Source organism: Arthrobacter sp. ok909 (genome assembly GCF_900104405.1).
GTDB classification, from domain to species: domain Bacteria; phylum Actinomycetota; class Actinomycetes; order Actinomycetales; family Micrococcaceae; genus Arthrobacter; species Arthrobacter humicola.
Genome location: NZ_FNJS01000010.1, coordinates 112,875 through 160,094, shown reverse-complemented (window position 1 = coordinate 160,094; position 47,220 = coordinate 112,875). Strand labels below are relative to the sequence as shown.

Sequence of the window (47,220 nt, the reverse complement as noted above, 5' to 3'; positions counted from 1 at the left end):
CCGGTTTCCTCGACGAGGATCCGGGCGTGCTGCCAGGAGATCGTCCCGGCCCGCAGCGCCGCCAGAGTCAGCGGCAGCGCCGTCGTCAAGGCCCGGGCCTCGGACAAGAAGGCCCCGGCGGTGCGTTCGCTCACGGTCAGGACACACGCGACCTCGGCCACCAGCGCCATTTCCTGGGCGGCGCGGTCCCGCACGGATCCCGCCGGCGGGGCCAGGAACCTGGCCGCCCGCGCGTAGTCGGCGGCCAGCTGAACCTTCAGCGCCGCCGTCCGGGCCTCCAACCGGGCCACCCCGGCCAACCCGTCCAACAACGCATCCGCCAGATCCCGCAACGGATCACCACCCACGGCGCCGGGCCGACCAGCACCCCGCACGGCATCAGAGTCACCCAGGTCATTGCCATCCCGGAGGGCATCGGCGGCGGCCGGATCGGCGTGATCCGCGCCGGACCCGAGCAAGGCAGCCAGCACAGCCACAGACGCGGCAACGGCCTCCACCGCCGCCCCGCTGTCCCCGCTCCACGCCGCCCTGCTTTTCATACCCCAAGTCTATGAAGGGGCACTGACAATCTTGACGGTGCTGCGACGGGACGCTGGCAATGACGCCTGGCCTGCCGTGACATCTTTTTGACCGGTGCTGTGGTCGCCGTGGTGCCTGCAACAGGGTCTGCTGTAGACCTGTTCGTGCAAGCGTGGAACTCGCCCTTCCCCCGTCCATCGAGGCTCAAGCCTGGGCAGCTGGCTGGGGTGCGTGCTCAGCATCGGCCATACTGGCCGCCGCTGTTCTGTTAACCAGCGGGGTGAACTGGCGGCACTTCTTGCAATCGGCGCATCGTTTGCCCTTTTTTCGTTCCTGATTGCCTTTGCAATCACGGCCCGGCTCCTGGGGCAGATTACAGCCCGCGAATTAGGAGATGGCGCCTGACGGTGCACCCATAGGCCCGGCAGACCGCCGCCCACCGCCGCTCGCGGACACGTCCACAGACACGCCATCAGACGCGCCGGGGAACCGGGCCGGAGGCTTTGAGCGCACGGGAGATCCCGTGTGCTGCGGTCAGGAGCGCCGGGACGGTGAGGGGCACGGCGGCTTCCTGCCGCGGAACGATGGCATTGAGCGCGGCGGCGACGGTGTTGTCCGGGCCGAAGACGGGCACGGCGATGCCCGTCCATTCCGTTACGCCGATGCCCGGCAGGGCAACGTAGCCGCGCTGCCTAATGTCGGCCAGGTGTTTCCGGATGAGTGCCGGGTCAGTAATGGTCTCCGCGGTCACCGCCGGCAGCGGGCGCGAAAGCACGTCGTCCTGGACGGCAGCCGGCGCGAAGGCCAGTAGCACCAGGCCGGACGAGGCGGCGTGAATCGGCATCCTCTGGGCGATATGGGCGGCGTCCAGGCTGGATTGGGGCGAGGACAGCCGCTCCACGTAGAGCACGGTCCCGTGGTCCAGCACCGCCAGCGTGGTGTGCTGGTGTACGACCGCCTGGACGTCCTCCATGAAGGGCAATGCCAGCTCACGAAGATTCAGCGCACGCGATCCCCGTGCTGCCAGCTCCCACATCCGCATCCCCGAACGCAGGTTCCCGTCCGCCAGCCGCTCGATCAGGCCGTGCAGCACCAGATCGTCCACGAGCCGGTGGGCGGTGGTCAGGGGCAGGTCTGCGCGGCGGGCCAGGCCGGAGAGCGTCATGGTGGGAAGGTCGCGGTCGAACGCGCTCATGAGCCGCACGACGCGGCTGATGACCGATTCACCGGTGGGTGAGTTTGCCACGGACGCCTCCGGCCCTATGCCTTAGCCGGCTTCCACGGTGGCCGCACGCTCCACACCCCGGACCGCGGAGAGCTTCGCGATGTCGCGGCCCGCCCGGTACCCAAACACGAGGGCCGGCCCGATGTGCGAGCCGTAGCCCGGGTAGCCGCCGCCGAAGACACTGACCACTGCCGCACCGACGGCGATCAGGCCGGGAATGGCAGTCCCCTCTTCAGTGACCACCTCGGAGCATTCGTTGACGCCGATCCCGGCGAAGGTGCCGAGGTCGCCCATCTGAATCTTGGCGGCATAGTACGGGCCGTTGCCCACCGGGGCCAGGTTCGGGTTCGGCTTGTGCTCCATGTCCCCGCGGAAGTGGTTGTAGAGCGTGGAACCGCGGCCAAAGGACGGGTCCTCGCCGCGCTCCGCGGCCGGGTTGAAGTCCGCCACCGTCGCCTTCAGACCCGCGGCGTCGATGCCGAGCTTGCCGGCCAGTTCCTCCAGGGTGGCGCCCTTGACCAGGTACCCGGTCTTGTAAAAGTAGCCGCGCGGCATCGGCCAGGGCTTGGCATAGCCGATGCCGTATTTGTGCATCGTCTTCGCATCACCGATCACGTACCCGAACGTCTTGTCCTGGCCTTTATTGTGCTCGATCATGGTGCCGCCGAAGTCGTGGTAACTCAGGGCTTCGTTCCCGAACCGCTTGCCGTGGCGGTCGACGGCGATCAGCCCCGGCAGTCCGATGGCGCGCAGATGCGGGAAAAGGCGCTGCTTGCCGTTGAGGTATTTGAACACCGTGACCGGCGCCCAGGACCCGACGCTGAATACCGAATTGTCGATGTGGCCGCCGGCGCTGATCGCCAGGGTGGCGGCGTCACCGCCGTGGCCTACGGTCGGGGTGAAGTGGTCATCGCCGTCGGCGTCGTGCGGGAAGTACTGCTGCCGCAGTTCCTTGTTGCCGGAGAAGCCGCCGGCGGCGAGGACGACGCCGAGCCGCGCCGTGACTGTGGCGGCATGCTCGCCGCCGACGACCGCCCCCGTAATGGTTCCGGCGTCGTCGCGGGTCAGGGAGAGGGCCGGCGAAGATTTCCAGAGGCGCACGCCCAGGTCATCGGCGCTCTTGACCATGCGGGTCATCAGCGCGTTGCCGTTGGAGCGCAGGACGGGTCGCTTGTAGCGGGCGGCGTCGGCCCAGGTGCGCAGCAGCTTCTTCACCACATACACGAACGAACTGACCGACTGGTTCACGTGGAAGAACTCGTTGATATCCGGGCCGACCTGCGGCATGTAGCCGAACACGGTGTAGGAACTCATGTACGGCTGCATGAGGAGACGCTTGTCCCCCAGCACGCGTGCGTCAACATCCTGCGGCAGAATGGCCCTGCCCGAGAGCTTTGCGCCGGGCAGGTCCATCTTGTAGTCCGGCGACTTCTCCGGGTAGGTGAACTTCACCTCGGTCTCGTTTTCGAAGAAGGAGATGGCTTCCGGCACGGTATCCAGGAAGTCACGGACGCCGGCCTCGTTGAACGTCTCCGGGGCCAGGTTCCTCAGGTAGGTCTCGGCCTCCTCCCGGGTGTCCCCCTGCTCCACGCCCTGCTTGTTGCCGGGGACCCACGCCCAACCGGCGGAGATCGCCGTCGTGCCGCCGAAGTACTGTTCCTTCTCGGCCACGATCACGTTCAGTCCTTGCGAGGCGGCTTTCAACGCTGCGGCCATTCCGGCCACACCGGAGCCAATGACGAGGACATCACAGAGGACGGGTTTGCTCATGGTTTTGCTCCGTTCAGTCGGCGGCACGCTTCACTGCGGCAGCCGGGTTGGAATGCTAGACCCCCAGTAGAGCCGGTGGCGCGGATCACCGCGAGGACGATTACCATTGAGCGGGAATCCTGAGGAGGTTCAATGGCGAATTCCGCATCGGGCGAGTCGATCATCGGACGCTTCGTGAAGATCGTGAGCGCGTTCGACGACGGCCACACCTCCATGAGCGTCGCGGAACTGGGGCGCCGGACCGGGCTCCCGGTGACGACGACGTACCGGCTGGTCAACGATCTGCTGCTCGAACGGCTCCTCGAACGCGAACCCGGCGGTGACATCCACATCGGCACCCGGATGTGGGAACTCGTTTCCCGCGGGTCCAAGATGCTGGGGCTGCGGGAGGCCGCCCTGCCGTTCATGGAGGACGTCCAGGCGGTGGTGCAGCACTCCACCACCTTGGGCATCCTTGATTCGGATGAGGTTCTGTACATCGAGCGGCTGGGCTCCGACAAGACCATCGTGGACATCACCAAGATCGCCGGCCGCCTCCCCGTCCACGCGACGTCGTCCGGGCTGGTCCTCCTCGCCTACTCCTCCGCCGCCTACCAGGACTCCATCCTGGCCCGCCCCCTGACGAAGTACACCGAAACCACCCTGACCGATCCCGCCCTGCTGCGCCGCCACCTGGCCGAGATCAGGCAGCGCGGCTTCGCAGCCATGCCCGGCGTGATCGTGCCCGAGTCCAGCGGCATCGCCGTCCCCGTCTTCGGCCCCGAGAACACCATCCGCGCCGCTCTCAGCGTGGTGGTGCCGCGCAACGAGGAGAACGCGGCCGCCCGGGTCCCCGTGCTGATGGCCGCCGCACGGGGCATCTCACGGACCCTCGGCTGGCGAGGCGAGCTCAAGGGAACCCTCCGCCAAAGTCACTGAACCACGGTTGCGGTTCAGATTTTGCCGTTCATCGGCAATCGTGTGGTTGCCGTCACAACTCCCCTGCCACTCTGGCTTAGAGGCAGCGAAGATGCTGCAGGAGTATGAGGAGCAGCACATGAACCCCACACAGAGCCGCGTGGCCGGGAAGACCGCCGTAGTCACCGGTGGCCGCGGAGATTTGGGCAGCGCCACCGCCGCCCTGCTCGCCGAGCACGGCGCGAAGGTCGCCAGCCTGGACGTTGCGGGCATTCCGTCCGCCGCCACCCACGAAAACATCAGCCAGTACGACGTCGACGTCACCAGCGAGGACAGCGTCGCTGACGCGATCCGCCGGGTGACGGACGAACTCGGCGCCCCGGACATCCTGGTCAACGCGGCCGGCATCATCGGCCCGGCCGGTGCCTCGCACACCGCATCGCTGACGGACTTCGACACGATCTTCAACGTCAACGTCAAGGGGGTCTGGCTGATGACCAAGCACGTGGTCCCCGGCATGATCGAGAAAGGCGCCGGCAGCATCATCAACTTCTCGTCCATCCACGGCATCACGGGCGGCCGGAACGTGCCGCTCTACCACGCCACCAAGGGCGCCGTCCGGCTGCTGAGCAAATCCGATGCGGCGGCTTACGGAAGCCACGGCATCCGGGTCAATTCCATCCACCCCGGGTCCATGAATACCCGCATGAGCCGCCGCTCCGCCGAGCAGTCCGACATCGGCCCCGAGGCCTATTACAAGCAGCTCGTCGGCTCAAACCCGCTCCCGCGGCAGGGCGAACCGGACGAAATCGCCTACGGCGTGCTCTACCTGGCCTCCGACGAGTCCCGGTTCACCACAGGTTCCGAGCTCGTGATCGACGGCGGCTACACCGCCGTCTGACGGCCGCATACTCTTCCCCTCCTGAAAGGCAACACCATGAAATTGGTCCATGGAACCGCGTCGGACCGCTACGACGTCGTCGTCGTCGGCTCCGGCGCCGGCGCCCTCACCGCGGCGGCCACCGCCGCCCGTGCCGGAAAGTCCGTCGTCGTCCTGGAAAAGAGCTCCCTGTTGGGCGGCACCTCAGCCGTCTCCGGCGGCATGCTCTGGGTGGCCGACAACCACCACGCCCGCGAAGCCGGCATCACCGATTCCAAGGAAGCTGCCGCCAAATATGTGCGGGCCGTGGCGCGCGGCCGGGGACGGGAGGAACTCCTGGACGCCGCCTTGGAGTACGGGGACCAGATGCTCCGCTTCGTTGAAGAGGAATGCGGCGTCCGCTTCATTTTCCTGAACAACTTCCCGGACTACCGCCAGGACCTGCCCGGCGCTGTCGGGGGGGGCCGCACGGTGGAGCCCGAACTCTTCAACAGCAGGGAAGCCCTGGGCGCGCTCACCCCGCACGTCCGCACCGACGGCCGCGCCCCGTTCACCATGCAGGAATACGAAAACTGGGGCGCCTTCACCAAGTTTCCCTGGGACGAACTGAACCGGCGGCAGGCCGACGGTTTCGTGGCCAAGGGCCAGGCCCTCGTATCCATGCTCCTGGCGAGCCTGGTCCGCGACGGCGCAGCCCTCGTCACCGAGGCCCGCGGACATCGCCTACTCACCGACGGCGACCGGGTGACCGGTGTCGAACTCGAAACCGGCGACGTCTTCCAGGCGAACGACGGCGTGGTGCTGGCCACCGGCGGCTTCGAATGGGACAAGGCACTGGCCGACTCCATGCTCGCCTCGCGGCTCTACACGATGTGCTCTCCGCCCTCGAACACCGGCGACGGCCTGCGGATGGCCCAGCGGATCGGCGGCCAGACCCGCGGTACCCGGGAAGCCTGGTGGGCCCCGATGTCGGTCACCGGCGACACCCGGGACGGGCAGCCAATAGGCACCCTGCTCCGCTTCGAGCGCCAGGGCCCCGGATCCCTGATGGTCAACCGCCACGGCCGCCGCTTCGCCAACGAATCCCAGAACTACAACGACCTCGCCCGGAGCCTGCAGTCCTGGGACTCCCCCCGGAACCAGACCCTCAACACCCCGGCACACGTGATCGTCGACCACGCCTACATGGAGCGTTACGGCATCCTGGCGCACCGGGCCGGCCAGCCCACCCCCGGCTACCTGATTGAAGCGGCAACACTGGAGGAACTCGCGGCAAGAATCGGCGTTCCCGCCGGAAACCTGACGGCGACTGTGGCGCGGTTCAACGAGTTCGCCGTCAAGGGCGAGGATCCCGACTTCGGCCGCGGCGAAAGCGCGTACGACAAATACTGGGGCGACGGCGACAACCCGTACCCGAACCCTTCCCTGGGCCCACTCCAGACCGGACCGTTCTACGCCATGGAGGTAGTGAACGGCGCCTTCGGAACCAACGGCGGCGTCGCCACGGACGGCCGCGCCCGCGTCCTGGACGTGGACAACCGCCCCATCGAGGGTCTCTACGCCGCCGGCAACACGACCGAAAACGCCTACGCAGCCGGCTACCCCGGCGCCGGCGCCACCCTCGGCCCGATCATGACCATGGGCTACCTCGCCGGCCGCACCATCGCCGGCCAGGACCCCGGCTTCGCCCCGACGGCCCGCACCACGGCCACCGCTGACGCGGCCGCCGAACTGGTGGAGGCCTGAGATGATCCGCCACACCGTCCTCTTCAAGTTCAAACCGGACTTCCCGCCCGCCGACAAGCAGGCCTGGATCACCGGACTCAACAAGATGACCGGGAATATCCCCGGCATGCTCAGCCTGACCCACGGCCCGGATGTGCTCAGCACAGAGCGCTCCTTCGACTACGCCATCGTGGCGGACTTCGAAAAGGTCGAGGACATCGCGGTGTACAACACCCATCCGCTGCACGAACCGCTCAAGGCCTATTCATTCCCCAACAGCCAGCAAATCCTCTCGGTGGACTTCCACCTCGGGGATACCCAGCCGGCTGCCACTAAGACGCCGTCGTCTTAAAGGAGATCCCCATGCACACTGCACCCGCTCCACGCCTGACCGCGCGAAAGACACCGCGGAAGGCAGCCCTGGCGTCCTTCCTGGGCAGCACCCTGGAGTACTACGACTTCTTCATCTACGGGACCGCCGCGGCCCTGGTGTTCCCGCACCTGTTCTTCCCCGCCGCCGACCCCGCCATCGGCCTGATCGGCGCCTTCGCCACCTTCGGCGTCGCGTACGTGGCGCGGCCGGTGGGCGGGCTCGTCATGGGCCACTTCGGCGACAAGCTGGGGCGCAAGAAGATCCTGCTGCTGACCCTGGGCATCATGGGCCTGGCCTCGCTCGGCATCGGTTTCCTGCCAAGCTACGAGCAGGTGGGCATCTGGGCCCCGATCCTGCTGGTGGCCGGGCGGCTCGCGCAAGGTTTCTCCGCCGGGGCTGAATCGGCGGGCGCGTCCACGCTCACGCTGGAACACTCCCCGGAGGGCAGGCGCGGGTTCTTCACCAGCTTTGTGATGACCGGCTACGCCTCCGGCATGGTGCTCGCCACTCTCGTCTTCATCCCGGTCACGTCCATGCCGCAGGAAGCCATGATGAGCTGGGGCTGGCGCATTCCGTTCTGGCTCTCCATCGTGGTCCTGGCCATCGCGTACTGGGTGCGGACCCACCTGGATGAGACCCCGGTCTTCGAGGAGGCCCAGGAACACCGGCAGGTCGCCCCGATGCCGGTCAAGGACGTGCTGAAGTTCCAGGGCCCCGATGTGCTCCGCGTGATGGGCATGTCCATCATGTCCGTCATGCAGACCATCTTCACCGTCTTCGGGCTGGCCTACGCCACCTCCACCGCCGGGTTTGACCGGGCCTCCATCCTGACCGTCAACGCCGTCGCCATCGGCTTGTCGATGTTCGCCATGCCGCTGGCCGCGAGGCTCTCGGACCGGATCGGCCGGCGCCCGCTGCTGCTGACCGCCGCGATCGGCTGCTCGATCACGATCTTCCTGTACTTCCTGGCCCTGTCCTCAGGCAATATCGTGCTGGTGTTTCTGGCAGCTCTGCTGAACATGACGGTGCTGTACTCCGGCTTCAACGGCATCTGGCCCTCGTTCTTTGCCGAGCAGTTCGCCGCCCCGGTGCGCTACACGGGAATGGCGATGGGCAACCAGCTGGGCCTGGTCCTGGCCGGTTTCGCCCCGATGATCGCCGGCATGCTGCTCACCCCCGGCATCACCGGGTGGGTTCCCGTGGCAGTCTTCGCCACGGTCTGCATGCTGATTGCGGCCGTCTCCGTGTACTTCTCCCGCGAGACGTTCACGACCCCCATCCAGGACCTGGGCGGCCCGTACCTGGCCGGGACGGCCCGCCGCCGGGAACTGCTCGCCGGGGAGAATCCCGCCGGGCAGCAGGCCCGGCAGGCCCTGCAGCTTCCCTGAACCGCCACCACTCCCCGCCGCCAACCGAAGGAGAACCCCATGTCCAGACGTCACAGCGCGTTCCCGCACCACTGGCCAATCCACGTGGCCGGGACCCGGATCCTGGGACCGCAGGGGTCCGGCATGTACGGATCCGCAGGGTGCCTGGTCCCTGCCGCAGACACCGGGGAACCTCCGGCCACGCCTCGGCCCTCCACCGGTGAACTGACTGCCTCGCCGTGGCTCGGCCTGCACTATGACACGGAAGACATGTAGGGCGCCTGCGGCTCCGCACTGCCCGACGGCGCCTGCCGCCCCGATCCGTTCGGGTGCTGCAGGCGCCGTTTCAGCAGCCGGTCAGGTGACGCTTCGGCCGTTCCTGCCGGTAGAGGTACCGGCAGGCTTCGCGGAAGCCGGCTTGTGCGTACAGGTCCCGGGCCCCGGCGTTGGACGCCATCACCAACAGCCAGTAGCCCTCCAGCCCGCGGGCGTCGCCTTCGCGCAGCAGGGCCCGGACAATCCGGCCGCCATAGCCGCGCCGCCGCGCGTCCGGTCGCGTCGCCATGCAGTACAGTCCGCCCCAGCCCGGCCCGGCGGGCGCAGTCCCGGCCACGGCGGGCACAGTGCCGGGCATGGCGAGCCGCGCGACGGCGGCCGGCCCGCCGTCGTCGTCCCGCACCAGGGCGTAGACGGCCGGGCAGCCTTCGAGGATGCCGCGGGCGACGGCGAGCTCGGCCGACCCGCCGCGGCCGTCGACGCTCCACCACAGATCCAGCCAGTCGCCAGTGGGCTCACGGGTGATTTCCACGGCCGGGTCCGGGCCGGCGGAGCCGCCGCCGGGCACCGTCCCGGACGGACGTACCAGGACCAGGGTTTCGGACTGCCGGGTGAACCCTTCGCCGTCGAGCACGGCGTTGAGGGCCGCGTGGCGCGGGCCGTCAAAACTCTGGAAGATCAGCGGAAGCCGCCGGTCCCGGTACCACAGCCGCGCCTCCCGGAGGCTGGCGATCAAGCGGTGCGGGTCCTCGCCGGGATCCCGCGTCCAGACCGAATTCGCCCGCTGGGTCACGCCGGACGCGGCCCGCAGCACCCACCCGCCGGACTCCTGGCGTTCGGCGGCGGCCCACGCGGCATCCATCAGCGCCTCCAGCCCGGGAATCGTTGCCGGGTTCCGCGGCGCGATCGGTGCGGGGTTCGGTGTGGGGTTCGGTGTGGGGTTCGGTGCGGGGTTCGGGCTCTGATCCATCGCGGTTCTCCGTCCGGAACGAATGAAGGGGCAAACTGTGCAGAGAGGCACCTGTGCAGACGGCAGGGGCTCCCCGGTTTCCCGGGGAGCCCCTGCTGTTGATGCTGATGCTGATGCTGGACGGCTAGTTCTTCGCCTCGGGGGCCTTCTTGGCCTCGGGCTTGAAGTCCACGCCGGCTTCCTTGCGCTGCTGCGCCGTGATGGGGGCGGGCGCCTGGGTCAGCGGGTCGAAGCCGCCGCCGGACTTCGGGAATGCGATGACGTCGCGGATGGACTCCACACCGGCCAGCAGGGCCACAACGCGGTCCCAGCCGAAGGCGATGCCGCCGTGCGGAGGGGCGCCGAACTTGAAGCCCTCGAGCAGGAAGCCGAACTTGGTCTGGGCGTCCTGCTTATCCAGGCCCATGAGTTCGAAGACCCGTTCCTGGACATCGCGCTCGTGGATACGGATCGAGCCGCCGCCAATTTCGTTGCCGTTGCAGACGATGTCGTAGGCGTAGGACAGTGCCGACTCGGGATCCTGGTCGAAGGTGTCCATGAACTCCGGCTTGGGCGAGGTGAATGCGTGGTGCACGGCGGTCCATTTGCCGGCTCCGACGGCGACGTCACCGGACGCGACAGCGGCGGCGGCCGGCTCGAACATCGGCGCGTCCACGACCCAGCAGAAGGCCCAGTCGGAGGGGTTGATCAGGCCGGTACGGTGGCCGATCTCCACGCGGGCCGCGCCCAGGAGGGCACGGGACGGGGTCTTCTCCCCGGCGGCGAAGAAAATGCAGTCACCGGGCTTGGCGCCAACGGCGTCGGCGAGGCCCGCACGCTCGGTGTCGGTGAGGTTCTTGGCCACGGGACCGGCGAGTTCGCCGTCTTCCTTGTACAGGACGTACGCCAGGCCCTTGGCGCCGCGCTGCTTGGCCCATTCCTGCCAGGCGTCGAGGGCGCGGCGGGCCTGGGAGGCGCCGCCGGGCATGACGACGGCACCGACATAGGGCGCCTTGAAGACGCCGAAGTTGGTGTCCTTGAAGAATTCGGTCAGCTCGGTGAGCTCCTGGCCGAAGCGCAGGTCCGGCTTGTCCGAGCCATAGCGGGCCATGGCGTCGTGGTAGGTGATGCGCTGGATGGGCGTCGGGATCTCGACGTCGATCAGCTTCCACAGAGCTTTGACGATGTTCTCGCCGAGCTGGATGATGTCGTCCTGGTCCACGAAGCTGGCCTCGATGTCCAGCTGCGTGAATTCCGGCTGGCGGTCCGCGCGGAAGTCCTCATCGCGGTAGCAGCGGGCAATCTGGTAGTACTTTTCGAAGCCGCCCACCTGCAGGAGCTGCTTGAACAGCTGCGGGGACTGCGGCAGCGCGTACCAGGAGCCCGGCGCCAGCCGCGCGGGGACCACGAAGTCGCGGGCGCCTTCCGGCGTCGAGCGGGTCAGCGTGGGGGTTTCGATCTCCACGTAGCCGTCCTGGTGGAGGAGCTCGCGGGCCACGCGGTTGGCCTCCGACCGCAGGCGCAGGTTGCGGGCGGGGCCGGGGCGGCGCAGGTCCAGGTAGCGGTGCTTTAGGCGGGCTTCCTCGCCGACCTCAACGTGCTCGTCGATCTGGAACGGCAGCGGATCGGAGGTGTTGAGGATGGTGACCTTCTCGGCCATGACCTCGATCTCACCGGTGGGAAGCGCCGGGTTCTCGTTGCCCTCGGGACGCTGGGACACGGTGCCGACGATCTGCAGCACGTACTCGTTGCGCAGGCCGTGGAAGACCTCTTCTTCGCGGACCACTACCTGGGCGACGCCGGACGCGTCGCGCAGGTCAACGAATGCGACACCACCGTGGTCACGACGCCGGCCGACCCAGCCGGCGAGGGTTACGGTTTGTCCAATGTGCTCGGAGCGAAGCGATCCGAGGTCATGTGTGCGCAGCACAGCACGCCTTTCTGAAGAAGACAGAGGGAAAATCAAAAGCGATATTAAAGAATGACGCTCTATAGGATCACTACTGGAACGATCCCGTTCGAGTTTACCCGTTAGAAAGGACCCTCCCGCCATGGCGAGCCGGCGTCACGGAACCCAGCCCGGCGACGGGCCCGGTGAGCGGCCTGTGGAGCGCCCCGGGCAGCAACAGCTGCAGCGCCGGCTCGGCGTCTTCGATTCCACGGCGATCGGCCTCGGTTCCATGCTGGGGGCCGGGGTGTTCGTGGTGTTCTCCCCCGCCGCCGCCCTGGCCGGCCCGCTGCTGACATTGGCCGTGGCCGTCGCCGGCGTCATTGCCTACTGCAACGCCGTCGCCTCGGCGCAGCTGGCGGCCAAATACCCCGCCAGCGGCGGCACCTATGTGTATGGTCGACGGCAGCTTGGCGAATGGCCGGGGTTCATTGCGGGCTGGGGCTTCGTGACGGGCAAGACGGCGTCCTGCGCGGCAATGGCGCTCACGTTCGGGCACTATGTGGCACCGGCCTACGCCACACCGCTGGCGGTCGCCGCCGTCGTGGTCTTGACCGGGGTCAACCTGCTCGGCATTACCCGGACCGCCTTCCTGACCAGGATTCTGCTGGCCATTGTGCTGGCCACGATCGCTTTCGTCGCCGTGGCGTCGCTGCTGGGTCCGCACCCGGATGGCGCCCCTGCGGTGTCGGCGGTACCGGCCTTCCCGACGCCGTCCGGCGTCGGCTGGGGCGTCCTTCCGGCGGCCGGGCTGATGTTCTTCGCCTTCGCCGGCTACGCCCGGATCGCCACCCTGGGCGAAGAGGTCAAGGACCCCACCCGCACCATCCCGCGCGCCATCCTGGCAGCGCTGGCCGGGGCCTTCGTGATCTACCTCGGCCTGGCCGCGCTGCTGCAGTGGCACCTGCCGCCGCAGCAGTTGGCGGGTTCGACGGCGCCGCTGCTTGACGCGGTGGCGGTCTCACAGCTCAGCGCCGGAGTTCCCCTCGTCCAGGCCGGGGCGGCGGCCGCGTGTCTTGGCGCGTTGCTGGCGCTGATCACCGGAGTGGGCCGGACCACCCTGGCAATGGCCCGGGAACGTGACCTGCCGGCCCGGCTGGCCCGGGTGGGCGGCGCCCACACTGTCCCGTTCGTCGCAGAACTGGCGGTCGCCGCCGTCGTCATCGTCCTGCTGCTGAGCACGAACGTGATGACCGTCGTCGGATTTTCCAGCTTCGGGGTGCTCATCTATTACGCCGTGACCAACGCCGCCGCCTTCACGCTGGCCCGCCGCCCATGGCATGCGCCGCGCTGGCTCAACGTGCTGGGTTTCCTCGGCTGCCTCGTCCTGGCGGTGACCCTCCCGCCGGCCTCCATGCTGGTCATGGCGGCGGTGCTGGCCGTCGGGGTGGCCGGGCGGTTCCTGGTCCTGCGATGGCGCAGGACTTCGCGGCGGCGGGAGCTTTAGTTCCCGCCGACGGCGGTCACCCGGACGTGCAGGTCCTCTTCGGCGGGCGTCCACGTGGCCGGGTCGGCGTCAACCTGCTCGCCCGAGCGGATGTCCTTGACCTGGTGCTTGCCGTCGTCGTCGGTGAACCAGACGAACGGAATGCCGCGGCGGTCCGCGAACTTGATCTGCTTGCCGAATTTCTCGGCCTTCGCGGCGACCTCAGTGGCGATGCCCCGGCTGCGCAGCTGCGCCGCGACGTCCTGCGCCGCGCCCCAGCTGTCGTCGTTGTTGAGGGTCACCAGGACGGCGGTCGGAACGGAGCGGGTGGCCTTGGCGAGGTCCTGGCTCAGGATCCGCGACACCAGGCGGGTCACGCCGATCGAGAGGCCGACGCCGGGGAACTTGCGGTTGCCCTTGGTGGCCAGGGCGTCGTAACGTCCGCCGGAGCAGATCGAGCCCAGCTGCTCGTGTCCCACCAGGACGGTTTCCACCACGGTGCCCGTGTAGTAGTCGAGCCCGCGGGCGATGCTGAGGTCCGCGACCACGCGGCCGGGTGCGCGCTGGACGGCGGCCGCGATAACCTGTTCCAGCTCGTTCAGGCCCTCTTCGAGCAGCTCGTTGCTGACGCCCAGCGCCCGGACCTGGTCCACGAAGGACGTGTCCATGGTGCGGATGCCCGCGAGTTTGAGGGCGGCCTGCGCCTGTTCGTCGGTGGCCCCGAGTTCCTCCTTGAGCAGCTCGGCCACTTTCGCGGGTCCGACCTTCTCAAGCTTGTCGATGCTGCGGAGAACGCCGGCCGTGTCGGTGAGCCCGATTCCGGTGTAGAAGCCTTCGGCCAGCTTGCGGTTGTTGATCCGGAGCAGGAAGTCGGGGATGGGCAGCGCGTTGAGCGCTTCGGCGATGACGAGTGCTATTTCGACGTCGTAGCGGAACGGCAGTTCGCCGTCGCCGACCACGTCGATGTCCGCCTGCGTGAACTCGCGGGCCCGTCCCTCCTGGGGACGCTCGCCACGCCAGACCTTCTGGATCTGGTAGCGGCGGAACGGGAAGGCCAGGTAGCCGGCGTTCTCCACGACGTAGCGGGCAAAGGGCACAGTGAGGTCGAAGTGCAGGGCCAGGGCGTGCGGGTCGGTCTTGGCCGCCGCGTCGCCTTCATCGTCCTGGAGCCGGCTGAGGCCGTAGACCTCTTTGTCGATTTCCCCCTTGCGCAGCAGCTGCCCCACCGTTTCCACGGCACGGGTCTCGATCGAGGAGAAGCCATGGAGCTCAAACGTCCGGCGCAGGGTGTCCAGCACATGGAGTTCCACCAGCCGCTCCTCGGGAAGCCACTCGGGGAATCCTGACAGGGAGGCTGTGCGTGCCATGGTGAAATTTTCTCCTCTAGTTGCTGCTGGTGCTGGTGCAGAATCCGGGCGCGGGCGTCACGCGGCATTCTCTGTCGAAACGTAACGAAGATAGGCGGCAGACCGGCCAGTCGTGCATAAACTGTGTGCGGCAGTCAGTTTATGCGTTCGGCGCCCGCTTCTTCCAACGGAGGCGGCCCGGCGGGACTGCCGGCAGCTTGCAGCTGTGACCGCGACGGCGCCCACGGCCCGTCACGGTCACGCACCTTACAACCAGGAGGACCTTTGGCGGCCAGTTCACGCAACGCACGCGAGGCGAAGCGGCGCGTTCAGCAGATGGAGGCCAGGCGCGGCCTGCGCCGGGACCAGGACAAGCGCCGCAAGCGGGATAACGTTCTGGCCATCAGCGCGGGCACCGGTGCGATCGCACTGGCCCTGGTCCTGCAGCTCACCGTCTTTTCGTCGAACCCGACCGAAGAAGAGTTCGCGGCCGCGCAGGCGGGACTGCAGAGCCCCTCGGCGTCTGCCACGCCGACGGCGGCCGCCACGAATGCGGACAACATCCCCAAACCGGAAACTGCCGCGGGCAAAACCTTCACCGGCGAACTCTCGCTGAACCGCGGCACGCTTGGCGTTGAAATTGACGGCACGAAGGCCCCGCAGGCCGCGGCCGTCTTCAAGTCCCTCGCCGACCAGAACTTCTACAAGGGCCTCAGCTGCCACCGGCTGACCACGGGCGAGACGTTTGGTGTCCTGCAGTGCGGGTCCAAGACCGGCGACGGCAGCAGCGATCCTTCCTACACGTGGGGCCCGCTGGAGAACACCCCGGCGGACAATAAGTACCCGGCCGGAACCATCGCCGTGGCCCGGACCAGCGGCAACGCCAACGGCAACGGCACCCAGTTCTTCATCGTCTACAAGGACACCGTCATTCCCGCGGATGCCGCCGGCGGCTACACGGTGGTGGGCAAGGTCACCTCCGGGCTCGACGTGGTCGGCGGGATTGCCGCCGCCGGTCTGAAGCCGGGCGGTAACGCCACGGACGGCGCACCTGTGGAACCAGTCACGATAGACTCGTTCACACTGAAGTAACCAGCTGCGGCCCTGAAGGCCGTAGTCCCGGTATTTCCCTCCAAGCGAAAGACTTCTAGCGGTGACAGACAGTCAGAAATCCGACGAAACAGTGGCAACAGCCGCTGCCAACGAAACCGAACCCGAGGCAACCACTGCCGAGGGTGCAGGCGCTGCCGTAGACACGGCACCGGAAACGGCAGCCGAGGCATCGGCCGCCGCGGCAGGCGAGAACGCCGAGACCGCGGATCCCGCCGTGGCCGCTCCGGCGGACCCGGCAGTGGAAACGGCAGCCGAGCCTGTTGCCGAGGCAGCTGCTCCCGCCCCGTCAGCGGCGGCGCGGCCCGCGCCGAGCCCGGCAGCCTTCGCTGCCCGGCCCAAAGCCAAGCCCTCCGCAGCCGCACCGGCTCCCGCACCCGCGGCAGTCTCCTCCGCAGCCTCGCTGGCCGAGGCGGCCCGCTGGGGCCGTGTTGAAGGTGACGGCCACGTCTTCCTGACCGTTGACGGCACGGAATACCCCGTCGGCCAGTACCCCGGAGTGAGCGCGGACGAGGCGCTGGGCTACTTCGCCCGCAAATTCGAGGACATCGTGGCCCAGATTGTTCTGCTGGAACAGCGCGTGAGCTCCAAGGCGCCCACCACGGACATGCAGAAGACCGTCACGCACCTGCGCGAACAGCTTGCCGAGCGGAACATGGTGGGCGACTACCTCTCCGCGGAGGCCCGGCTGGATGCCCTGGTAACGCAGATCGGCGAGCTCGAGAAGGCCGAGAAAGCCGAACACGACGCCGTCCGCGCCGCCGAGCTTGCCGCCCGCGAGGCCATTGTGGCCGAGGCCGAGGAAATCGCCGGCCACGATCCTGCGCAGATCCAGTGGAAGACCTCCAGCGCACGGATGAACGAATTGTTCGAGAGCTGGAAGATCGCCCAGAAGAGCGGCGTCCGCCTCGGCCGCAGCAACGAAGACGCGCTGTGGAAGCGGTTCCGTGCCGCCCGGACGGTCTTCGACCGTCACCGCCGCGCCTACTTCTCCCAACTGGACAGCAACAACTCGGCTGCCAAGGCAGTCAAGGAGAAGCTGATCACCGAAGCCGAGGCACTCTCCTCCTCGACCGACTGGGGCTTTGCCGCCGGCGAGTACCGCCGCCTGATGGACGAATGGAAGGCGTCGCCCCGCGCCAGCCGCAAGGACGACGACGCTTTGTGGGCCCGCTTCCGCGCCGCCCAGGATGTCTTCTTCACCAACCGGCAGGCCGCCAACGACGAGATCGACCAGGAATACGGTGCGAACCTCGTGGTGAAGGAAGCGCTCCTGGTGGAGGCCAACGCGCTCCTGCCCATCAAGGATCTCAACGCTGCCAAGAAGGCCCTGCAGTCCATCCGTGACCGCTGGGAAGAAGCCGGCAAGGTTCCGCGCGCCGACATGGGCCGCATCGAAGCCGGTCTGCGGAAGGTGGAGGACGCCGTCCGCCAGGCCGAGGACGAGAACTGGAAGCGCTCCAACCCGGAGACGAAGGCGCGCACCAACAGTGCCCTGACCCAGCTCGAAGCCGCCATTGCCGGTCTCAAGGAAGACCTCGCCAAGGCGGAGAAGGCCGGCGACGAGCGCAAGATCAAGGCAGCCCAGGAGGCCCTCGAGGCGCGCCAGGCCTGGCTCGAGCAGCTTGAGCGCTCAGCGAGCGAACTCTCCTAAGCACCCGGCACGCCGGGAAAAACATTCCAGGCCCCGTTTCGGTTTATCCACATGACCGGAACGGGGCCTGTTCTGTGTCCGGGGAACCGGGAACGATGGCGGAATGGTACTCATGCCCCGCGCCCCCGCGGAACGTCCGGGTTTGCCGGTGCCGGGCCCGGGCCCGGGTCGGGAGCAGCGCGAGCTTTACTCCCCCGGCGCCCTGTTCTCCTGGCCGGAGCTGCAGGCCATGGCCGCCGACGGCGTGCTGACGCAGCTGTATCAGCGCGGGTACCTGCCGCCCGGTGTCCCGGCCAGTCCTCAGCTGCGCGCCCGCGCTGCGTCCCTGGCCGTGGCGCCGGCGATCCGGCAGCGGGTGGTGGCAGGACGGATGACCGCTGCGTGGATCTATGGCTGCGCCGACGAACCTGACCGCCTGGCCCTGCTGGTCGATGCCAACCGCCGCCTTTCCAGCCTGAGGTCCGTGCGCGGCTGTACTTTCCATGAAGTGCGGCTGGGCCCGTTCGACGTCGTGAGCCTGGGCGGTTTGATGGTGTCCAGCCCGTTGCGCACTGCTTTGGATGTGGCCCTGCACGTGGAGGCGGAGCGCGCCGTGCCGGCCCTGCGGACGCTCCTGGCCAGTCCCGAGCTGGGGGTGCGGCTCCGGCTGCTCAGGCTGGCCGTCGAGGCCAGCCCGCGCGTCCCGCACAAGAAGGCCGCACTGGCGAAGCTCGCCGCCCTCGTCCCGCAGCCGGAGTAGCTGGCTGAAACGCGTTAGCTCCGGCGGCGGTTGCCGGTGGTGCGGTACACGTCGAAGACACCGTCGATCCGGCGGACGGCGCTGAGCACGTGGCTCAGGTACTTCGGGTCGCCCATCTCGAAGGCAAACTTGGAGATCGCCACCCGGTCCGTGGAGGTGTGGACGCTCGCCGCCAGAATGTTGACGTGGTTCTCCGAGAGCACACGGGTGACGTCGGAGAGCAGTGACTTGCGGTCCAGCGCCTCGACTTGGATCTCCACCAGGAACACGCTGGATTGGGTCGGCGCCCAGTCCACTTCCACTATCCTGTCCGGCTGGTCCATCAGGCCGCTGACGTTGGTGCAGTCGGTCCGGTGAACCGAGACTCCGGAGCCGCGCGTAACGAAGCCAAGGATCGGATCCGGCGGGACCGGCGTGCAGCACCGGGCCAACTTCACCCAGACGTCGTCCACGCCGCGGACAACAACACCGGAATCGGAGAAGCGGGCCTTGCTGACCTGGGTGGGGATGGAGACCTCGGCGAGGTCATCGTCCGGGTGCTCGTTCCCGCCAAGGCTCTCCACGAGCCGCTCCATGACGGACTGCGCGGAGGTGTGGCCGTCGCCCACGCCGGCGTAAAGCCCGGAGATGTCCGCGTACTTGAAGTCCTCCGCGATTGCCGCCAGGGCGTCGTGGGTCATGAGCCGCTGCAGCGGAAGGTTCTGCTTGCGCATCGCCTTGGTCAGCAGGTCCTTGCCGCGGTCAATCGCTTCTTCGCGGCGTTCCTTGCTGAACCACTGCCGGATCTTGTTCCGGGCCCGGGCGCTCTTAACGAAGTGCTGCCAGTCCTGGCTGGGCCCGGCGCCCTCTGCCTTGGAGGTGAAGATCTCCACCCAGTCGCCATGGTTCAGTTCGCTGTTGAGCGGGACGAGCTTGCCGTTGACGCGTGCGCCAATGGTCCGGTGACCCACTTCGGTGTGCACGGCGTAGGCGAAGTCCACAGGCGTGGAGCCGGCAGGCAGGGCCATGACCTCGCCCTTGGGGGTGAAAACAAACACCTCGCGGGCGTTGATCTCAAAGCGCAGGGAGTCGAGGAACTCGCCGGGGTCTGAGGTTTCCTGCTGCCAGTCCACGAGGGAGCGCAGCCAGCCCATGTCGCCGTCGCGCGGGCTGCCGGGGCCGGCGGCCGTCCGGTTAGGCTGGTCCTTGTACTTCCAGTGGGCGGCCACACCGTACTCGGCCCGCCGGTGCATCTCGTGGGTCCGGATCTGGATTTCCACAGGCTTGCCGCCGGGACCGATCACCGTGGTGTGCAGGGACTGGTACATGTTGAACTTCGGCATCGCGATGTAGTCCTTGAACCGCCCCGGGAGGGGGTTCCAGCGAGAGTGCATCGCGCCGAGGGCCGCGTAACAGTCCCGGACGGAGTCGACCAGCACACGCACGCCCATGAGGTCGTTGATGTCGTCGAAGTCCTTATCGCGGACGATCATCTTCTGGTAGATCGAGTAGTAGTGCTTGGGCCGTCCGGTGATCGTGGCCTTGATCTTTGCCGCGCGGAGGTCCTCGGTGATCTGGTTGCGGATGACGGCCAGGTTCTTCTCGCGCTCCGGGGTCCGGTCCCCCACCATGCGCACGATTTCCTCGTACACCTTGGGATAGAGGGCCGCGAAGGAGAGATCCTCCAGTTCCCATTTGATGGTGTTCATGCCGAGTCGGTGGGCCAGCGGGGCGAAGATTTCCAGGGTTTCGCGGGCCTTGCGCGCCGAGGACTCGGCCGAGACGAAGCGCCACGTACGGGCGTTGTGGAGCCGGTCGGCGAGTTTGATCATCAGGACGCGGATGTCCTTGGCCATGGCGACGACCATCTTGCGGACGGTCTCGGACTGGGCTGCCTCACCGAAGCTGACCTTGTCCAGCTTGGTCACACCGTCCACCAGCATGGCCACTTCCGGGCCGAACTCGGCCTTGAGGTCGGCCAGCGTGTAGGAGGTGTCCTCGACGGTGTCGTGCAGCAGGGCTGCGGCCAGCGTCGTGCCGCTGAGGCCGAGTTCGGCAAGGATGGTGGCCACCGCCACCGGGTGGGTAATGTACGGGTCGCCGCTCTTGCGCTTCTGGCCACGGTGGCAGCGCTCAGCCACCACAAAGGCGCGCTGGATCAGATCGAAGTCTTCTTTGGGGTTGTTGGCCCGGACGGTGCGCAGCAACGGCTCCAGGATCGGAGAGTAGGCGGGGGCTCCGCGGCCCGTCAGCCGGGCAAGGCGTGACCTCGTCCGTTCACGGCGTCCGGGGAACGTGGGCCGGGCGCCCGAATTATCGACCGGCACGGGAACATCAGGACGTCCGGGAGCCACCAGGCCAGTTTGAGAACTCTGGCCTTGGCCCTTGCCCGCAGGTGCCTCCGGCACCGGCGTCGAACGTTCTTCCAATGGAACACCTCTCGCGACCGGTTAATTATTCAAGTGTATTCCCGCAGCAGGATACTTCGATAACCGGCCCGGATACGGCGGCGGGCCGGAGGTCGTCCCCAAGGACGTTCCCCGGCCCGCCGGTGATGCGCTTGAGCCTGCGCCTAGGCGGTGGCGGCGGATTCCTGCGCGGCGGTCTTGGCCGCCGCTTCCGCGCGCCGCTGCTCCACCCGCTTGGCCTGCTTGACCAGTTCAGGTTCGCCCTGCCGCAACGCGGCGTACAGCGGCGCCGCGATGAAGATCGTGGCGGCGGTGCCGACCAGGATGCCCACGAACAGCGCCAGGGACAGGTCCCGCAGGGTCCCGGCGCCCAGCAGACCGGCGCCGATGAAGAGGATGGCGGCGACCGGAAGGATGGCTACCACCATGGTGTTGATGGAGCGGACCAGGGTCTGGTTGATGGCCAGGTTGACCTCTTCGGCGAAGGTCCTCCGGGTGGAGGCCTGCATGTCCGAGGTGTTCTCCCGGATCTTGTCGAACACCACCACGGTGTCGTACAGCGAGTAGCTGAGAACGGTCAGGAAGCCGATGATGGCCGACGGCGTCACCTCGAAGTCACTGAGCGCGTAGACACCGGCGGTCATGAACAACGTGACAGCCATGCCGGCAAGTGCCGAGAGCGACATCTTCCAGGTCCGGAAGTAGAGCGCCATCAGGACGGCGGCGAGGCCGACGAAGATCGCCAGGCCCATGAGGGCCTGCTTGGTGACGTCGGCGCCCCAGGTGGGGCCGACGAAGGTCGACGTCACCTCGTTGTCCGTCACGCCGTAGGCCTTGGTCAGGCCTTCCTTGATCTGCAGCGTCTCGTCATCGGACAGCTTGTCCGTCTGGATGCGCATGGTGTTGCCGGCGACGTTGGCCACGCGTGGCACGGACCCCGCCACGACGTCCTTGACGGCTTTCTCACCGCGGGACGCATCCGTGTTCTGGACGTTGGACACCGTGAACTCGGAGCCGCCACGGAATTCAATGCCGAGGTTGAAGCCGCCCTTGGCAACCGGAATCAGGATGGACAGGGCGACCGCGATCCCGGCAATCAGGAACCAGATCTTCCGGTAGCCGACGAAGTCGTACGAGCGTTTGCCCGTATAGAGCTCATTGCCGAACGTTGAGAAGTTGACCATTTACTTGCCCTCCTTGGACGCGCTCTTGGAGGTACCGGCGAGCTGTGCCTGTTGTGTCTGTTCCTGCTTTTCGGCGAGGCGGCGTTCTGCGATAGTCATCCGGCGCTCGGCCTCTGCGGCTGCACCGGTGTTCTTCGCGCGCACCACCGCCACTGGCTTGTCTTCCGGGGTACGGATCCGGCCGGCCCCGCGGTAGAGCGGGACAGCACCCAGGCGCTTCGGATCCAGACCCGAGAACCTGTGGCCCTCGCCGAAGAACTTGGTCCGGGCCAGCAGCTGCAGGGTGGGGTGGGTGAACATGAAGACGACGATGAGGTCGGCGATCGCGGTGAGACCGAGGGTGAAGGCGAAGCCGCGGACGTTGCCCACGGCCACGAAGAACAGCACTACGGCGGCGAGGAGGTTCACGGCCTTGGACGCGAGGATGGTGCGCTTGGCCCGCTTCCAGCCGTTCTCCACGGCCGAGACCAGGCCGCGGCCTTCGCGGAGCTCATCGCGGATGCGTTCGAAGTAGACGATGAACGAGTCGGCCGTCTGGCCGATGGCCACGATCAGACCGGCGACGCCAGCGAGCGAAAGCCGGTAGTTTTCGGTCCAGCCCAGGATGGCGATGGCCAGGAACGTGAGCACGCCGGCGATCACAAGGGACGCCAGCGTCACGAAGCCCAGCGCCCGGTACTGGAACAGTGAGTAGACCGCCACCAGGAGGAGCCCGATAAGGCCGGCGAGCATGCCCATGCGAAGCTGCTCCCCGCCGAGGGTTGCGGAGATCTGCTGTTCGCTTTGGATTTCGAAGCTGATCGGCAGGGCGCCGAAACGGAGCTGATCGGAGAGGGCCTTCGCGGAATCCTCGGTGAAGCCGCCGGTGATCTGCGGGCGGCCGTCGGTGATGACAGCCAGGGAACGCGGGGCGGAGATGACCTGGTCGTCCAGGACGATGGCGAACTGGGACTTCGGATCCGAGCCCGACTCACCGCCGCCGGCGGCATAGAACTGGTACAGGCGCTGGGTGACGTCCTTGAACTTGGCGGTACCCTCATCATCGAACTGGATGTTGACGGCCCATTCGTTCGTCACAGCACCCTGGGCGCCGCGCTGCAGCTGGAACGAGGAGGACTTGATGTTCGAGCCCTTGACTTCCACCGGACCGAGGATGTACTTGACCGCCGGCGACTTCGCCGAAGCAGGCTGGCAGGTAACCAGCGGCTTGGTCGGGTCGGAGCGCTGCTGCTTGTCCTGCGAGGGGTTGTCACAGTCGAGCGCCTCGAACTGCTTGTAGATCTCGGGGGTAACCCAGTTCTCGTCGCTGCTGTTGGCAGGCGCGGCCGTCGGCTTGGGCAGCTGCGCGTCCGGGGTCCGGGACGCCGCGGGGACCGCTGCGCCGGGGCCAGCCTGGATAACGGGGCGGAAGTTCATGTCGGCGGAAGCCTGGATCAGGGCACGGGTTTCCTTGGCAGGAGTTCCTGGGAGGCTGACCACGACGTTGCGGCCGGACTGGGTGCTGATTTCCGCTTCCGCGACGCCCGAGCCGTCCACGCGCTGACGGATGATCGCCACGGCCTGGTTGAGCTGATCTTCGGTAATGCCCGAACCGCCCTCAACCTTGGGCGCCAGGATCATCTGGGTGCCGCCTTCAAGGTCCAGGGCGAGCTTGGGAGCCCAGCTGGCCTGGCCGGCAATCGTGCCGCCCGCCAGGACGGCCGTCATGGCGGCGATGATTACGCCGAGCCAGACCAGCATCCTGATGGCTGAGTTTTTGGGGCCAGTTCGTGCCATTGTCGATCTTTCTATTATTTACGGCGGATCCGCCGGCGCGGGCACTTGGCCCCGCCGACGGATGCCCGCAACCGTTGCTTCGCGGGATGGCTCAGGTAGGCAGACTAGCTGTCTTTCTTACCTTCGTCGTTGAGGCGGCGCAGGGTTTCCTCGGGAGTTTCAGTGCCGGCCGGCTCGTTGAAAGCGGAAGCGTTATCCGGCGTTTCAGCGTCCGGCTTGTCAAGGGTCAGCGAGGATGCGTCGTCAGGAACAACCGTCGGCTCGTCGGCGGCAACGACCGGCTCCACAATCTTGGTTACGGACTGGCGGTGCACGGTGGCGGTGTTGCCCGGGGAGAGTTCCAGCGTGACCTTGTTCTCCGCTTCATTGATGTCGACGATCCGGCCGAACAGTCCGAAGCTCGTCATGACCTCGACACCGGGGCCGAACTTCGACTGGAGCTCCGCCTGCTGCTGCTGCGTCTTCTTGTTGCGGCGGAACATCATAAAGACGAACACGCCAAGCATGACGAACAGGAGAATTGTCATTGGATCCAAGGGGAAAGTTCCGTTCTGTACTTGCATAGCTGTTTTTCAGCAACGTCCGTTTGCTCCGGGCGGCGCGGCAGAGGCCTGCACAGCAAGCTGGCAGAGAGACCATCCCCCAACCGCCGGCGGCTACCTGCTCTCCGCCCACGGAAACAAAACCCGAACGTGCCGAGCGTCATACCAGTCTAAAGGGAAAAGCTGGAGGAACGGTGTTAGCGGCTATTTCGGATCCGCTCCGGACCTGATTCCTCAGCGATGTTGCCGCCGGGCTCCCCCTGCGCGCCGTCGTCGGGCTCGTCAGTCTGGAACAATTCCAGCGGGTCCTGTCCGAAGGCGCCGGGGGGAACGGCGAAGCCCAAGTGGGTCCATGCCGGCGCCAGGGCAATGCGGCCCCGAGGGGTCCGGCCCAGTAGCCCCTCGCGAACGAGGTAGGGCTCGGCGACCGTTTCCACGGTCTCGGTTTCCTCGCCGACGGCGATCGCGAGGGTGGACAGGCCCACGGGGCCGCCGCCGAACTTGGTAATGAGGGCTTCCAGAACGGCGCGGTCCAACCGGTCCAGGCCGCGCTTGTCCACCTCGTACATGTCCAGGGCCGCGGACGCCGCCCGCGCATCGATTTGTTCGATGCCGTGCACGAGCGCCCAGTCCCGGACCCGCCGCAGGAGCCGGTTGGCGATGCGCGGCGTGCCCCGGGACCGTCCGGCGATCTCGCTGAATCCTGCCGAGTTGACCTTCAAGTCCAGCAGCCCGGCCGAGCGCCGCAGGACGAGTTCCAGCTCCTCGACGGAGTAGAACTCGAGGTGGCCGGTGAATCCGAAGCGGTCACGCAGCGGCCCCGGGAGCAGGCCGGCCCGTGTGGTGGCGCCGACCAGGGTGAAGGGCGGCAGCTCCAGCGGGATCGCGGTGGCGCCGGCGCCCTTGCCGACGACGATGTCGACGCGGAAGTCCTCCATCGCCATGTACAGCATTTCCTCTGCCGGCCGGGACATGCGGTGGATTTCGTCGAGGAACAGGACTTCGCCCTCGGAGAGCGAGGACAGGATGGCCGCGAGGTCGCCGGCGTGCTGGATGGCCGGCCCGCTGCTGATCCGCAGCGGAACGTTCATTTCGGCGGCGATGATCATGGACAGCGTCGTCTTGCCCAGGCCCGGCGGACCCGAGAGCAACACGTGGTCCGCGCTGCGGCCGCGCATGCGCGAGGCTTCCAGGACGAGGGACAACTGCTTCCGGACGCGGTGCTGGCCGACGAAGTCGTGGAGGTTCTTGGGCCGCAGGGCGGCTTCGATGGCGCGCTCCTCCGGCTCCTCTCCCCCGGTGACAATCGACGGCTCAGCCACGCGCGCCTACCCGGTTCCCGGCGCGGGCGCCGTCCTGGCCCAGCCACCGCAGGGTTGCGCGGAGGATTTCCGCCACGTTGCCGTTGGCGGCCAGATCGGGGGAATCGGCGAGGGATTTGTCGATGCTGGCGGCGGCATCCTTTTCGGACCAGCCAAGGCTGGTCATCGCCGCGATGACCTGCGGCTTCCAGACGGACTCGGCGGACACCGCCGGGACCGACGCACCCGCGGTGCCGTGCGGTACGAGCTTGCCGGCGAGTTCCAGCACGATCCGGCCGGCCACCTTGGGTCCGATGCCGGGGACCTTCGTGAAGGCCTTGCCGTCGCCGGAGTGGGCGGCCACCCGGATGGCTTCGGGTTCGTGGACGGCCAGCACGGCCAGGGCGAGGCGGGGTCCGACGCCGCTGACGCTGAGCAGGACATCGAACACTTCCCGCTCGTCGTCGCTCGCGAAGCCGAAGAGCGTCAGCGAGTCCTCGCGCACGATCAGGGACGTGAACAGCTTGCCTTCGTCCCCCACCCGGAGGCTGCTGAGGGTCTGCGGCGTGGCGTTGACGCTCATGCCGGCCCCATTGAGGTCGATCACGGCGGAGGACAGGCCAACATGCGCTACGGTTCCGCGAAGAAAACTGATCAAAGCCGGGCTCCTGGGGTTACAGCGAAACCGGGCATATCAAGGAAGGGCAACCCGGTTATCCGAACATATCTACGAATAGCGTAGCAAGCGCCGCGGACATTCAGCGCGCACGGCGCGCTTTTGCCTCGGCGTCGGCCCATGCGCGCTGGGCGGGGGTGAGGGACTGGCTGCCCGGCCCCGTGGTCACTGCATCCTTGGTGGACGTGCCGTTCCCGGCACGCCAGGCGTGGGTAATGGCCAGGGCGAGGGCGTCAGCGGCGTCGGCCGGCCGCGGCGGCGCGTCCAGCCGGAGGATCTTGGTCACCAGTTTGGTGACGGCGTCCTTGTTGGAGGTGCCGCTTCCCGTGACGGCGGCTTTGACTTCCGACGGCGTGTGCAGCGCCACCGGGATGCCGCGGCGCGCGGCGGCCGCGATGACCACGCCGGAGGCCTGGGCCACCCCCATGACGGTGCTGACGTTTAGCTGGGAAAAGACCCGTTCAACGGCGAGGACGTGCGGTTCGTACGTGTCCAGCCACTCGTCGATCGACGTTGCGATGACGAGCAGCCGCTGGTCCAGGCTCTCCTCGGGCGAGGTTCCCACGACGCCGAACGCCACCATCGTGGCGCGCCGGTTCTTTTCGACGTCAACCACACCGATGCCGCAACGGGTGAGGCCCGGGTCAACGCCCAGGACGCGCAGCGTCACGCTGGGGCCGTCAAGACCGGGCCTCAAAATCACGGCGACGTGACAGCGTCACTCGGCTTCCAGTGCGGCCTGCACTTCGTCGCTGAGGTCGGCGTTGCTGTAGACGTTCTGGACGTCGTCGAGTTCCTCCAGGGCATCGACGAGCTTCATGAACTTCTTGGCGGCGTCGAGGTCCAACGGCACCTGCATCGAGGGCACAAACTCGGCCTCGTCGGTGTCGTATTCGATTCCCGCTTCCTTGAGCGCGTCACGGATGGCCTGCAGGTCGGTGGGCTCGGAGTGGATCTCGAAGCTGTCGCCGTTGTCCTTGACTTCCTCGGCACCGGCGTCGAGGACGGCCATCAGGACGTCGTCCTCGCTCAGGCCGTTCTTCGGCAGCGAGACGACGCCCTTGCGGCTGAAGAGGTAGCTGACCGAACCGGGGTCCGCGATCGTGCCGCCGTTGCGGGAGATGGCGAGGCGGACCTCGGAGGCGGCGCGGTTCTTGTTGTCCGTGAGGCACTCGATCAGCAGTGCGGAACCCTGCGGGCCGCGGCACTCGTACATGATCTCGGTGTAGTCGACGACCTCGCCAGTGAGGCCGGCTCCGCGCTTGATGGCGCGGTCGATGTTGTCAGCAGGCACCGAGGTCTTCTTGGCCTTGGTGACAGCGAGTTCCAGGCTCGGGTTGCCGGCAAGGTCCGGGCCGCCCATGCGCGCGGCGACTTCGATGTTCTTGATCAGCTTGGCGAAGGACTTGGCCCGTCGGCTATCGAGGATGGCCTTCTTGTGCTTGGTCGTCGCCCATTTGGAGTGGCCTGACATGCTTTACGCTTCTCCTCTGATCATTCGAATAAACAGTTCGTGCACGCGTTTTTCCCCTGTCACTTCCGGGTGGAAGGAGGTCGCCAGCAGCTGGCCGGAACGCACAGCAACAATTCTAGCCGTCCCGTCCAACGACTCGGGGTGGCCGGCTTTGGAGGGTTCCACCTGGGCCAGGACCTCGACGCCCCCGCCGACGCGCTCCACCCAGGGACCGCGGATGAAGACGGCGTGGACCGGAGCCACGGCGCCCCCGTCGGCGCTGAACTCCAGCCCCTTGAAATCGAGGTCCGTCTCGAAGGACTCCCGCTGCCGGCCGAAGGCGTTGCGGCGCACGGTGATGTCGAGCCCGCCGAAGGTCTGCTGCGGGTTCCCGGCGAGATCCGTCGCGGGGTCCGCGATTTCGTCCGCGAGCAGGATCATGCCGGCGCAGGAGCCGTAGACGGGCAGGCCGGCCCGGATGCGCTCGCGCAGCGGATCGCGGAGTCCGAAGATCCTGGAGAGCTTGTCGATCGTGGTCGACTCGCCGCCGGGGATGATGAGCCCGTCCAGGCCGTCAAGTTCGGCGGGGCGGCGGACCCCGACGCCCGAGGCGCCGGCGGCCTCAACGGCATGCAGGTGCTCCCGGAAATCGCCCTGAAGCGCCAGGACGCCGATCCGGAGGCCTGAACCCGCGCGGGATTCAGGGGAAATAGAGGGGGTGGTCATCCCCACAGCATAATGTGCCGCGCCTGCCGGGGACGCATGCGACCGGACCCGGCGTCCGGGTTCCATGCCTCTGCTGGGATATATTACAGAGCATGCTTTACTTCAGCGTTCCGCTCGGCAAGCTCGTCCGCCGGGTCTCCCGGCTCAGGGGCGGAGGCTCGGCCCTTCCCGGGCTTGTGGTCGAAAAAATCGATCCCGGCTTCATGCAACGGACACTGTCCACGCTGCCCCTGGGGGTCGCCGTCGTCAGTGGCACGAACGGGAAAACAACCACCACGAAAATGGTGGTGGAACTGCTGGAGAGCCAGGGACTGAAGGTCTTCACGAACCGCACCGGCAGCAATTTCACCCGCGGCGTGGCCGCGGCGCTCTTGGGCGAGGTGGACTGGCGCGGCCGGCTGGATGCCGACGTCGCGGTCCTGGAACTGGACGAGGCGCACGCGGTGCACTTCGTGAACAAGGTCCCGCCGCGCTACAGCCTCCTGCTCAATGTCCTCCGGGACCAGCTGGACCGGTTCGGCGAGATCGACAAGACCGCCGAGCTCCTCCAGCACATCGCCTCCCAAACCACCGGGACCGTGGTCCTGAACAGGGAAGACCCCCGCGTCGCCCGGATCGCGGCGACCCTGGACGGGCCGGAGGTGCTCTACTTCGGGCTGGACGATTCCCTCCTGAGCACCTTCCCCAACGACGACGACATGCGCGCGGCCCCGGGGAGCCCGGTCCCGGCCGCCCCCGCCCGGCCGGCCGCCGACGTCGTGCTGCGCCGCGTGGGCGTCGATGACGCCGATTTCGAGTACGACGGCGGGACGGTCACCACCGCGATGAAGCTGCGCGGCGTCTACAACATCTTCAACGCCGCCGCCGCGCTGACCCTGGCCCGGGCGATCTCAGGCGCCCGCGGCACGGGCACCGACCAGGCGGGACTGCTCACGGCCCTCTCCCAGGTGGCGCCGGCGTTCGGCCGCGGCGAGAGCCTTGTGGTCGATGGCCTGCCGCTGGAGCTGGTGCTGGTCAAGAACCCCAGCGGCTTCCGGCTCGGCCTGAAATCCTTCCCGGCCGCCGGGTATGCCACCATGATCGCCATCAATGACAACTACGCCGACGGCCGGGACATGTCCTGGCTGTGGGACGTCGAATTCGACACCCTCCGCGATGGCGGCGTGGACCAGCTCACGGGCTCCCGCGCCTACGACATGGCGCTGCGCCTGCAGTATGACGACGTCGCCGTCGGCGCCGTCGACACGGAGATCGCGCCGGCGCTGGCCGCGTTCATCCGCGGCGCCCAGGGCAAGCCGAAACGGGTCTTCTGCACGTATACGGCCATGCTGGCGATCCGCCGCGAGCTGTCCAAAATCACCACAGTGGAGGTGGTCTCATGACCCCCCAGTCCCCGGAATCGCACGAGCTCTCCTTCGGGCACGAGCTCCCGCCCGAAGACTCCGCCGCCCCGAGCAAGGGAACCATCCGGGTCCTGCAGCTCTACCCGCGGGACATGAACATCTACGGCGACTGGGGCAACGCCCTGGTCCTGGCCCAGCGGCTGCGCTGGCACGGTTACACCCCGGAACTGCTCGAATACAACGTCGGCGACCAGTTCCCCGCGGACGTGGACCTCATTGTGGGCGGCGGCGGGCAGGACAGCGGACAGCTCGTCATCCAGGATGACCTTCTCTCCCGCGAGTCCACGCTGAAGCAACTGGCCGAGGACGGCACCCCGATGCTCGTGATCTGCGGGCTCTACCAGCTCTTCGGGAAGTTCTTCAAGACGCGGCTGGGCTCGGTCATCCCGGGCATCGGCATCCTGGACGTGGAGACCCACGGCACCGACGAACGCCTGATCGGGAACGTCACCGTCTCCTCCCCCGAGTTCGGCAACATCCTCGGCTACGAGAACCACAGCGGCCAGACCACCCTGGGACCCGGCGTGCAGCCGCTCGGAACCACGGCCAAAGGCACCGGCAACAACAGCACCGACGGCCAGGAAGGCGCCCGCTACCGCAACATCGTGGCGAGCTACCTGCACGGCTCACTGCTCCCCAAGAACCCGGCCCTGGCCGACTTCCTGATCCGGACCGCCGTCGAACGCAAGTACGGAAGCTTCACGCCGGGCACACCGGACGACTCCTACGCGGTACTGGCGCGTGAACACGCCGCACGCCGGCCACGCTGATTCCCGGGCAGGCGACGGCATGCTGATTGAGCGGGACACCCCCGAGCGGGAGGACGTCCGGCAGCTTCTGGCCGGGCACCTGGCCGACATGTACGCGACCTCCCCGCCGGAGAGCGTTCACGCCCTCGATCCCGCCGCCTTGGCCGGACCAGGCATCAGCTTCTGGACCGCGCGGGGGGACTTACGGCTTCTTGGCTGCGCGGCAATGAAGCACTTGGCCACCGGCGACGGCGAGATCAAGTCGATGCGCACCGCGGAACCGGCGCGCGGGCAGGGCGTCGCCGCGGCGCTGCTCCGCCATCTCCTGGCCGAGGCCCGGACCAGCGGGTACCGTCGGCTGTTCCTGGAGACCGGCAGCCACGAGTTTTTCGCCCCCGCGCGGCGGCTGTATAACCGGCACGGCTTCGCGGAATGCCCGCCGTTCGCCGGCTACGAGCCCGATCCGCACAGCGTCTTCATGAGCCTCGACCTCACTGCCGACATCGAACAGCCGGCCGCCGCCGGGTAGCCCGTGGGCCGCCGGCCGGTGCCGGTCTGGTTCGCGTAGCTGTCCACCGGCCGGGTCTGCCATCAACGCGCCCGGACGAAAGCCAGGACGTCCCGGGGCACCCGTCTGCTGGATGCCGTCCGGACATGGCCCCATCGCTGATAGACGGTGAGGGTGCAGTCCGGGATCAGACGCGCGGTCTCCTCGATGACGGACCGAGGGAAGAACGCGTCCCGGCCGCCGCAGAGGAGCAGGACGGGCGGCCGGATCAGCGGCAGAATGGACCGCGCGTCGAAGGCCAACCCGGCCCGGGCCTCGGTCAGGACGTCCGCGCCGGGGCAGCCGGAACGGCCCATCACGCGCCTGCCGACGGCGGGTCCTACCAGCGTCCGCAGCCAGTGCGTGCGCGGACCGCGGAAGAGGTACTCCGCCAGGGCAGTCCCCGCGCCGGCCGTATCGCCGCCGGTGACGGCCGCAGCCATCCGGTGGTCCACGTCCTTGCCCCACGCGCTGAGCTCGGCCCCCGTGACCACCAAGGCGATGTGCCGGAACGACTCCGGGTGGAAGGCGGCCAGGTGCTGCCCGATCATTCCGCCGAAGGATTCGGCCACCACCAGGTCCACCCGTCCCCCGAACTCCTCGGCAATCAGCCGTGCGTAGTCCTCAGCCATGTCGGCGACCGTGTGCGACGGCGGCATGTTGCGCCGGCGGGTGACGATCCAGACGGCGTAGCCGGCCTTGAGGTAGGCATCAAACTCCCGCCGGAACAGGGCACCCAGCAGCCCCCGCGGCACGGAGCTCCCCGGCCCGCCCTGGACGAACAGCAGGGACTTCCCGCCCCGGCCCCACGTCACGTATTCCATCCCGTTGCGGAACACCCCGTTCCGCGGTGATCTTTCGTCCCCGGCCAACCCCGCCATCACCATGCCGCCCTAAGGCGTCGCTCCCGACTGCCGCAACAGTGCCGCGAACTCGGCCGGCCGGGTGGCGGGCCACCAGTGCCCGCCGTCCACCCTGGTGACTGTTACATCGTCCACCCACGCTTCGAGCCCCTCGACGAGGCCCGGCACCAGGAACGGGTCCTTCAGCGGCACGACGACGTGCACCGGAACGGTCACCCGGACCGGGGCGGCCGGTTTCCGCGGGCCGCGGAAGTTGCTGCGGTACAGGGCCAGGCCCCGGACGGGATCGTTGCCGACGTCGCGCTTTGCCGTCCTTTCGTAGCGCCGGGTCAAGAACAGCCGCCACGCGGCTTCCGGCAGGACAGGGACGAGGAACGCCCCGACATACCAGCTGCGCAGGAGCTGCCCTGTCAGCTCCGGCCAGGCCCGCGGGTTCCGGACGCGTCCTCGGATCCAGCGGGAGAAGTGCCCCAGGTCGGGGCCGGAAATGCTCGTGTAGCGGCTGATCCGGCCGGCCGCCCTGGGGTCCTGCACGGCTGCCCAGCCTTGGATCGACCCCCAGTCGTGCCCGACGAGATGGACCGCCGGGGTGCCGGCAGCGGCCAGCACGGCGAAGACGTCGTCCACGAGCGTCGTCAGTGAATAGTCCCCGTCCGGGCCGTGGACGGCGGATGCGCCGGCGTTGCGGGTGTCGTAGGCCACCACATGGTGGGTCCGGGCCAGCTCCCGGATGGCCGGCAGGAACACCCGATGGTCGTCAGGGTAGCCGTGAACCAGGAGCAGGGTGGGCACGTCCGGTCCCGGTTCCGGGCCAAACTCGAACACGGCCAGGTCGGCCCCGCGCGACGCGACGGTACGCCGCCGTTCGTTGATCATCTCCATGCCGCCCAAGCTTAGGGCTTCCGGGAAAGAATAAGCTCGTGAGCGCCCGCGGCCGCGGCGCCCATCGACTCGACCGCTGCCGTGGTGCGCCGGCGCGTGGCGGCGTCCGCCGCCGTACCTGCACAACGGCCCTGCGGCGCGTCGGCAGCCACCGAACACCAGCGGTAGGGTCCGCGGACTACCACCGACGGCGCCCAGGCCAGGTCCGAGGCAGCCCAGGCCCCGGCCGCGTCCTGGCTGAACTGCACCCGGACCAACAGGCCCTCGTTGTTGACCGCGAACGATGGCGAGAGTTCCGTGATGCCATTGCCGAGCCCGTACACAATCCACGTGCCTTTGTACTTCTCGATCGGCAGCACCGAATGGCTGTGGTGACCGTAGATCATGCTGAACTGGCCGCTGTCCACAAGCGTATGGGCGACCTCCCGCTGCTGGGCGTTCGGTTCACTGGAGTACTCATCGCCGGCGTGCATGACCCCCAGCACGATGTCCGCGCCCAATGCCCGGGCCTTGCGCGCCTTGGAAATCATTGCGGCCGGATCGAGCAGGTCGACCTGCCAGGACTGTTCGGCACGCAGCCCGTTGAGGCCGTACGTGGCATCGACGACGGCGATTCTGGCCGCTGGAGTCTGCAGGATCAGGACTCCCTGCGACTCCGCCTCGGTCCGGTATGAGCCTGAGTGCCGCAGCCCGGCGGCGTCGAGGGCGTCCAGGGTGCGGACGAGGCCAGCGGTGCCGCGGTCAACCGTGTGGTTGCTGGCCGTCGTGCAGGCCTGATAGCCCACACCCCGCACGGCGGTGATAATCTGCGGCGGTACGTTGAAGGAGGGATACCCGGAGAACGGTCCGTCCGGGCCCGCCACCGGGGTCTCCAGATGGCAGATCGCCACGTCGCTCTGCTCGATGTAGCGCCGCTGGCCCTCCAGCAACGGCCCGAAGTCCAGCCCCGCGGCACCGGCAGCGCGGGCGTCCTCGCGGGCCTGCTGCCAGAGCTGGGGGTGAACCAGCATGTCCCCGGTGACCAGGACGGAGGTGCAGCGGACGGCCGCACAGCCGGGACCCTTACCCGGCGTCGGCGTCGGCGTGCCCGACGGCGGCCCGGGGCCCTCTGCCGCTTCCCCGGTGCTGCCGGTTGCCGGCGACGGACTTGGTTCGCCTGGTCCGGCGAGGAGTCCGCAGGATGCCAACAACACCGCCAGGACAACGGCTGAGGCAACGGCGGAGGCAGCGGCAACGATCCGGCCACGCAGACCGGCACTGAGGTTCCCCATGCCGGCCATCCTACGGTGGGGGCAGCCACAACACACTGAGGCGATCGTTGAGAACCCGCGTCCTGCATGAAAGAGTCGCTTCATGACCAATCCCCTCCTGAGCCCCAGCACCCTGCCCTACGGCCTGCCGCCTTTCGCGCAGATCCAAGACGCGCACTACGCCGAGGCCGTTGAAGCCGGCCTGGCTGAGCATCTCGCCGAGATCCAGGCCATCGTGTCCGACCCGGCGGCCCCGTCTTTCGAGAACACCGCCTTGGCCATGGAACGTTCCGGCCGGCTCCTGGAACGGGCGGCCGCCTCGTTCTTCACGCTGGTTTCCGCGCACGCCTCAGATGCCATCCGCGATCTCGAGACCCGCCTTTCCCCGCTCTTTTCCGCCCACCAGGATGCGGTGTACCTCAACCGGAAGCTCTACGAACGCTTCGCGGCGCTGGACACGACCGCCCTGGACTCGGAGTCCGCCCGGCTCGTGGACGAATACCTCAAGGAGTTCCGTGCCTCGGGCATCCAGCTCGACGACGCCGGCCAGGAGCGGCTCAAGGCCGTCAACGCCGAGCTTGCCAGGCTCGGCACGGAGTTCGGGCAGCGCGTCAAGGAAGGCATGAAGTCTGCTGCCCTGCTGCTGGACGACGCTGCCGACCTCACCGGACTGCCCGACGACGACATCGCCAGCGCCGCCGAGGCCGCGCGGACCGCCGGGCACGAGGGCAAGTTCCTGCTGACGCTGATCCAGCCCAGCAACCAGCCCGCCATGGCCGCCCTTTCGAACCGGGATGTCCGCCGGCGGCTCTACGAGGCCTCGATCGGCCGCGGCAGCGACGGCGGCAGCTTCGATGTGCTCGACCTGGTCAAGGACATGGTCCGGCTCCGCGCCGAGAAGGCGAGCCTTCTGGGGTTCGCGAACTTCGCCGAGCTGACGGTGGACCGGCAGACGGCACCGGACTTCCAGGCCGTGCAGGACATGATGAGCCGGCTGGCCCCTGCCGCCGTCCGCAATGCCGACGCCGAGGCCGAGGCGCTGGCCGAGGCCGCCGGGCACCCGCTCGAGGCCTGGGACTGGGCGTACTACTCGGCCGAGGTCAAGCGTGAGCGGTACGCCGTGGACGAGCAGGCCCTGCGCCCCTACTTCGAGCTGGACCGGGTCCTGAACGACGGCGTGTTCTTCGCGGCGAATGCCTTGTACGGGATCACGTTCCACGAACGGGCGGACCTGGCCGGCTATCACCCGGACGTGCGCGTCTGGGAAGTGAAGAATTCCGACGGCACGGACCTGGGCCTTTTCCTGGGCGACTACTACACCCGCGACACCAAGCGTGGAGGCGCCTGGATGAACTCCCTCGTGGAGCAGTCCGGACTGTTGAACACCCGCCCGGTGGTGATTAACAACCTCAATATCTCCAAGCCGCCGGCCGGCGAGCCCACCCTGCTGACCCTGGACGAGCTCCGCACCACATTCCACGAGTTCGGCCATGCCCTCCACGGCCTGTTCTCCGCCGTCACCTATCCCCGGTTCTCCGGTACGAACGTGCCGCGGGACTTCGTGGAATACCCGTCGCAGGTCAACGAAATGTGGATCATGTGGCCCGAGGTCCTGGCCAACTATGCACGCCACCATGCGACCGGCGAGCCCCTGCCGCAGGACACCGTAGACAAACTCAACGCCGCGCAGCTCTGGGGCGAAGGCTTTGGCACCACGGAATACCTCGGCGCGGCCATGCTGGACCTGGCGTGGCATGTCCTGGACGGCTCCGACATCCCCGAGGATGCGGTGGAATTCGAAGCCAAGGCCCTCGCAGCGGCGGGCATCGCGCACAGCCTGATCCCGCCGCGCTACCGGACCGGCTACTTCCAGCACATATTCGCCGGCGGCTGGTATGCCGCCGGCTACTACTCCTACATCTGGAGCGAAGTCCTGGACGCCGACACCGTGGAATGGTTCAAGGAACACGGCGGCCTCAGCCGCGACAACGGCAACTTCTTCCGGGCGGAGCTGCTCTCCCGCGGCAACAGCCGGGACCCGCTGGAGTCATTCCGTGCCTTCCGCGGCCGGGACGCGGACCTCGAACCGCTGCTGAAGCGCCGCGGCCTCGACTAACCCTTCATCGGTTGCTCCGCAGGCGCCCTTTTGAAGCTTGATAAGGGCGTTTGCGGAGCAATCGATGGGGTTAACGCACGACGGCGGCGAGTCACCCAGGAAAGGTGACTCGCCGCCGTCGACGCTAATGCCGTAGTACTGCCGGGTTACCAGCCGCGCTCTGCGAGGCGGTGGGGCTGCGGGATCTCGTCGACGTTGATGCCGACCATGGCCTCGCCCAGGCCGCGGGAGGCCTTGGCGATCTCGTCCGGGTCGTCGTAGAAAGTGGTGGCCTTCACGACGGCGGCGGCACGCTGGGCCGGGTTGCCGGACTTGAAGATGCCGGAGCCGACGAACACGCCGTCGGCGCCGAGCTGCATCATCATCGCGGCGTCGGCGGGGGTGGCGATGCCGCCGGCGGTGAACAGGACCACCGGGAGCTTGCCGGTCGCGGCGACTTCCTTGACCAGTTCGTACGGGGCCTGCAGTTCCTTGGCCGCGACGTAGAGCTCGTCCTCGGGCATGGAGGCGAGCTTCTTGATCTCGGCGCGGATCTGGCGCATGTGGGTCGTGGCGTTGGAGACGTCCCCGGTGCCGGCCTCACCCTTGGAGCGGATCATCGCCGCACCCTCGTTGATGCGGCGCAGGGCCTCACCCAGGTTGGTCGCACCGCAGACAAAGGGAACCGTGAACTTCCACTTGTCGATGTGGTTGGTGTAGTCGGCCGGGGTCAGGACCTCGGACTCGTCGATGTAGTCCACGCCCAGGGACTGCAGGACCTGTGCCTCGACGAAGTGCCCGATCCGGGCCTTGGCCATGACCGGCACGGATACGGCCGCGATGATCTTGTCGATCATGTCCGGGTCGGACATGCGGGACACGCCGCCCTGGGCACGGATATCGGCCGGAACACGTTCCAGCGCCATCACGGCCACGGCACCGGCGTCTTCGGCGATGCGGGCCTGCTCGGCGTTGACGACGTCCATGATGACGCCGCCCTTGAGCATCTCCGCCATGCCGCGCTTGACGCGGCTGCTGCCCGTGACGTTCTTCGCGGACGCGCCGGCTTCGCTGCTTACATCAGGTGTAGACACAAAAACCCCTATGGGTAGATAGATGACCTCGCCGGAGCGCGGACGGCACGTTCATGACGTGCCTCGCACACACCGGATTACCGGATCCATTGGCCGGTAAAGCTAATACTAGCCCCCGGCCGGGGCGCGGCAGAATTCTGGTTACAGTAGCCCAAATGCGCCCGGGGCCGGGGATTCTGCCCGCCCGCCGGGACGCCGCGCGGCCTGCTCAGGCGGCGCGTTCGGAGGCGGTGCCGTCCGGTTCCTCCAGCGATTGGCGGTGGACGGTCATGATGCGCTGGATCACGGTGACCAGGCTCGCCGTCGCGAGGAGGCACAGGGTCACGAAAAGCACCACGGAGGGCAGGCCCAGTCCGGTGAGTCCCGTGACCACCAGCACGGACACGAGCCGCTCGGCGCGCTCCGCGATGCCGACGTTGGCGTGAAAACCCAGGGCCTCGGCCTTGGCCCGGGCGTAGGAGACCACCATGCCCAGCACGAGGCAGACGACGGCGGCAATGGCGATCGGCGGATTGGTGCCTCCCGTGAAGAACCAGACGGCGACGCCAGCGAACAGAGCGCCGTCGGCCACGCGGTCCAGGGTGGAGTCCAGAAAGTTGCCCCACCGGCCGCCGCGATGCTGCATCCGGGCCATGATGCCATCGATGACGTCGGAGAAAATGAAGGCCGTGATGAACAGGGTTCCCCAGAAGAGCTGGCCCAGCGGGTAGAACACGAGCGCGCCGACCACCACACCCAGCGTGCCCACCACGGTGACGGCGTCCGGGGAGACGCCGATCTTCAGCAGCCAGCGGGCCACCGGAGAAAACAGCGCGGTAAAAAACCCGCGCGCGTGCCTGTTAAGCATCCTGCTCCCCGGCCGCCTCTTGCTCCGCGGGCATTTCCTGCGGCCAGGCGTCGGCCACCTGCTGGCGAACTTCGCCGAGCGTCTGGGTGATCGCCTTGGTCTGGGCAATGATGGGGAAGAAATTGCCGTCCCCGCCCCAGCGCGGCACCACATGCTGGTGCAGGTGGCCGGCGATACCCGCCCCGCCGGTGACGCCCTGGTTCATGCCTAGATTGAAGCCGGTCGGGTTGGCGACCTTCCGCAACACCCGCATGGCCGTCTGGGTCAACTCGGCGAATTCCGCCGTTTCCTCGACCGTGAGATCGGTGTAATCGGGGATGTGCCGGTAGGGGCATATCAGCAGGTGACCCGGGTTGTACGGGAAGAGGTTCAGCACCACGTAGCTGGTCCGTCCCCGGTACACGATCAGGGAGTCCTCGTCCTCCCGCTCGGGCGCGACGCAGAACGGGCAGTCATCCACGTTCTTGAACTGGTGCTGGCCCCCCTTGATGTACGCCATCCGGTGCGGGGTCCACAGACGCTGAAAAGCGTCCGGGACCCCGGCCAGGCCGAAGTCGTCCGTCACGGCGTGGTCGCCCGGATACTCCGGCCCGGCCCCTGTGGATTCCTGCACGCGCTGCCCTTCCGTCTGCCTAGCTGGTCCGGTTGCGGACAGCGTCGACGATCCGCTGGACGGCTTCGGCGACGGGCACGCCGTTGTCCTGGCTGCCGTCACGGAAGCGGAAGGACACGGCTCCCGCCTCGGCGTCGTCTCCGCCGGCGATCAGCACGAACGGGATCTTGTCCTTGCTGGCCGTGCGGATCTTCTTGGGGAAGCGGTCCGAGGAGATGTCCACCTCGGCACGGATGCCGGCCGCCTTGAGCTGGCCGACGACGTCGAACATGTAGTCGTTGAAGGCCTCCGCCACCGGGATGCCCACCACCTGCACGGGAGCCAGCCAGGCCGGGAAGGCGCCGGCGTAGTGCTCGGTCAGCACGCCCATGAAGCGCTCCACCGAGCCGAACAGGGCACGGTGGATCATCACGGGCCGCTGGCGGGTGCCGTCGGCGGCCTGGAACTCGAGCTCGAAGCGTTCGGGCAGGTTGAAGTCCAGCTGGATGGTGGACATCTGCCAGGTGCGGCCGAGCGCGTCCTTGGCCTGGACCGAGATCTTGGGGCCGTAGAACGCGGCTCCGCCCGGATCCGGGACCAGCTCCAGGCCGGAGGCTTCGGCCACCTCGGCGAGGGTGCGGGTGGCTTCCTCCCACGTGGCGTCGTCGCCGACAAACTTGTCCGGGTTCTTGGTGGAAAGCTCGAGGTAGAAGTCGTCCAGGCCGTAGTCCTTGAGCAGCCCGAGGACGAAGTTCAGCGTGGTGGTGAGCTCGTCCTTCATCTGCTCGCGGGTGCAGTAGATGTGGGCGTCGTCCTGGGTCATGCCCCGGACGCGGGTCAGGCCGTGGACCACGCCGGACTTCTCGTAGCGGTAGACCGAGCCGAATTCGAAGAGCCGCAGCGGCAGTTCGCGGTACGAGCGCCCCCGGGACCTGAAGATCAGGTTGTGCATGGGGCAGTTCATCGGCTTGAGGTAGTAGTCCTGGCCCGGCTTGCGGACCGTGCCGTCCTCGTTCAGTTCCGCGTCGATGTGCATGGCCGGGAACATGCCCTCGCGGTACCAGTCCAGGTGGCCGGAGACCTCATAGAGGTGGCCCTTGGTGATGTGCGGGGTGTAGACGAACTCGTAGCCGGCATCGACGTGGCGCTGCCGGGAGTAGTCCTCCATGGCCTTGCGGATGATGCCGCCCTTGGGGTGGAAGACCGGCAGGCCGGAGCCGAGCTCGTCCGGGAAGGAGAACAGGTCCAGTTCCGCGCCGAGTTTGCGGTGGTCGCGGCGCTCGGCCTCGGCGATGCGCTCCTGGTAGGCCTTGAGCGCATCCTTGGTGGGCCAGGCGGTGCCGTAGATGCGCTGCAGCTGCTGGTTGTTCTGATTGCCCAGCCAGTAGGCGGCCGAGGACCGGGTCAGGGCGAAGGCATTGGAGATCAGCTTGGTGTTCGGCAGGTGCGGTCCGCGGCACAGATCGCACCAGATGCTGTCCCCGCTCTTGCGGTCCACGTTGTCGTAGATGGTGAGGTCGCCGGCGCCCACCTCGACGTTGACGCCCTCTCCGGCGTCGGCGGCGTCGTTCTTCTTGCCCAGGAGCTCAAGCTTGTAGGGCTCGTCCTTCATCGCCTCGCGGGCCTCGTCCTCGGTGACGACGCGGCGCACGAACTTCTGATTCTGGTTGATGATCTTCTGCATCATCTTTTCCAGGGCCTTCAGGTCTTCCGGGGTGAACGGTTCCGCGACGTCGAAGTCGAAGTAGAAGCCGTCAGTGATGTAGGGGCCGATGCCGAGCTTCGCGTCGGGGCGCAGCTGCTGCACGGCCTGGGCCATGACGTGGGCCGTGGAGTGGCGCAGGACGTTGAGCCCGTCCGGGGAATCAATGGTGATGGCCTCGACCGTGGCGTTCTCGGGAAGGGGCTGGTCCAGGTCCTTCAACTCGCCGTTGACGCGGGCCACAACAACATCGCGGCGCTCAAAGAAGAGTTCCGCGCCGGTGGTCCCGGTAGTCACCTTGGTCTCTTCGCCGTCGACGAGAAGGGTGATCTGCTGGGCATCTGACACGGGTGTCTCCTATTCAAAGTTAAGGCTTCGTAGCTTGTGGCGTACGGGGACCACAGCCAGCCTCGTCCATGCTATCGGTTTCTCCAGAGGCCAACCAACGCGCCACGGGTGCGGTGGCGCCGCAGGCGCAACGCTATTGCGGCCGCGCCGCGGGCCGGTCAGCCGCCCAGCCCGGTAATGGCGAGGTTCCGGCTGATCCCGTCCAGGGGGCCGGGCACGGGGCCGGGCAGCTCCGGCCCGGGATAGGCGGGGGCGCCCGGCGCCGCTTCCGGAAACGGCAGGGTTTCGGGGCGGCTGAGGTCCCAGGCCATGGAGGCGCTGATGCTGATCCCCCGCGGCCCGGTCCGGCGGGTGGTGCCGCGGATCAGCAGCAAACGGGTCCCGAACAGCAAGGACCCGGACTGCTCCTGCGCCTCGTGGAAGAAGACCGAATCCACGCAGCCCGTGCCGTCGTCGACGCTGATGAACACCACCCGGCGGCCGCCGCGCATGGGCGGGGTCTGGGTCGCCACCCGCACCCCGGCGACCAGCACCTCCGTGCCGTTGCGCAGTCCCAGCAACTTGTCCGCGGTGGTGACGCCGAGCCGGTCCAACAGCGGACGGTGGCTGGTCATGAGATGCTCGCTGACGTCCACGGCCATGAGGTCCAGTTCCGCCCGCACGTTGTCCACCATGCTGGGCGCGGGCAGCACCGCCTTGAGGTTCTTCAGCTCCACGTCACCCAGCGGCAACGCCAACTGGCCCTCAATGACCTCCACGCCCTTCCGGTGCGGGCGGGTCTGGAGCTTTTGCAGGTGCTGGACCAGATCCGCCCGGTTCGCCGCTCCCCCGGACGCCCGGTGCAGGGTGTCGAAGGCGCCCAGCTGGGCCAAGCGCTGGATACTCGGCCTGCTCAGCCGCGACCGGGCGCGCAGGTCCGCCAGGGAATCGTAGGGCTGGCCGGCCACAATCCGCTTCAGTTCGGCGGCGGAGAGCCCGAAGATGCCGTTCAGGCTCAGCCGGATGCCCAGCTTGCCCCGGTCCGGCCCGGATTCCACCCGTTCCACCCGGTACTCGGCCTGGCTCCGGTTGATGTCGAGGGGAAGGATGGGGATGCCCAGCCGGCGCGCCTCGGCCACGAGCAGGCGTTTGGGGTACATGCCGGGGTCATGCTCCCAGAGTCCGGCCAGGAAGGCCTCCGGGTGGTGCGCCTTGAGCCAGGCCGACTGGTAGGTGGGCACGGCGAAGGCGGCTCCGTGGGCCTTGCAGAACCCGAAGCTGCCAAAGGCCTTCAGCGTGCCCCAGACCTTGTCCACCACCTCGGGGCTGTAGTTCCGGGCCCGCGCCTCCTTCCGGAAGAACTCCTCCACCTTGGCTTCCAGGACGTCGTTGCCCAGTGCCCGGCGGAATTCGTCGGCGCGCGCCAGCCCGCATCCGGTCATGACGTCGAAGGTTTTGAGGATTTGTTCGTGGAAGACGGTGACCCCGTGGGTCTCCTTGAGGACCGGTTTGAGGTCGGGGTGCGGGTAGACCTCGGGGGCGAATCCGTGCCGGTGCTCCAGGAAGGGCCGGACCATGTCGGATTTCATCGGGCCGGGGCGGAACAGCGAGATGTCAATGATGAGATCGTTGAATTCCCGGGGTGCCATCTTGCCGATCAGTTCGCGCTGGCCCGGGGATTCGATCTGGAAACAGCCCAGGGTGTGGGTGCTGCGGATCAGTTCAAAGGTCGGTTCGTCATCGAGCGGGACCGCGTTGAGGTCGATGTGCCCGTCCTCGGCAATGTAATCCGGGCCCGTCCCGTCCGGACCGGCCTGATGTGCGCCGGCGGCCACTACCTCGGCCTTGGAGGGGTGGAGCCGGATGACCTCCCGGACGGCGAAGGCCATGGCGCTCTGCATCCTGACGCCCAGGACATCGAGTTTGAGCATGCCCATGGGGTCCATGTCGTGCTTGTCGAACTGGCTCATGGGCAGGCCCAGGCCGCTGGGCTGCACGGGGGTGCGGTCCAGCAGGGTGGCATCGCCGAGGATTACGCCGCACGGGTGCATGGAGATGTGGCGGGGCAGCCGGTCCAGCCGTTCCGTGAGGTCCACCAGCAGGTCCAGCTGCTGGTTTTCGGTGAAGCCGCGCTGCTCCACCCGGTCGGCGAATTCCTTCAGCTCGGGTTTCTCCACAAGGGCTTCGCGGAAGTGCCTGGCCGAGAACCGCCACAGCTGCTTGGCGATTTCCCCGACCTCGCCGTCGTCCATGCCCAGGGCCAGGCCGGCGTCCCGCACGGCACCGCGAGCGCGGTAGCCGTTTTGCATGCTCATCAGCGTGACGCGTTCGGCTCCGAAGCGCTCAAAGATCTTCCGGTAGACGTTGTGCCGTTCGGCGCTTTCGACGTCGATGTCGATGTCGGGCAGCGTGGCGCGGTCACGGGAGAGGAAGCGTTCAAAGATGAGGTCGTGCTGGAGCGGGTTCACCTGGCTGATGTCGATCAGGTAGTTGACCAGGCTGGAGGCGCCCGAACCGCGGGCGGCAGCCCGGACGCCCATGGCCAGGATCATCCGTGAGACTTCGGCGACGGTCAGGAAGTAGGAGGCGAAGCCCAGCGAGTCGATGATCCGGAGCTCGTGTTCCAGCCGGGTTCGCATCTGCTGTTCCCGCTGCCCGGAGATTCCCGGGAAGCGGCGGCCGATGCCGGCCTCACAGCGCAGGGTCAGCTCTGCGAGCGCGTCGCCGGCGATCCCGATCACGGAGGCTTCCGGGACCACGGGCTGCTTCCAGCCCATGTCGGCCACGGGGTCCATGCGGCAGCGGTCCGCGAGCGCCTCGGTCTGGGCGAGGAGCCGTTTGAGGTCCGCCGTGCCGTACCCGGCGGCATGGATGATCTCCTTGGCCAGTTCGAGCATCCGGGCCGCCGATTTGAGCCAGCCCTGCCCGTTGGGCTGCAGCAGCGGGGCGGCGGAGAGCTCGGGCAGGGATTTGAGCGTCCGGGCGGAGTCCAGCACGTCGGCCGTGGCCGCGCCGTCCTCGGCGACATACCGCACGGCGTTACTCAGCACGGCGGGCACCCCGTGTTCCGCGGCGAGTTTGAGCATGCGCACCGCGTGGGCGGTGCTCAGCGGTTCCCCGGGCGGACTGAGCTGGGAAACGACCTCCGCCGCCAGCGTCCCGGGGGGCATGGCATCCAGCCAGCGTTTGAACAGGGTGCGGGGCCGCAGGTACCGCCGGCCGCCCATGGCACGGCCGACGTCGGAGTCCGGACCGATCAGCACCGTCAGGACCGGCTGCAGGGTTTCCGGGTCCAGGGTGCGGGAGGCCAGTTCGGCCCGGGTGACGGCCACCGGAACCGCTCCCTGCGCCTTGCCCGTGGTGCGGGCATGGGCGTCGGAGATCAGCCGGCACAGCGCCCGGTAACCGGCGCCGTTGTTGTGCCCGTGCGCCAGCACGACGACGCGTCCCCCGAGCTGGGTGCGGAGGTCGCCGTCGTCGTCAAAGACCGCGAGGTCCACCCCGACGATCGCGTCCAGCCCGGCGGCCATGCACGCCTTCAGGTGCTTGACGGTTCCGTACAGCCCGTCACGGTCCGTGCAGGCCAGTGCTGTGGCGCCGTCGGCGGCTGCGGCCGCGGCCAGCTCCTCCGGCCATGAGACGCCGTAGTGGGCGCTGAAGGCGGTGGAGACGTGCAGATGGGTGAAGCTCATGCTGTTTCGGGCTTCCGGTGGGGCTGCAGGGCGTCGTGGATTCGCACGAGCCGCCACCGGCCGCTGCTGACGTGCCGGCTCAGGTCAAGGGTGAGGGTGGGCTCCGCCGCGTCCTCCCCGGCGGCACGCACCTGGACCCGCCAGATCTCGTGGTCCACCAGGCCCGGACCGCTCCCGAGGGGCGCCCGGCTTTCCTCCGTCCACCACTGGCGGCGTTCATACCAGCGGACCGGTTCCGCGCAGACCGTGTAGTGCCGGCCCGCCCAGTCGAGCCGCAGGGGCTGCCCGGAGGGCGTGCAGGCGACATCCACGGACTCGCTGAACATGCCCACGTTGCCTCCCGACCCAGTCCGGGCTGGAGCCGGCCCAGTCCCCGCTTTCACGCCATTGCGTTCACGCCACTGCATTCACGTTATTCGAACATATCTTCGAATAACGCCAGTCTACGTCGGAGTGGCGACAAAACCCATTCCTTGCGGCATTGCACCGGATGCATGATGGCGCGGCGGACTGCGCAGGCCAGAACTCACGGGTTCCGCGGAGTAGGCTTCTTGAACCGGCACTGCAGCGCCATGGTGCACGGCACATCTATGGGGGGTAGAAAAGAGTGAAGCATCAAAGCCTGAGGACGGCTGCCGCCGTGGGAGCGGTCCTTTTTCTGGGAGCGGCACCGGCCGCGGCGGCCTCTGCGGAGGTTCTCGACGTCGGCGGGACACCGGTCGGGGTGGCGGTTGGTGCTGACGGCACTGCGTACGTGGGAAATTACGGCGCGGCCGGCGGCGTCCGGGTGATACCGCCGGGAGCGCCCCAACCCTCCCGCACCATCAGCACGGGCAACAATGTCTCCGGGATCGCGCTGGCCCCGGACGGCACCCTGTACGTGGCCCAACGCGACAGTGCCACGGGCCAGGACGTGGTGGGCGTCATCCCTGCCGGAGCGGCCGCCGTCGCAAGGAACATTCCGGTGTCGCGCGGGAACCATCTGATCGCCGTCGGACCCGACGGCACGGTCTTCGTTCCGAACCCTGCCGAACGCACCGTGTCGATCATCGCACCCAGGGGATCGACGGTGGACCGCACTGTCACGGTCGGCGCCGGCCCGGTGGAAGTGACGGTCTCGAAGGACGGCACCGCGTTCGTGACGAACCAGGACGACGGGACGGTCTCGGTGATCCCGGCCGGAGCGCACACCGTCTCACGGACCATCCAGGTCAGCTCCACCCCCGGGAAGACAGAGAACCCCCATGGGATCGCCGCCGGACCCGACGGGACCATCTATGTCACCAACATCAGTTCCAGTCACGTCGCTGTCATCACACCAGGCGCCGACACCGTGGCCTACACCATCTATGTCCCGGGCGGACCCACGGAGGCCGCCGTCGGGCAAGACGGGACCCTCTACGTGGCCAGCGCCCTCAGCCCCGCGCTGTCCGCGATAACGCCGGGCGCCACAACAGCGGGCCGCTCCATCCCGACGGAGAACAACCCCGGCCACCTCGCGGTAGCCCCGGACGGGACCATCATCGTGGCGAGCCCGGGCACCGGCGCCAACAACGGCTCCGTGTCCCGCTATGCCCCGGCCTCGGCACCGGCGTCCGGCAGCCCCCAGCACCAGGAGACCCCGGCTTCCGCCACAGCCCCATCCGGTGACGCGGCCGCCGGCCTGTGGAGTTCTCCGGCAGGCATCGCCGCCGCCGCCGGGGCGGCAGCTATCGCCGTCGCGGTGCTCATCGTCGCCGCGGGACGCCGGAGGAAGGCAGCCCGACGCGACCACGTCAATGGGACCGGGGTCGGCACCGCCGATCCCCACGCCGCGAACGAGCTGCTCCGCAGACGACCGACAGATCAGGGGTGGACGGACGCAGGTGCAGGTAGCAGGATTGAGCCATGAGCTCCCACAACGCACTCCTGAAGCACGTAAGCATCGCCGCCAAGGATTCAACCTTGGTGGCGACTTTTGATATAGACGGAAATATCCCCGGCCAGGGCGCCTATGTGGTGGGGCTCGTGGCGGCAACCCCGGACCATTCCCATCAGCGAAGAATGGGGATCGAGTTCATGAACGGCGAGGCCGTGTCCTTCTATTGCTTCAGCCATGACGGCACCGAGGAAAATTTCGACCTCAAGGGCGTCGAGCACTCGGGCAACACCATTACCGGCCATTTCCCGCTCACCACGGTGCTGGGGCTGCCCAAGGGTCACCTCATGACGGCGTTCAGCGACGCCGACGGCCGGGACTACCAGTCCAACGTGCCCGTGGAAGAGGCCCTCTAGGCGCGCTGGCCCGGGAGGAAGCGCAAGCCTCAGCTGCCGGCTTTGTACACTTCGAGTTCGAGCGCTGTGAAGGCCTCCACCATGGCGCGGTAGGTCTTCTCGACGATGTCGGGATCGATGTCCTTCTGCTCCGCGACGGCCTTGACGTGTTCGATCACGCGCTCCACGCGGCCCGGCGCCCGAACTTCCGCGCTGTCTGCCTTCAGGGTCCCGGCGATCCGGATCAGCCGCTCCCGGCGGCCGATCAGGGCCACGATCTGCTCATCCACCTCATCCACCGCCACCCGCACAGCTGCGAGCTGTGCCTTGTCGGCCTGGGCATCTTTGTCGTATCCGTGATTTGTGGACATGTTCATGACAGTATCCAAAGATGCAGCCACGAGTCGATTTAATTTCACTGGGTGTCCGCAGTGTTGACGCCTCCCGCAGTTTCTATGTAGATGGCCTGGGCTGGCCCGTCCGCCGGGAAGTCCGGGGCGAGGTCCTCTTTATCCAGGCCAATCACGGCCTCATCCTCTCGCTCTGGGACGCCGGCCAGATGCAGTCTGAAGCGGCCACCGATCCCCCTGCCGGCATTCCCTGCATCACGCTGAGCCACAACCTGGGCAGCGCGGCGGAAGTTGACTGGGTAATGGCGGAGGCCGAGTCCGCGGG

The 47,220-nt window shown here is 67.7% G+C and carries 41 protein-coding genes and 1 pseudogene (1 of these 42 cut by a window edge); 17 read left to right on the top strand and 25 right to left on the bottom strand.

Going from position 1 to position 47,220, the window contains the following annotated elements; genetic code table 11:
- From BLR03_RS10700 to BLR03_RS10690, 3 genes and pseudogenes are all read right to left on the bottom strand, one after another.
- Positions 1-539, bottom strand: a pseudogene (locus BLR03_RS10700) (DUF222 domain-containing protein); the annotation flags it as partial.
- A 452-nt stretch (positions 540-991) separates the two neighbouring features.
- Positions 992-1,765: an IclR family transcriptional regulator gene (locus tag BLR03_RS10695; RefSeq protein WP_091252378.1), complete on the bottom strand. Its 774-nt coding sequence runs from the start codon at positions 1,763-1,765 to the stop codon at positions 992-994.
- A 21-nt stretch (positions 1,766-1,786) separates the two neighbouring features.
- Positions 1,787-3,514, bottom strand: a complete 1,728-nt coding sequence (locus BLR03_RS10690) for a 4-oxocyclohex-2-ene-1-carboxylate 5-dehydrogenase (RefSeq protein WP_091252377.1) — start codon at positions 3,512-3,514, stop codon at positions 1,787-1,789.
- Between the two features lie 132 nt (positions 3,515-3,646).
- Here BLR03_RS10690 and BLR03_RS10685 point away from each other — a divergent pair, with 132 nt between their 5' ends.
- The 6 genes from BLR03_RS10685 to BLR03_RS10660 all read left to right on the top strand — a co-directional run bounded on the left by BLR03_RS10685 (position 3,647) and on the right by BLR03_RS10660 (position 9,032).
- Complete coding sequence (locus BLR03_RS10685) at positions 3,647-4,432, top strand: IclR family transcriptional regulator (protein ID WP_091252375.1); 786 nt, start codon at positions 3,647-3,649, stop codon at positions 4,430-4,432.
- Positions 4,433-4,550: 118 nt separating this feature from the next.
- Positions 4,551-5,312 (top strand): SDR family NAD(P)-dependent oxidoreductase, encoded by a 762-nt coding sequence (locus BLR03_RS10680; RefSeq protein WP_091252424.1) that lies wholly within the window; start codon positions 4,551-4,553, stop codon positions 5,310-5,312.
- 36 nt (positions 5,313-5,348) lie between these two features.
- Entirely contained in the window at positions 5,349-7,037 is a 1,689-nt protein-coding gene (locus BLR03_RS10675) for a 4-oxocyclohexanecarboxylate 2-dehydrogenase (RefSeq protein ID WP_091252373.1), read from the top strand.
- Position 7,038: 1 nt separating this feature from the next.
- Complete coding sequence (locus tag BLR03_RS10670) at positions 7,039-7,368, top strand: Dabb family protein (RefSeq protein WP_091252371.1); 330 nt, start codon at positions 7,039-7,041, stop codon at positions 7,366-7,368.
- Between the two features lie 11 nt (positions 7,369-7,379).
- Positions 7,380-8,777, top strand: a complete 1,398-nt coding sequence (locus tag BLR03_RS10665; protein WP_091252369.1) for an MFS transporter — start codon at positions 7,380-7,382, stop codon at positions 8,775-8,777.
- Positions 8,778-8,816: 39 nt separating this feature from the next.
- The gene (locus BLR03_RS10660; protein WP_091252367.1) at positions 8,817-9,032 is read left to right on the top strand and encodes a hypothetical protein; all 216 of its coding nucleotides are present in this window, start codon (positions 8,817-8,819) and stop codon (positions 9,030-9,032) included.
- Positions 9,033-9,102: 70 nt separating this feature from the next.
- On the opposite strand, the gene BLR03_RS10655 is transcribed toward BLR03_RS10660, so the two are convergent.
- The gene (locus BLR03_RS10655; protein ID WP_254788392.1) at positions 9,103-9,894 is read right to left on the bottom strand and encodes a GNAT family N-acetyltransferase; all 792 of its coding nucleotides are present in this window, start codon (positions 9,892-9,894) and stop codon (positions 9,103-9,105) included.
- Positions 9,895-10,126: 232 nt separating this feature from the next.
- A complete protein-coding gene (aspS, locus tag BLR03_RS10650; protein WP_175460490.1) occupies positions 10,127-11,911 on the bottom strand; it encodes an aspartate--tRNA ligase in 1,785 nt (594 codons plus the stop codon).
- 121 nt (positions 11,912-12,032) lie between these two features.
- On the opposite strand from aspS, the gene BLR03_RS10645 reads away from it, so the two are divergent.
- Positions 12,033-13,376 carry an APC family permease gene (locus BLR03_RS10645; protein WP_091252361.1) on the top strand — a complete coding sequence of 448 codons (1,344 nt, stop codon included), beginning with the start codon at positions 12,033-12,035 and terminating at the stop codon, positions 13,374-13,376.
- Here the strand turns inward: BLR03_RS10645 and hisS are convergent.
- A complete protein-coding gene (hisS, locus tag BLR03_RS10640) occupies positions 13,373-14,722 on the bottom strand; it encodes a histidine--tRNA ligase (protein ID WP_091252360.1) in 1,350 nt (449 codons plus the stop codon). The genes BLR03_RS10645 and hisS overlap by 4 nt on opposite strands.
- A gap of 264 nt (positions 14,723-14,986) precedes the next feature.
- On the opposite strand from hisS, the gene BLR03_RS10635 reads away from it, so the two are divergent.
- The 3 genes from BLR03_RS10635 to BLR03_RS10625 all read left to right on the top strand — a co-directional run bounded on the left by BLR03_RS10635 (position 14,987) and on the right by BLR03_RS10625 (position 18,204).
- The gene (locus BLR03_RS10635) at positions 14,987-15,793 is read left to right on the top strand and encodes a peptidylprolyl isomerase (protein ID WP_091252357.1); all 807 of its coding nucleotides are present in this window, start codon (positions 14,987-14,989) and stop codon (positions 15,791-15,793) included.
- Positions 15,794-16,028: 235 nt separating this feature from the next.
- A complete protein-coding gene (locus BLR03_RS10630; RefSeq protein WP_254788390.1) occupies positions 16,029-17,465 on the top strand; it encodes a DUF349 domain-containing protein in 1,437 nt (478 codons plus the stop codon).
- Between the two features lie 103 nt (positions 17,466-17,568).
- A complete protein-coding gene (locus BLR03_RS10625; protein ID WP_254788377.1) occupies positions 17,569-18,204 on the top strand; it encodes a type IV toxin-antitoxin system AbiEi family antitoxin in 636 nt (211 codons plus the stop codon).
- 14 nt (positions 18,205-18,218) lie between these two features.
- Here BLR03_RS10625 and BLR03_RS10620 read toward each other — a convergent pair whose 3' ends face one another.
- The 9 genes from BLR03_RS10620 to pdxT form a co-directional block, all read right to left on the bottom strand.
- Positions 18,219-20,612, bottom strand: a complete 2,394-nt coding sequence (locus BLR03_RS10620; RefSeq protein WP_091252352.1) for a RelA/SpoT family protein — start codon at positions 20,610-20,612, stop codon at positions 18,219-18,221.
- A 143-nt stretch (positions 20,613-20,755) separates the two neighbouring features.
- Positions 20,756-21,775 (bottom strand): protein translocase subunit SecF, encoded by a 1,020-nt coding sequence (gene secF / locus BLR03_RS10615; RefSeq protein ID WP_091252351.1) that lies wholly within the window; start codon positions 21,773-21,775, stop codon positions 20,756-20,758.
- Positions 21,776-23,551 (bottom strand): protein translocase subunit SecD, encoded by a 1,776-nt coding sequence (secD, locus tag BLR03_RS10610; protein WP_091252349.1) that lies wholly within the window; start codon positions 23,549-23,551, stop codon positions 21,776-21,778.
- Between the two features lie 104 nt (positions 23,552-23,655).
- On the bottom strand, positions 23,656-24,078 hold the full coding sequence (gene yajC, locus BLR03_RS10605; RefSeq protein WP_091252347.1) for a preprotein translocase subunit YajC: 423 nt from the start codon (positions 24,076-24,078) through the stop codon (positions 23,656-23,658).
- Between the two features lie 212 nt (positions 24,079-24,290).
- A complete protein-coding gene (gene ruvB / locus BLR03_RS10600) occupies positions 24,291-25,415 on the bottom strand; it encodes a Holliday junction branch migration DNA helicase RuvB (RefSeq protein ID WP_091252345.1) in 1,125 nt (374 codons plus the stop codon).
- The gene (gene ruvA, locus BLR03_RS10595; protein WP_091252343.1) at positions 25,408-26,052 is read right to left on the bottom strand and encodes a Holliday junction branch migration protein RuvA; all 645 of its coding nucleotides are present in this window, start codon (positions 26,050-26,052) and stop codon (positions 25,408-25,410) included. The genes ruvB and ruvA overlap by 8 nt, the downstream gene beginning before the upstream one ends.
- A gap of 100 nt (positions 26,053-26,152) precedes the next feature.
- Positions 26,153-26,740 carry a crossover junction endodeoxyribonuclease RuvC gene (gene ruvC / locus BLR03_RS10590; protein WP_091252422.1) on the bottom strand — a complete coding sequence of 196 codons (588 nt, stop codon included), beginning with the start codon at positions 26,738-26,740 and terminating at the stop codon, positions 26,153-26,155.
- Between the two features lie 48 nt (positions 26,741-26,788).
- Positions 26,789-27,544, bottom strand: a complete 756-nt coding sequence (locus tag BLR03_RS10585; RefSeq protein WP_091252341.1) for a YebC/PmpR family DNA-binding transcriptional regulator — start codon at positions 27,542-27,544, stop codon at positions 26,789-26,791.
- 3 nt (positions 27,545-27,547) lie between these two features.
- A complete protein-coding gene (gene pdxT, locus BLR03_RS10580) occupies positions 27,548-28,249 on the bottom strand; it encodes a pyridoxal 5'-phosphate synthase glutaminase subunit PdxT (protein ID WP_091252339.1) in 702 nt (233 codons plus the stop codon).
- A 92-nt stretch (positions 28,250-28,341) separates the two neighbouring features.
- On the opposite strand from pdxT, the gene BLR03_RS10575 reads away from it, so the two are divergent.
- The 3 genes from BLR03_RS10575 to BLR03_RS10565 are packed head-to-tail and all read left to right on the top strand — an operon-like array spanning position 28,342 to position 30,930.
- Entirely contained in the window at positions 28,342-29,631 is a 1,290-nt protein-coding gene (locus tag BLR03_RS10575; protein WP_091252337.1) for a Mur ligase family protein, read from the top strand.
- Positions 29,628-30,422 (top strand): type 1 glutamine amidotransferase, encoded by a 795-nt coding sequence (locus tag BLR03_RS10570; protein WP_302846585.1) that lies wholly within the window; start codon positions 29,628-29,630, stop codon positions 30,420-30,422. Before BLR03_RS10575 ends, BLR03_RS10570 begins: the two co-directional genes overlap by 4 nt.
- Before the next feature lie 19 nt (positions 30,423-30,441).
- Positions 30,442-30,930 (top strand): GNAT family N-acetyltransferase, encoded by a 489-nt coding sequence (locus BLR03_RS10565; protein WP_091252414.1) that lies wholly within the window; start codon positions 30,442-30,444, stop codon positions 30,928-30,930.
- 62 nt (positions 30,931-30,992) lie between these two features.
- Here the strand turns inward: BLR03_RS10565 and BLR03_RS10560 are convergent, their stop codons facing one another.
- The 3 genes from BLR03_RS10560 to BLR03_RS10550 all read right to left on the bottom strand — a co-directional run bounded on the left by BLR03_RS10560 (position 30,993) and on the right by BLR03_RS10550 (position 33,964).
- Positions 30,993-31,772, bottom strand: coding sequence for an alpha/beta fold hydrolase (locus BLR03_RS10560; protein WP_175460489.1), 780 nt, complete (start codon positions 31,770-31,772; stop codon positions 30,993-30,995).
- Between the two features lie 69 nt (positions 31,773-31,841).
- Positions 31,842-32,693, bottom strand: a complete 852-nt coding sequence (locus tag BLR03_RS10555; RefSeq protein ID WP_254788375.1) for an alpha/beta fold hydrolase — start codon at positions 32,691-32,693, stop codon at positions 31,842-31,844.
- A gap of 11 nt (positions 32,694-32,704) precedes the next feature.
- Entirely contained in the window at positions 32,705-33,964 is a 1,260-nt protein-coding gene (locus tag BLR03_RS10550) for a CapA family protein (RefSeq protein WP_091252333.1), read from the bottom strand.
- Positions 33,965-34,046: 82 nt separating this feature from the next.
- On the opposite strand from BLR03_RS10550, the gene BLR03_RS10545 reads away from it, so the two are divergent.
- Complete coding sequence (locus BLR03_RS10545) at positions 34,047-36,059, top strand: M3 family metallopeptidase (protein ID WP_091252331.1); 2,013 nt, start codon at positions 34,047-34,049, stop codon at positions 36,057-36,059.
- A gap of 146 nt (positions 36,060-36,205) precedes the next feature.
- Here BLR03_RS10545 and pdxS read toward each other — a convergent pair whose 3' ends face one another.
- The 6 genes from pdxS to BLR03_RS10515 all read right to left on the bottom strand — a co-directional run bounded on the left by pdxS (position 36,206) and on the right by BLR03_RS10515 (position 44,624).
- On the bottom strand, positions 36,206-37,132 hold the full coding sequence (gene pdxS / locus BLR03_RS10540; RefSeq protein ID WP_091252329.1) for a pyridoxal 5'-phosphate synthase lyase subunit PdxS: 927 nt from the start codon (positions 37,130-37,132) through the stop codon (positions 36,206-36,208).
- 208 nt (positions 37,133-37,340) lie between these two features.
- Complete coding sequence (pgsA, locus tag BLR03_RS10535) at positions 37,341-37,979, bottom strand: phosphatidylinositol phosphate synthase (RefSeq protein ID WP_091252327.1); 639 nt, start codon at positions 37,977-37,979, stop codon at positions 37,341-37,343.
- Positions 37,972-38,592 carry an HIT family protein gene (locus BLR03_RS10530; protein WP_091252325.1) on the bottom strand — a complete coding sequence of 207 codons (621 nt, stop codon included), beginning with the start codon at positions 38,590-38,592 and terminating at the stop codon, positions 37,972-37,974. Before BLR03_RS10530 ends, pgsA begins: the two co-directional genes overlap by 8 nt.
- A 19-nt stretch (positions 38,593-38,611) precedes the next feature.
- Positions 38,612-40,621, bottom strand: coding sequence for a threonine--tRNA ligase (gene thrS / locus BLR03_RS10525; RefSeq protein WP_091252323.1), 2,010 nt, complete (start codon positions 40,619-40,621; stop codon positions 38,612-38,614).
- A gap of 158 nt (positions 40,622-40,779) precedes the next feature.
- Entirely contained in the window at positions 40,780-44,292 is a 3,513-nt protein-coding gene (locus BLR03_RS10520) for a DNA polymerase III subunit alpha (protein WP_091252321.1), read from the bottom strand.
- The gene (locus BLR03_RS10515; protein ID WP_091252320.1) at positions 44,289-44,624 is read right to left on the bottom strand and encodes a DUF6504 family protein; all 336 of its coding nucleotides are present in this window, start codon (positions 44,622-44,624) and stop codon (positions 44,289-44,291) included. Before BLR03_RS10515 ends, BLR03_RS10520 begins: the two co-directional genes overlap by 4 nt.
- 275 nt (positions 44,625-44,899) lie before the next feature.
- Between BLR03_RS10515 and BLR03_RS10510 the strand changes: the two genes are divergently transcribed.
- Together BLR03_RS10510 and BLR03_RS10505 are read left to right on the top strand one after the other, a co-directional pair.
- Positions 44,900-46,183: a virginiamycin B lyase family protein gene (locus tag BLR03_RS10510; protein ID WP_091252318.1), complete on the top strand. Its 1,284-nt coding sequence runs from the start codon at positions 44,900-44,902 to the stop codon at positions 46,181-46,183.
- Positions 46,180-46,566, top strand: coding sequence for a hypothetical protein (locus BLR03_RS10505; protein ID WP_091252316.1), 387 nt, complete (start codon positions 46,180-46,182; stop codon positions 46,564-46,566). Before BLR03_RS10510 ends, BLR03_RS10505 begins: the two co-directional genes overlap by 4 nt.
- A 29-nt stretch (positions 46,567-46,595) precedes the next feature.
- Here the strand turns inward: BLR03_RS10505 and BLR03_RS10500 are convergent, their stop codons facing one another.
- Positions 46,596-46,922 carry a chorismate mutase gene (locus BLR03_RS10500; protein WP_091252314.1) on the bottom strand — a complete coding sequence of 109 codons (327 nt, stop codon included), beginning with the start codon at positions 46,920-46,922 and terminating at the stop codon, positions 46,596-46,598.
- 14 nt (positions 46,923-46,936) lie between these two features.
- Between BLR03_RS10500 and BLR03_RS10495 the strand changes: the two genes are divergently transcribed.
- Positions 46,937-47,220: the 5' portion of a VOC family protein gene (locus BLR03_RS10495; protein ID WP_091252312.1), read on the top strand. The gene runs 139 nt beyond the window's last position; 284 of the gene's 423 nt are visible here — the first part of the coding sequence; it begins with the start codon at positions 46,937-46,939; its stop codon lies beyond the right edge, outside the window.

Excerpts from the sequence above, each read along its gene's own strand:
- BLR03_RS10690 (WP_091252377.1), bottom strand. The coding sequence starts at position 3,514 with ATGAGCAAACCCGTCCTCTGTGATGTCCTCGTCATTGGCTCCGGTGTG.
- BLR03_RS10685 (WP_091252375.1), top strand. The coding sequence starts at position 3,647 with ATGGCGAATTCCGCATCGGGCGAGTCGATCATCGGACGCTTCGTGAAG.
- BLR03_RS10680 (WP_091252424.1), top strand. The coding sequence starts at position 4,551 with ATGAACCCCACACAGAGCCGCGTGGCCGGGAAGACCGCCGTAGTCACC.
- BLR03_RS10675 (WP_091252373.1), top strand. The coding sequence starts at position 5,349 with ATGAAATTGGTCCATGGAACCGCGTCGGACCGCTACGACGTCGTCGTC.
- BLR03_RS10670 (WP_091252371.1), top strand. The coding sequence starts at position 7,039 with ATGATCCGCCACACCGTCCTCTTCAAGTTCAAACCGGACTTCCCGCCC.
- BLR03_RS10665 (WP_091252369.1), top strand. The coding sequence starts at position 7,380 with ATGCACACTGCACCCGCTCCACGCCTGACCGCGCGAAAGACACCGCGG.
- BLR03_RS10660 (WP_091252367.1), top strand. The coding sequence starts at position 8,817 with ATGTCCAGACGTCACAGCGCGTTCCCGCACCACTGGCCAATCCACGTG.
- BLR03_RS10655 (WP_254788392.1), bottom strand. The coding sequence starts at position 9,894 with ATGGATGCCGCGTGGGCCGCCGCCGAACGCCAGGAGTCCGGCGGGTGG.
- BLR03_RS10645 (WP_091252361.1), top strand. The coding sequence starts at position 12,033 with ATGGCGAGCCGGCGTCACGGAACCCAGCCCGGCGACGGGCCCGGTGAG.
- hisS (WP_091252360.1), bottom strand. The coding sequence starts at position 14,722 with ATGGCACGCACAGCCTCCCTGTCAGGATTCCCCGAGTGGCTTCCCGAG.
- BLR03_RS10625 (WP_254788377.1), top strand. The coding sequence starts at position 17,569 with ATGGTACTCATGCCCCGCGCCCCCGCGGAACGTCCGGGTTTGCCGGTG.
- secF (WP_091252351.1), bottom strand. The coding sequence starts at position 21,775 with ATGGTCAACTTCTCAACGTTCGGCAATGAGCTCTATACGGGCAAACGC.
- secD (WP_091252349.1), bottom strand. The coding sequence starts at position 23,551 with ATGGCACGAACTGGCCCCAAAAACTCAGCCATCAGGATGCTGGTCTGG.
- yajC (WP_091252347.1), bottom strand. The coding sequence starts at position 24,078 with ATGACAATTCTCCTGTTCGTCATGCTTGGCGTGTTCGTCTTTATGATG.
- BLR03_RS10585 (WP_091252341.1), bottom strand. The coding sequence starts at position 27,544 with ATGTCAGGCCACTCCAAATGGGCGACGACCAAGCACAAGAAGGCCATC.
- pdxT (WP_091252339.1), bottom strand. The coding sequence starts at position 28,249 with ATGACCACCCCCTCTATTTCCCCTGAATCCCGCGCGGGTTCAGGCCTC.
- BLR03_RS10575 (WP_091252337.1), top strand. The coding sequence starts at position 28,342 with ATGCTTTACTTCAGCGTTCCGCTCGGCAAGCTCGTCCGCCGGGTCTCC.
- BLR03_RS10570 (WP_302846585.1), top strand. The coding sequence starts at position 29,628 with ATGACCCCCCAGTCCCCGGAATCGCACGAGCTCTCCTTCGGGCACGAG.
- BLR03_RS10565 (WP_091252414.1), top strand. The coding sequence starts at position 30,442 with ATGCTGATTGAGCGGGACACCCCCGAGCGGGAGGACGTCCGGCAGCTT.
- BLR03_RS10560 (WP_175460489.1), bottom strand. The coding sequence starts at position 31,772 with ATGGAATACGTGACGTGGGGCCGGGGCGGGAAGTCCCTGCTGTTCGTC.
- BLR03_RS10555 (WP_254788375.1), bottom strand. The coding sequence starts at position 32,693 with ATGGAGATGATCAACGAACGGCGGCGTACCGTCGCGTCGCGCGGGGCC.
- BLR03_RS10550 (WP_091252333.1), bottom strand. The coding sequence starts at position 33,964 with ATGGGGAACCTCAGTGCCGGTCTGCGTGGCCGGATCGTTGCCGCTGCC.
- BLR03_RS10545 (WP_091252331.1), top strand. The coding sequence starts at position 34,047 with ATGACCAATCCCCTCCTGAGCCCCAGCACCCTGCCCTACGGCCTGCCG.
- pgsA (WP_091252327.1), bottom strand. The coding sequence starts at position 37,979 with ATGCTTAACAGGCACGCGCGCGGGTTTTTTACCGCGCTGTTTTCTCCG.
- BLR03_RS10520 (WP_091252321.1), bottom strand. The coding sequence starts at position 44,292 with ATGAGCTTCACCCATCTGCACGTCTCCACCGCCTTCAGCGCCCACTAC.
- BLR03_RS10505 (WP_091252316.1), top strand. The coding sequence starts at position 46,180 with ATGAGCTCCCACAACGCACTCCTGAAGCACGTAAGCATCGCCGCCAAG.
- BLR03_RS10500 (WP_091252314.1), bottom strand. The coding sequence starts at position 46,922 with ATGAACATGTCCACAAATCACGGATACGACAAAGATGCCCAGGCCGAC.